Source organism: Bacillus swezeyi, from assembly GCF_030908325.1.
Taxonomy (GTDB): domain Bacteria; phylum Bacillota; class Bacilli; order Bacillales; family Bacillaceae; genus Bacillus; species Bacillus swezeyi.
Genome location: NZ_CP133085.1, coordinates 2,925,915 through 2,983,135 on the forward strand (window position 1 = coordinate 2,925,915; position 57,221 = coordinate 2,983,135).

Annotated in this window: 63 protein-coding genes (2 of these 63 cut by a window edge); 8 read left to right on the plus strand and 55 right to left on the minus strand. The window is 45.3% G+C overall.

Features of this window, described 5'->3' with window-relative positions; genetic code table 11:
* On the plus strand, positions 1-11 hold the final stretch of the coding sequence (locus tag RBH91_RS14435) for a DUF2624 domain-containing protein (protein ID WP_076761889.1). It extends 244 nt beyond the left edge of the window; only the last 11 of its 255 coding nucleotides appear in the window; the start codon falls outside the window, past its left edge; its stop codon occupies positions 9-11.
* A gap of 27 nt (positions 12-38) precedes the next feature.
* Here the strand turns inward: RBH91_RS14435 and RBH91_RS14440 are convergent, their stop codons facing one another.
* Together RBH91_RS14440 and RBH91_RS14445 are read right to left on the minus strand one after the other, a co-directional pair.
* A complete protein-coding gene (locus tag RBH91_RS14440; RefSeq protein ID WP_307892015.1) occupies positions 39-932 on the minus strand; it encodes a deoxyribonuclease IV in 894 nt (297 codons plus the stop codon).
* An 11-nt stretch (positions 933-943) separates the two neighbouring features.
* Positions 944-2,263 carry a DEAD/DEAH box helicase gene (locus tag RBH91_RS14445; RefSeq protein WP_076761891.1) on the minus strand — a complete coding sequence of 440 codons (1,320 nt, stop codon included), beginning with the start codon at positions 2,261-2,263 and terminating at the stop codon, positions 944-946.
* A gap of 260 nt (positions 2,264-2,523) precedes the next feature.
* Here RBH91_RS14445 and vrrA point away from each other — a divergent pair, with 260 nt between their 5' ends.
* Entirely contained in the window at positions 2,524-3,150 is a 627-nt protein-coding gene (gene vrrA, locus RBH91_RS14450; RefSeq protein ID WP_307892016.1) for a VrrA/YqfQ family protein, read from the plus strand.
* A 126-nt stretch (positions 3,151-3,276) separates the two neighbouring features.
* Positions 3,277-4,221, plus strand: a complete 945-nt coding sequence (locus RBH91_RS14455; protein ID WP_076761893.1) for a 4-hydroxy-3-methylbut-2-enyl diphosphate reductase — start codon at positions 3,277-3,279, stop codon at positions 4,219-4,221.
* Positions 4,222-4,249: 28 nt separating this feature from the next.
* Here the strand turns inward: RBH91_RS14455 and RBH91_RS14460 are convergent, their stop codons facing one another.
* The 25 genes from RBH91_RS14460 to rpsU all read right to left on the minus strand — a co-directional run bounded on the left by RBH91_RS14460 (position 4,250) and on the right by rpsU (position 27,486).
* Positions 4,250-5,371 carry a Nif3-like dinuclear metal center hexameric protein gene (locus RBH91_RS14460; protein WP_307892017.1) on the minus strand — a complete coding sequence of 374 codons (1,122 nt, stop codon included), beginning with the start codon at positions 5,369-5,371 and terminating at the stop codon, positions 4,250-4,252.
* Positions 5,364-6,080, minus strand: a complete 717-nt coding sequence (locus RBH91_RS14465; RefSeq protein WP_076761895.1) for a tRNA (adenine(22)-N(1))-methyltransferase — start codon at positions 6,078-6,080, stop codon at positions 5,364-5,366. The genes RBH91_RS14460 and RBH91_RS14465 overlap by 8 nt, the downstream gene beginning before the upstream one ends.
* 121 nt (positions 6,081-6,201) lie before the next feature.
* A complete protein-coding gene (gene cccA / locus RBH91_RS14470; RefSeq protein WP_076761896.1) occupies positions 6,202-6,561 on the minus strand; it encodes a cytochrome c550 in 360 nt (119 codons plus the stop codon).
* 372 nt (positions 6,562-6,933) lie between these two features.
* Positions 6,934-8,055: an RNA polymerase sigma factor RpoD gene (rpoD, locus tag RBH91_RS14475; protein ID WP_076761897.1), complete on the minus strand. Its 1,122-nt coding sequence runs from the start codon at positions 8,053-8,055 to the stop codon at positions 6,934-6,936.
* A 207-nt stretch (positions 8,056-8,262) separates the two neighbouring features.
* The gene (gene dnaG / locus RBH91_RS14480; protein WP_307892018.1) at positions 8,263-10,086 is read right to left on the minus strand and encodes a DNA primase; all 1,824 of its coding nucleotides are present in this window, start codon (positions 10,084-10,086) and stop codon (positions 8,263-8,265) included.
* Positions 10,087-10,119: 33 nt separating this feature from the next.
* Positions 10,120-10,611, minus strand: a complete 492-nt coding sequence (locus tag RBH91_RS14485; protein ID WP_076761899.1) for a YaiI/YqxD family protein — start codon at positions 10,609-10,611, stop codon at positions 10,120-10,122.
* 264 nt (positions 10,612-10,875) lie between these two features.
* Positions 10,876-11,688, minus strand: coding sequence for a pyruvate, water dikinase regulatory protein (locus tag RBH91_RS14490; protein WP_076761900.1), 813 nt, complete (start codon positions 11,686-11,688; stop codon positions 10,876-10,878).
* Positions 11,689-11,713: 25 nt separating this feature from the next.
* Entirely contained in the window at positions 11,714-12,352 is a 639-nt protein-coding gene (locus RBH91_RS14495) for a transcriptional regulator CcpN (RefSeq protein WP_307892019.1), read from the minus strand.
* A 199-nt stretch (positions 12,353-12,551) separates the two neighbouring features.
* Positions 12,552-14,591 (minus strand): glycine--tRNA ligase subunit beta, encoded by a 2,040-nt coding sequence (gene glyS / locus RBH91_RS14500; RefSeq protein ID WP_307892020.1) that lies wholly within the window; start codon positions 14,589-14,591, stop codon positions 12,552-12,554.
* Positions 14,584-15,471, minus strand: a complete 888-nt coding sequence (gene glyQ / locus RBH91_RS14505) for a glycine--tRNA ligase subunit alpha (protein ID WP_307892021.1) — start codon at positions 15,469-15,471, stop codon at positions 14,584-14,586. Before glyQ ends, glyS begins: the two co-directional genes overlap by 8 nt.
* Positions 15,472-15,826: 355 nt before the next feature.
* Positions 15,827-16,597 carry a DNA repair protein RecO gene (gene recO, locus RBH91_RS14510; RefSeq protein WP_076761903.1) on the minus strand — a complete coding sequence of 257 codons (771 nt, stop codon included), beginning with the start codon at positions 16,595-16,597 and terminating at the stop codon, positions 15,827-15,829.
* A gap of 36 nt (positions 16,598-16,633) precedes the next feature.
* Positions 16,634-16,777 carry a YqzL family protein gene (locus RBH91_RS14515; protein WP_148957280.1) on the minus strand — a complete coding sequence of 48 codons (144 nt, stop codon included), beginning with the start codon at positions 16,775-16,777 and terminating at the stop codon, positions 16,634-16,636.
* A 161-nt stretch (positions 16,778-16,938) separates the two neighbouring features.
* Complete coding sequence (era, locus tag RBH91_RS14520; RefSeq protein ID WP_307892022.1) at positions 16,939-17,844, minus strand: GTPase Era; 906 nt, start codon at positions 17,842-17,844, stop codon at positions 16,939-16,941.
* The gene (locus tag RBH91_RS14525; RefSeq protein WP_307892023.1) at positions 17,825-18,235 is read right to left on the minus strand and encodes a cytidine deaminase; all 411 of its coding nucleotides are present in this window, start codon (positions 18,233-18,235) and stop codon (positions 17,825-17,827) included. Before RBH91_RS14525 ends, era begins: the two co-directional genes overlap by 20 nt.
* A 135-nt stretch (positions 18,236-18,370) precedes the next feature.
* Entirely contained in the window at positions 18,371-18,751 is a 381-nt protein-coding gene (locus RBH91_RS14530; RefSeq protein ID WP_076761906.1) for a diacylglycerol kinase family protein, read from the minus strand.
* A complete protein-coding gene (ybeY, locus tag RBH91_RS14535) occupies positions 18,729-19,205 on the minus strand; it encodes an rRNA maturation RNase YbeY (protein ID WP_307892024.1) in 477 nt (158 codons plus the stop codon). Before ybeY ends, RBH91_RS14530 begins: the two co-directional genes overlap by 23 nt.
* The gene (locus RBH91_RS14540; RefSeq protein WP_307894758.1) at positions 19,202-21,286 is read right to left on the minus strand and encodes an HD family phosphohydrolase; all 2,085 of its coding nucleotides are present in this window, start codon (positions 21,284-21,286) and stop codon (positions 19,202-19,204) included. Before RBH91_RS14540 ends, ybeY begins: the two co-directional genes overlap by 4 nt.
* A 108-nt stretch (positions 21,287-21,394) precedes the next feature.
* Complete coding sequence (locus tag RBH91_RS14545) at positions 21,395-22,354, minus strand: PhoH family protein (RefSeq protein ID WP_076761908.1); 960 nt, start codon at positions 22,352-22,354, stop codon at positions 21,395-21,397.
* Positions 22,351-23,547, minus strand: a complete 1,197-nt coding sequence (gene yqfD, locus RBH91_RS14550) for a sporulation protein YqfD (protein ID WP_307892025.1) — start codon at positions 23,545-23,547, stop codon at positions 22,351-22,353. The genes RBH91_RS14545 and yqfD overlap by 4 nt, the downstream gene beginning before the upstream one ends.
* A gap of 16 nt (positions 23,548-23,563) precedes the next feature.
* A complete protein-coding gene (gene yqfC / locus RBH91_RS14555) occupies positions 23,564-23,845 on the minus strand; it encodes a sporulation protein YqfC (protein ID WP_006637608.1) in 282 nt (93 codons plus the stop codon).
* 63 nt (positions 23,846-23,908) lie between these two features.
* Positions 23,909-24,346 (minus strand): YqfB family membrane protein, encoded by a 438-nt coding sequence (locus RBH91_RS14560; protein WP_076761910.1) that lies wholly within the window; start codon positions 24,344-24,346, stop codon positions 23,909-23,911.
* A gap of 29 nt (positions 24,347-24,375) precedes the next feature.
* Complete coding sequence (gene floA / locus RBH91_RS14565) at positions 24,376-25,368, minus strand: flotillin-like protein FloA (protein ID WP_076761911.1); 993 nt, start codon at positions 25,366-25,368, stop codon at positions 24,376-24,378.
* Between the two features lie 26 nt (positions 25,369-25,394).
* Positions 25,395-26,714 carry an NfeD family protein gene (locus RBH91_RS14570; RefSeq protein ID WP_307892026.1) on the minus strand — a complete coding sequence of 440 codons (1,320 nt, stop codon included), beginning with the start codon at positions 26,712-26,714 and terminating at the stop codon, positions 25,395-25,397.
* A 137-nt stretch (positions 26,715-26,851) separates the two neighbouring features.
* Entirely contained in the window at positions 26,852-27,298 is a 447-nt protein-coding gene (locus RBH91_RS14575; protein WP_076761913.1) for a GatB/YqeY domain-containing protein, read from the minus strand.
* 14 nt (positions 27,299-27,312) lie between these two features.
* The gene (gene rpsU / locus RBH91_RS14580; protein ID WP_003152957.1) at positions 27,313-27,486 is read right to left on the minus strand and encodes a 30S ribosomal protein S21; all 174 of its coding nucleotides are present in this window, start codon (positions 27,484-27,486) and stop codon (positions 27,313-27,315) included.
* Between the two features lie 185 nt (positions 27,487-27,671).
* Between rpsU and RBH91_RS14585 the strand changes: the two genes are divergently transcribed.
* Positions 27,672-28,607 (plus strand): Na/Pi symporter, encoded by a 936-nt coding sequence (locus RBH91_RS14585; RefSeq protein WP_307894760.1) that lies wholly within the window; start codon positions 27,672-27,674, stop codon positions 28,605-28,607.
* A 19-nt stretch (positions 28,608-28,626) separates the two neighbouring features.
* On the opposite strand, the gene deoC is transcribed toward RBH91_RS14585, so the two are convergent.
* From deoC to gpr, 13 genes are all read right to left on the minus strand, one after another.
* Positions 28,627-29,295 carry a deoxyribose-phosphate aldolase gene (deoC, locus tag RBH91_RS14590; protein ID WP_307892027.1) on the minus strand — a complete coding sequence of 223 codons (669 nt, stop codon included), beginning with the start codon at positions 29,293-29,295 and terminating at the stop codon, positions 28,627-28,629.
* An 89-nt stretch (positions 29,296-29,384) separates the two neighbouring features.
* Positions 29,385-30,740, minus strand: a complete 1,356-nt coding sequence (gene mtaB, locus RBH91_RS14595) for a tRNA (N(6)-L-threonylcarbamoyladenosine(37)-C(2))-methylthiotransferase MtaB (RefSeq protein ID WP_076761915.1) — start codon at positions 30,738-30,740, stop codon at positions 29,385-29,387.
* A 2-nt stretch (positions 30,741-30,742) separates the two neighbouring features.
* Positions 30,743-31,513, minus strand: coding sequence for a 16S rRNA (uracil(1498)-N(3))-methyltransferase (locus RBH91_RS14600; RefSeq protein ID WP_307892028.1), 771 nt, complete (start codon positions 31,511-31,513; stop codon positions 30,743-30,745).
* Between the two features lie 24 nt (positions 31,514-31,537).
* The gene (gene prmA, locus RBH91_RS14605) at positions 31,538-32,473 is read right to left on the minus strand and encodes a 50S ribosomal protein L11 methyltransferase (protein ID WP_307892029.1); all 936 of its coding nucleotides are present in this window, start codon (positions 32,471-32,473) and stop codon (positions 31,538-31,540) included.
* 23 nt (positions 32,474-32,496) lie between these two features.
* The gene (gene dnaJ / locus RBH91_RS14610; RefSeq protein WP_076761918.1) at positions 32,497-33,627 is read right to left on the minus strand and encodes a molecular chaperone DnaJ; all 1,131 of its coding nucleotides are present in this window, start codon (positions 33,625-33,627) and stop codon (positions 32,497-32,499) included.
* 179 nt (positions 33,628-33,806) lie between these two features.
* Positions 33,807-35,642: a molecular chaperone DnaK gene (dnaK, locus tag RBH91_RS14615; protein WP_076761919.1), complete on the minus strand. Its 1,836-nt coding sequence runs from the start codon at positions 35,640-35,642 to the stop codon at positions 33,807-33,809.
* Between the two features lie 28 nt (positions 35,643-35,670).
* On the minus strand, positions 35,671-36,252 hold the full coding sequence (gene grpE, locus RBH91_RS14620; RefSeq protein WP_307892030.1) for a nucleotide exchange factor GrpE: 582 nt from the start codon (positions 36,250-36,252) through the stop codon (positions 35,671-35,673).
* 79 nt (positions 36,253-36,331) lie between these two features.
* Positions 36,332-37,363, minus strand: coding sequence for a heat-inducible transcriptional repressor HrcA (hrcA, locus tag RBH91_RS14625; protein WP_307892031.1), 1,032 nt, complete (start codon positions 37,361-37,363; stop codon positions 36,332-36,334).
* A gap of 80 nt (positions 37,364-37,443) precedes the next feature.
* A complete protein-coding gene (gene hemW, locus RBH91_RS14630; RefSeq protein ID WP_076761922.1) occupies positions 37,444-38,583 on the minus strand; it encodes a radical SAM family heme chaperone HemW in 1,140 nt (379 codons plus the stop codon).
* A 59-nt stretch (positions 38,584-38,642) separates the two neighbouring features.
* Positions 38,643-40,481, minus strand: coding sequence for a translation elongation factor 4 (gene lepA, locus RBH91_RS14635; protein ID WP_307892032.1), 1,839 nt, complete (start codon positions 40,479-40,481; stop codon positions 38,643-38,645).
* Positions 40,482-40,634: 153 nt separating this feature from the next.
* Entirely contained in the window at positions 40,635-40,958 is a 324-nt protein-coding gene (locus RBH91_RS14640; RefSeq protein WP_307892033.1) for a YqxA family protein, read from the minus strand.
* 15 nt (positions 40,959-40,973) lie between these two features.
* A complete protein-coding gene (gene spoIIP / locus RBH91_RS14645; protein ID WP_307892034.1) occupies positions 40,974-42,179 on the minus strand; it encodes a stage II sporulation protein P in 1,206 nt (401 codons plus the stop codon).
* A 116-nt stretch (positions 42,180-42,295) separates the two neighbouring features.
* Positions 42,296-43,402 (minus strand): GPR endopeptidase, encoded by a 1,107-nt coding sequence (gene gpr, locus RBH91_RS14650; RefSeq protein ID WP_307892035.1) that lies wholly within the window; start codon positions 43,400-43,402, stop codon positions 42,296-42,298.
* 205 nt (positions 43,403-43,607) lie between these two features.
* Between gpr and rpsT the strand changes: the two genes are divergently transcribed.
* Positions 43,608-43,874 (plus strand): 30S ribosomal protein S20, encoded by a 267-nt coding sequence (gene rpsT / locus RBH91_RS14655; protein ID WP_076761927.1) that lies wholly within the window; start codon positions 43,608-43,610, stop codon positions 43,872-43,874.
* 56 nt (positions 43,875-43,930) lie between these two features.
* On the opposite strand, the gene holA is transcribed toward rpsT, so the two are convergent.
* Entirely contained in the window at positions 43,931-44,971 is a 1,041-nt protein-coding gene (holA, locus tag RBH91_RS14660) for a DNA polymerase III subunit delta (protein WP_076761967.1), read from the minus strand.
* 232 nt (positions 44,972-45,203) lie between these two features.
* Between holA and RBH91_RS14665 the strand changes: the two genes are divergently transcribed.
* The gene (locus RBH91_RS14665; RefSeq protein WP_076761928.1) at positions 45,204-45,335 is read left to right on the plus strand and encodes a YqzM family protein; all 132 of its coding nucleotides are present in this window, start codon (positions 45,204-45,206) and stop codon (positions 45,333-45,335) included.
* Between the two features lie 97 nt (positions 45,336-45,432).
* On the opposite strand, the gene RBH91_RS14670 is transcribed toward RBH91_RS14665, so the two are convergent.
* From RBH91_RS14670 to RBH91_RS14680, 3 genes are all read right to left on the minus strand, one after another.
* Entirely contained in the window at positions 45,433-47,757 is a 2,325-nt protein-coding gene (locus tag RBH91_RS14670) for a DNA internalization-related competence protein ComEC/Rec2 (RefSeq protein ID WP_307892036.1), read from the minus strand.
* Between the two features lie 6 nt (positions 47,758-47,763).
* Positions 47,764-48,333 carry a ComE operon protein 2 gene (locus RBH91_RS14675; RefSeq protein WP_076761930.1) on the minus strand — a complete coding sequence of 190 codons (570 nt, stop codon included), beginning with the start codon at positions 48,331-48,333 and terminating at the stop codon, positions 47,764-47,766.
* Positions 48,334-48,401: 68 nt separating this feature from the next.
* Positions 48,402-49,037, minus strand: a complete 636-nt coding sequence (locus RBH91_RS14680) for a helix-hairpin-helix domain-containing protein (protein WP_307892037.1) — start codon at positions 49,035-49,037, stop codon at positions 48,402-48,404.
* Positions 49,038-49,119: 82 nt separating this feature from the next.
* On the opposite strand from RBH91_RS14680, the gene comER reads away from it, so the two are divergent.
* Positions 49,120-49,941 (plus strand): late competence protein ComER, encoded by an 822-nt coding sequence (comER, locus tag RBH91_RS14685; protein WP_307892038.1) that lies wholly within the window; start codon positions 49,120-49,122, stop codon positions 49,939-49,941.
* A gap of 67 nt (positions 49,942-50,008) precedes the next feature.
* Here comER and RBH91_RS14690 read toward each other — a convergent pair whose 3' ends face one another.
* Genes RBH91_RS14690 through RBH91_RS14725 form a run of 8 tightly spaced genes read right to left on the minus strand, consistent with a single transcriptional unit; the run spans position 50,009 to position 55,036 of the window.
* Entirely contained in the window at positions 50,009-50,764 is a 756-nt protein-coding gene (locus RBH91_RS14690) for a class I SAM-dependent DNA methyltransferase (RefSeq protein ID WP_307892039.1), read from the minus strand.
* Positions 50,764-51,117, minus strand: coding sequence for a ribosome silencing factor (gene rsfS / locus RBH91_RS14695; RefSeq protein ID WP_307892040.1), 354 nt, complete (start codon positions 51,115-51,117; stop codon positions 50,764-50,766). Before rsfS ends, RBH91_RS14690 begins: the two co-directional genes overlap by 1 nt.
* Positions 51,118-51,130: 13 nt before the next feature.
* Positions 51,131-51,694, minus strand: a complete 564-nt coding sequence (gene yqeK / locus RBH91_RS14700) for a bis(5'-nucleosyl)-tetraphosphatase (symmetrical) YqeK (RefSeq protein WP_307892041.1) — start codon at positions 51,692-51,694, stop codon at positions 51,131-51,133.
* Positions 51,684-52,253 (minus strand): nicotinate-nucleotide adenylyltransferase, encoded by a 570-nt coding sequence (locus RBH91_RS14705; protein ID WP_307892042.1) that lies wholly within the window; start codon positions 52,251-52,253, stop codon positions 51,684-51,686. The genes yqeK and RBH91_RS14705 overlap by 11 nt, the downstream gene beginning before the upstream one ends.
* A gap of 20 nt (positions 52,254-52,273) precedes the next feature.
* Entirely contained in the window at positions 52,274-52,564 is a 291-nt protein-coding gene (gene yhbY, locus RBH91_RS14710; RefSeq protein WP_307892043.1) for a ribosome assembly RNA-binding protein YhbY, read from the minus strand.
* Positions 52,564-53,394: a shikimate dehydrogenase gene (gene aroE, locus RBH91_RS14715; protein WP_307892044.1), complete on the minus strand. Its 831-nt coding sequence runs from the start codon at positions 53,392-53,394 to the stop codon at positions 52,564-52,566. The genes yhbY and aroE overlap by 1 nt, the downstream gene beginning before the upstream one ends.
* A 19-nt stretch (positions 53,395-53,413) precedes the next feature.
* Positions 53,414-54,514: a ribosome biogenesis GTPase YqeH gene (gene yqeH, locus RBH91_RS14720; RefSeq protein WP_307892045.1), complete on the minus strand. Its 1,101-nt coding sequence runs from the start codon at positions 54,512-54,514 to the stop codon at positions 53,414-53,416.
* Between the two features lie 3 nt (positions 54,515-54,517).
* Complete coding sequence (locus RBH91_RS14725) at positions 54,518-55,036, minus strand: YqeG family HAD IIIA-type phosphatase (protein ID WP_076761968.1); 519 nt, start codon at positions 55,034-55,036, stop codon at positions 54,518-54,520.
* A gap of 365 nt (positions 55,037-55,401) precedes the next feature.
* Between RBH91_RS14725 and sda the strand changes: the two genes are divergently transcribed.
* Positions 55,402-55,542, plus strand: coding sequence for a sporulation histidine kinase inhibitor Sda (gene sda / locus RBH91_RS14730; protein ID WP_006637642.1), 141 nt, complete (start codon positions 55,402-55,404; stop codon positions 55,540-55,542).
* Between the two features lie 111 nt (positions 55,543-55,653).
* Here sda and RBH91_RS14735 read toward each other — a convergent pair whose 3' ends face one another.
* The 3 genes from RBH91_RS14735 to RBH91_RS14745 all read right to left on the minus strand — a co-directional run.
* Entirely contained in the window at positions 55,654-55,815 is a 162-nt protein-coding gene (locus RBH91_RS14735; protein ID WP_307892046.1) for a hypothetical protein, read from the minus strand.
* 77 nt (positions 55,816-55,892) lie between these two features.
* On the minus strand, positions 55,893-56,624 hold the full coding sequence (locus RBH91_RS14740) for an SGNH/GDSL hydrolase family protein (protein ID WP_076761940.1): 732 nt from the start codon (positions 56,622-56,624) through the stop codon (positions 55,893-55,895).
* A 142-nt stretch (positions 56,625-56,766) separates the two neighbouring features.
* Positions 56,767-57,221: the 3' portion of a GNAT family N-acetyltransferase gene (locus RBH91_RS14745; RefSeq protein ID WP_307892047.1), read on the minus strand. The gene runs 310 nt beyond the window's last position; the window shows 455 of its 765 coding nt (coding positions 311-765); its start codon lies beyond the right edge, outside the window — the gene reads right to left on this strand; the stop codon is at positions 56,767-56,769.

The window sequence follows — 57,221 nt, forward strand, 5'->3', positions numbered from 1 at the left end:
ACTTATCATAAAAAGGGGCTAAAATAAGGCCCCTTTTGTTATTGCTGTTTAATTTTCTCCAAAAGCCCTTCGTCAAACGCTTTATTCTTGAGCATTTCGATTTCGAACCGATATGGGGGCTTTTTATTCTTTTTATCTTCTCCTACATAAGGCGTTTCAAGGATTTTTGGAATATCTGCAAGCTGGTCGTGATGAACGACATATTGAAGTGCATCAAAGCCGATTTCCCCAAAACCGATGTTTTCATGACGGTCTTTTTTTGCACCTTTTACATTTTTGCTGTCGTTGATATGAAGCACTTTTAAACGGTCAATCCCGATGATTTTATCAAATTCGTTTAACACGCCGTCAAAATCTGAAACCACATCATAGCCTGCATCATGGGTATGGCACGTATCAAAGCAGACGGACAAATGTTCATTGTGAGTGACGCCGTCGATGATTTGTGCAAGCTCTTCAAATGTCCGGCCGCATTCCGAACCTTTGCCCGCCATCGTTTCCAGGGCGATTTGCACACCCTGGTCCGGGTCTATGACTTCGTTCAGCCCTTCGATGATTTTTTTTATGCCTGTTTCAGCTCCTGCGCCTACGTGAGCTCCTGGGTGAAGGACGATTTGTTTAGCGCCAATTGCCGCCGTCCTTGCAATTTCAGAACGGAGAAAATCAACGCCGAGCTCGAATGTAGCCGGGTTTGTCGTATTGGCGATATTGATGATATACGGCGCATGAACGACGATTTCAGAAATGCCGTGCTCTTCCATGTGAGCCCGTCCCGCTTCAATATTCAAATCCTCTATTTTTTTTCTGCGCGTGTTTTGCGGCGCCCCGGTGTAGATCATGAACGTGTTGGCGCCGTAAGAGCTTGCTTCCCGGCTGGCGGCAAGCAGCATATGTTTTCCGCTCATTGAGACGTGTGAACCGATTTTCAACAAAACTGTTTCCCCTACTTTCCTTTTCTGAATTGTTTTCTTTTTTCCTGTCTTTTTATTTTATTGATTTCTGTTTTCATTTTTTTCTTATAGCCCGGCTTGACTTTCTTCGGTTTTTTCACAAGCCGTTTGGCGACTTCATCCGTCTCATCAGGCGTTCGCTTGCGATTTTGACGGCGCTTGCGGTCGTCGATCTTTTTCCACTCGCCTTTTTCAATCCGCATGTTTTCAAACACAATTCCCATCTGTTCAAGTTTTGCGAGTGCATCTTCATCAGATGTATCATAAAGCGTCATCGCCGTTCCCGATGACCCTGCGCGCGCTGTGCGGCCGACGCGGTGCACGTAAAAGTCAAGGTCCTCCGGCAGCTCATAGTTAATGACATGGCTGACGCCTTTAATGTCGATGCCTCTTGCCGCCAAGTCAGTGGCAATGATGTAGGTGAACTCAAGGTCGCCGATTTGCTTCATGACTTTTTTGCGTTCTCTCGGGGTAAGGCCGCCGTGAAGAAGCCCCACTTTCATCCCCTTTTCGGCCAGAGAGGCGGCGATGTCGTCAGCCGTTGTTTTTGTATTGGCAAAAACAATCGCCAAGTATGGATTTAAATGCGTCATAACCTCAAACAAAAGCTGATTTTTATCTCTGTGTCTCGAAGGAATCAAAACATGCTCTATTTTTTCAGCTGTGATATGCATCGGCTCGACGTGCGCATATTTCGGATTGGCCATATACTTTTTCAAGAAAGGCTTCAATTTCTCGGGAATCGTTGCAGAGAACACAAGCATTTGCAGATGATCAGGCATATGTGATCCGATAAAATCAACATCTTCTAAAAAGCCCATATCCAGCATTAAATCCGCTTCATCAATGACGAGCGATTCCGCTTTATGCACGCTCAGCGCCTGCTCTCTGACCAAATCGGCGATCCTTCCCGGCGTTCCGACTGCAAGATGAGGCTGTGTTTTTAATTTATCGATCGATTTTTGCTTATCCGTTCCGCCGATAAAACATTTTGAGCGAATCGCTTCATCAGGGCCTAAAAACTTGGTGATTTTCAGCACTTCCTGATGAATCTGATTTGCGAGCTCTCTTGTCGGAGCCGTAATCACGGCTTGAACGAACTCTTTTTTGGGATCGATCCTGCTTAAAAGCGGAAGCAGGTAAGCATGGGTTTTCCCTGTCCCTGTCTGCGACTGCCCGATGGCGCTTTCCCCTTTCAGTGCTGACGGGATTAATCTTTTTTGGATATCTGTCGGCTCATAAAACCCTAATTGGTGAACGGCCTCTATGATAAACGGCTTTAGATCATACATTTCGAATTTCGTTTGTTTCATTTTCCCAACTCCTTCTTGGAAACCGCCTGTTTTGAAAGACGCCCCAAGCTTTATCCTATATGGCTGAATTGTGCGCTTATGTATCCTTTTTTATGCCGGACAGCTAAAAAAAGGCTGATATCATGTCCATCATTAAATTATAACTGATTCTGCGGAAAAAAACCATCTTTGCCGCCGAGCTCTGCGGCCCGAGACAAAAGCACTTTGTGCAAGGTCTGCATACCCTATCAAGAGAAGGAGTTTGAAAGGAGGGTACAAGTATGTTTTCACAGCAGCCTATGAGACCCAGACCGCCTGGGCCGCAGAGGCCAAGCAGAACTGTACTGCAGAGAAATCCAGGAATGGGGGTGCGCCAGCCTCACGGACAGCGGCAGGGATTTCAGCCATTTTTGAATCAGATGGGCCAGGCTCAGCAGCAAGCCGGAACCCGCGGAGGCGGGATTCAAGGATTGCTGTCCAAATTTCTGCCCGGCGGATCAGCTGCATCAGGAGGAACAGGAGCCGGCCTCGGAGGAACAGGAAGCGGCCTTGGGGGAATACAGGGGCTCGCCAACCCTGCTTCACTATCAAGCTTGCTCGGCAATGTGCAAAAAGCGCTGGGAGTGGCCCAGCAAGTGACCCCGATGATTCAGCAATACGGCCCGCTCGTCCGCAATCTGCCGGGAATGGTGAAAATGTTTAGACAGCTGAATTCTGAAGACAGTGAAACGGAGGATCATGAAAAGGAAAAAGACGAACCGGAAGTGAAAGCAGAAACCAGTAAAAAGCAAGAGGAAAAAAAGGAGTCCGCAAAACCGGAAAAAGACAGTCTTCAAACATCCGGCCGCTCTGCGCCTTCGCCTAAACAAAGAAAAACCGGAGGATCAAAACCTAAACTGTATATATAACATTCTTTGATATCTCCTCCTGGATCAGATATAATGAGGTCTAAGAGACTGCAACAATATAAGGGAGCCGTTTTTTACGGCTTTTTATCATGCCCGGCTCTTACTTCTTTTTAGGAGGACTAAAGGATGGACGTAATTAAAATTTCGCCGCGCGGGTATTGCTATGGGGTCGTTGATGCCATGGTCATCGCTAAAAACGCGGCTCTTGATAAAAGTCTGCCAAGACCTATATATATTTTAGGAATGATCGTTCATAACAAACATGTCACAGATGCATTTGAAAAAGAGGGCATCTATACGCTTGACGGTCCAAACCGGCTTGACATTTTGAATAAGGTTGACAAAGGAACCGTTATTTTTACCGCTCACGGTGTATCTCCAGAAGTCCGCAAAGCGGCTGAAGAGAAGGGGCTCGTCGCCATTGACGCCACCTGCCCTGATGTAACGAAAACACATGACTTAATCCGGAAAATGAAGGCGGAAGGCTACCACATCATCTATATCGGAAAGAAAGGGCATCCTGAACCCGAAGGCGCCGTAGGCGTCGCCCCTGATATCGTTCATCTTGTCGAAACCGTGGAAGATGTGGAGCGCCTGGAGGTTGAATCAGACAAACTGATCGTCACAAACCAGACAACGATGTCTCAATGGGATGTCTATGATATTATGGAAATGGTAAAAGAAAAGTACCCGCACGTCGAATTTCACCAGGAAATCTGCCTGGCAACCCAAGTTCGGCAAGAAGCGGTGTCTGAACAGGCGAAAAAAGCCGATTTGACGATCGTCGTCGGCGATCCGAAAAGCAATAACTCCAATCGCCTCGCACAAGTCTCTGAAGAAATTGCCGGGACGAAAGCATATCGGATCGGGGATTTAAGCGAATTAAAACTGGAATGGCTTGAAGGTGTTGAGACGGTGGCTGTGACAGCCGGAGCGTCGACACCGACGCCGATTACAAAAGAAGTCATACGCTTTTTAGAGCAGTTTGACCATGATGATCCATCCACATGGAGCATCGGTCATCATGTTCCGCTGCAAAAAATACTTCCTAAAGTAAAAACAAAAACCTGAAGCCGCTGATCAGCTTCAGGTTTTCTTTTTATATAAACGCAAACGGGTTTGTATTGGTTTCCGAAGGGAAAATCGCAACATCGTACTTTTTCTTTTCACACATTGCCGACAGTTTTTTTGTAACCCCGTCTTTCATGATCTGTTCGGCATAATGCCCCGGATCCACGACATTCAGGCCGATCATCATGGCATCATGCGCGGTATGGAAATAAAGGTCACCTGTCACATACACATCGGCTCCCATTCTTTTCGCCTGGTGGATATATTTATTCCCATCTCCGCCTAGCACGGCGACTTTTTTCACTTTTGCATCATGCTTTCCGACCATCCGGGCTCCATTCGCCTGAAGCTTTTCCTTTACATGGCGGGCAAATTCTTGAAGCGTCATTTCTTCTTGCAGTTCACCGATCCGTCCGAGCCCTTTTTGAAGCGGAGTCTGCTCGACCGGAAAGATGTCAAAGGCGACTTCTTCATACGGATGAGCCTTCTTCATCGCTTTTATAACGGCTTTTTCGATGCCTGAAGGGTAGACGGTCTCAACCCTTACCTCCTCAACCCGCTCAAGCTTGCCCGACTCGCCGATAAACGGGTCAGCTTCCTCGAGCGGACGGAAGCTGCCGACTCCTTCTGCGGAAAAGGCACAGTGGCTGTATGCGCCGATATGACCTGCTCCGGCATCGCCAAGCGCCGTCCGCACCTGTTCCTCATAATCTGTCGGAACATAGACGGCAAGCTTCTTGAGAGGCTCTTCATAGGTTGGAACCAGCACTTTTGTTTCCTTTAAACCCAATGCTTCTGCAAGCATGTCATTGACGCCGCCGTCGGCAACATCCAGATTCGTATGAGCCGCATAAACCGCAATATCATGTTTGATGCATTTTTCGATCAGCCTCCCGCCCGGCTGATCTGTGATGACATGTTTCAGCGGCCTGAAAACCGGAGGGTGATGGGCGATGATCAAGTCAACGTTCTTCTCAATCGCTTCATCCACTGTTTCTTCAAGCACATCAAGTGTGACCATGACATTTTTGATTTTTTTGTTGAGCGTGCCGATTTGCAGGCCGATTTTATCCCCTTCAACGGCAAAAGATTTTGGTGAAAATTGTTCAAACAATTGAATGATCTCATTTCCGTTTATCGATTTAACCACGATCGAGAACCTCCTTCAGCTGTTTCATGCGTTTTAGAATGTCTTCCTGTTTCTGTTGATTTTCTGCTGACGGAGCCGCATTTTCCAGGCCTCGGTAAATTCCTTCCAAATGATGAAGCTCCCTTGACCATTTCTTAATAAAAACGGCGTTTTTTTCTTTGGACAGAAACGGTCCTGTTAACATGCCAATCTCAAAATCGATTCCCTTATACGGACGGTCTTTGTCGCCCGGTGAAGCGGCAAGGACTTCGTAAAATTTGCCGTCCTCTTCAAGAATCTCTTCATCTAACAGTTCATAGTTCTCTTTGTAGAGCCATTCCCTGATGTGATAAGCATGTATATTGGGCTGCAGGATCAGACGCCTAACCCCTTCCAGCTTGTCCTTTCCTTTTTCCAGAATATCGGCGATCAAGGCTCCGCCCATTCCTGCAATCGTAATCGCATCCGCTTCACCGCATTTGACCACTTCAAGGCCGTCGCCTTTCCGCACCGATATGAGTTCGGACAGCTCGAGCCGTTCCACTTGATTTTTGGCAGAATTGAACGGGCCGTCTGTAATTTCGCCGGCGATCGCCCGCTTGGCCAATCCATTTAAAAGGGCATAGCAAGGCAAATAGGCATGATCTGATCCGATATCAGCCAGCACCGCATGTTCAGGTATGTATTTTGCCACCGTCTCAAGTCTTTTTGACAACTTTAATTCATTCACTAAACCATCACTACTTTTCTATATTCATTTTATCCCTTACCATCATATTAAAAAATTGCTTATTTTCCAAGCGCCTATACCTGCACAAAAAAAGTCCTTTTGAATAAAGGACTTTTTGCTGCTATTTAATTTCGGAAACCCATTTGGCCATATCATCAAGCTTCTCTTGCGGGACAAGGCCGGCCGGCATTCCGTTTCCGCCTTTTTCAATCTTTTCTTTAATTGCTCCTGTATCCATGCGGTCCCCGACTCCTTGCAGTTTAGGACCTGATACCCCTTCATAATTTTCACCGTGACAGGATACACAGCTCGCCTTATAAATTTCTTCAGGCGAGGCATCCGCTTTGTCTTCTTGAGCGGTCTTGTTCCCTTCGCCGGCAATTTCTTTTTCATCATACAGCCCTTTAATAGATAGGATAAAAACCAGGCCTATTCCCATAATGGCAATTAACAAAAATGGTATCAATGGATTGCGGTTCATTTTACATCCCCCTTTTTAATTTACCCCAGCCCCTTATGTAAACAATTCTAATTCTACTTTAATTTTACAAAAAGTAAACCGGTTATGAAACAAAAGCTGATGAAGTTCACATTTTAGACAAAATGATGAATGAGGAAGCTGATTGTTTGATTTGCCATCTGAAATCCATTTTTTGAATACGGTTACAACAATCATTATAAAGGGCTTTTCCTATGATCTCAAGGTTATAATGTCTTAAAATAGACTTTTGGATATTTGCAAAATCGAAAGAAATTAAGTAAAATATAATCGAGTTTACCAATAATAGCGCTTTCATACAAAAGAAAGGCAGTCAGGCAATAAAAAAGAACGGATCTTGTGACCCGTTCAAATTTATTCGAGAAAATCTTTCAAGCGTTTGCTTCTGCTTGGATGTCTTAATTTACGAAGTGCTTTAGCTTCTATTTGACGAATTCGTTCTCTTGTTACCCCAAACACTTTACCAACTTCTTCTAATGTTCTTGTCCGTCCATCATCAAGACCAAAGCGAAGGCGCAATACGTTTTCTTCGCGGTCTGTCAGTGTATCAAGCACATCTTCAAGCTGTTCTTTCAGCAATTCATATGCTGCATGATCTGACGGTGAAGTCGCTTCCTGATCTTCAATGAAGTCTCCAAGATGTGAATCATCTTCTTCTCCGATCGGAGTTTCGAGTGATACTGGTTCCTGGGCAATCTTTAAGATTTCACGAACCTTTTCCGGTGTCAGATCCATGTCTTCTGCAATTTCTTCAGGCGTTGGTTCGCGGCCGAGATCCTGAAGAAGCTGTCTCTGAACACGGATCAGTTTATTGATGGTTTCAACCATGTGCACAGGAATCCTGATTGTTCTCGCCTGGTCAGCGATCGCTCTTGTAATCGCCTGTCTGATCCACCATGTGGCATATGTGCTGAACTTGTATCCTTTACGGTAGTCAAACTTTTCAACCGCCTTCATCAGACCCATGTTTCCTTCCTGAATGAGGTCTAAGAAAAGCATGCCGCGGCCGACATACCGTTTTGCGATGCTGACGACGAGCCTTAGGTTGGCTTCAGCCAGACGCCGCTTTGATTCCTCGTCGCCTTCCTCAATCTTTTTCGCGTATTCAATTTCTTCTTTAGCAGACAAAAGGTTTACCCGTCCGATTTCCTTCAAGTACATCCGGACAGGATCGTTTATCTTAACGCCCGGGGGCACGCTTAAATCATTCAGGTCAAATTCTTCTTCGGCCTTGGCCAGCTGTTGAATATTAGGATCCTCGTTTTCTTCGTTCTCACTAATTAATTCAACACCTTGCTCTCCTAAAAATTCATAATACTCATCCATTTGGTCTGATTCGATCTCGAAACTGGACATGCGCTCAGCAATTTCTTCATATGTGAGCACCCCACGTTTTTTTCCGGCCTCTGTCAATTGGTCCCTGACCTGTTCAAACGTGAATTCAGTTTCAGTCTCTGGTGCTTGTTTATCAGCCATTCATGGATCCCTCCTTCCAAAACTTACAGACGAATTCTAAAAAGCGTTTCGCTTTATTTTGTTCCTATTTCACGGTTAAAGCCTTATTTCTAATCTAGAGCTTAACGTAAAGCAAATCATAAATTGACAATATGTGATTAGGATTCGCAGCTTTTGCTCCTCCTTAAGGATTCATTGCCAAAAGCTTTTCCTATTATATATAACGGTTTATTTTAGCGAACGGTTCAACTTTATAATTTCCTGAGCCAAGGTTGCCGCCCTGATGAAGTCTTTTTGCCTTTCAGCTTCGGCTCTTGCAGCTTCTTTTTCTTTTATCATTGACCAATTTCGATGATTCAACACTTTTTTTACATAATCAGATAATTCTGCTTCGCCCAATTCCTCATTGACCTGAAGCATTAAAATATCCGTCAGAAGCTGGCTTAACTCCTGATCCTCGATTCTTTTGAAGAGCTGCTGGATGGAAATTTCAGCTCCCTCTTCATACATGGCATACAAATAAGCGACTACAGCGCGATGCTGATCAAGATTGAATTCAAAGCCCACCCGATCCAAAACCTTTCGGATGACATCCCGGTCATGAATCATGTGAGCGATCAGCATTCGTTCCGCATTCTCATGGGCCGGCCGAAGCCCTGTTCTTTTTCGCGGGGAACGCGAGACGGCCGCGCGTCTTTCTTTTGATTCCTGGCGGCTGCTTTCCTTGCTGCGGCCGGCAGCCTGCTTTTCAAAAACAGAAAGCTGATCCTTCAGGGAATCGAATGAGATTGAAAATTCATTTGCAAGCTGTTTGATGTATATTTCCTGCTCCAAAGGCCCGCTGAGAAGGCTGACTTCCTTGAGTACATCATTGATGTAGGCTAGACGGTCTCCTTCATCTGACAGATTTCTGCCCTTGCGAAAATAATGCATTTTAAACGTCATCAAGGTTACACTGGCCCCTATGACATCCTGCTTAAACTTTTCGCTGCCGAATTTTTTGATGTAGTCATCGGGATCCAATCCGTCAGGTATCATGGCAACCTTGATAGTGCAGCCTTTTTTCTGAAGAACGTCAGCTGCTTTAAGCGTAGCTTCGTAACCTGCCTGATCCGAATCGTAGCAAAGGATGACTTCACCGACATTTCGCCTGATGATTTTTGCATGCTCTTCAGTCAGCGATGTTCCCATCGTCGCAATCGATTCTTTTACGCCGGAACGGACGGCGGAAATGACATCTGCAAATCCTTCAAAAAGGACAGCCCTTTCTTCTTTTCGAATATGAAGGCGGGCCTGATGGAAATGATAGAGCAGCCTGCTTTTGCGAAAAAGAGGTGTTTCCGGACTGTTCATATATTTCGGATGCTCACCTGTGAAAGTCCGCCCGGAAAATGCGACTGTTTTGCCGTGGTGGTCATGAATCGGAAACATAATCCGGTTTCGAAAACGGTCAAAATATCCATCCCCGTTTTCGCGCCTGATGATGAGCCCTGCTCTTTCCATCAGTTCGGCATCAAAACCTCTCCGTTCCAAAAATTTTGTTATGAAATCCCATGAATCAAGAGCGCATCCGATTTCAAACTGCTCGATTTGCTCCATCTTAAAGCCTCTCTCGAGCAAATAATCCAGCGCTTCCTGTCCTTCCTTTGTATTGACCAGCAAATGGTGGTAAAATTTCTTTAACAGCTCATGAGCCTCCGCCATTTTCTGTTCATCTGAGCTGCCCGCACTGTTTGCTGAAACAGCAGTTACCTGATCCGGCAGATCTATGTGGTATTTGTCCGCCAAGTGAGACACTGCTTCAGTGAATGAATAACCTTCCATTTGTCTTAAAAATGAAAAGACATTTCCTCCGGCTCCGCACCCGAAGCAATGAAAAATCTGTTTTTCTCCAGAAACGGAAAAAGATGGTGTATTTTCACCATGAAATGGACAAAGTCCAAAATAATTACGCCCCTGTTTTCTTAACTGGACGTACTCTCCAATAACTTCAACGATATCAGCTGATTTCTGAACTTGTTCCACAATTTCATCTGGTATACGATTGCCCATGTTCCAACACTCCGTCGTACATAATTCGCTGCTTTAGCACGTAAATCCTTCATTTTTCGACAAGATTTTTTGCAGCTCTTTGACAAATCGCTCCCGGTCTTCTTTGACCAGTTTTTTTGGGCCTTTTGTGTAATGTCCGCTTCTTCTCAGTTTTTGTGAGATGTGACGGCGGAAAAGAGCAAGGTCGATGGAATTCTCTTCGAAAAGAAATCCTCTCTCCGACATCACAAAGACCTTTTTGCCAAGCAAGAGTGATGCCAGCCCGATATCTTGTGTGACGACTAAATCGCCGGGGCGAACATGATTGGCTATATACAGATCCGCAGCTTCTTTATGCGGGTCGACATATTTCCAATTCTCTTCTTCTTTCCTTGTGACTTGAAAATGTTCGAATGAGGCCACAAAAATTACATTCACTCGGAAGTCCGCCGCTACTTTCAGCACTTCATCTTTCACAGGGCATGCGTCTGCATCGACAAAAATCGTCCTTTCTTTTTCAAGAAGACTAATTCTCCATCCCTCCATCAATCTCCTGCTATAAATACAGGCAAAATCACACAGATTTCAAAATAATCGCTCTATAAGAATTTGTCGAAAGTTTTTTTCTTGAAATTCTTGACACGATACCCATAATAGTTTATTCGTTCTGTACTAAGCTTAAACCTAAAAGTTAATTATTTTATCACAATTTTTTATTATAATACAAATGGGTCAAAGATGCTATCATTTTCACTTTTCCCAAAACCGTCAAAGCAAAAACCCAGGATGTGGTGTCCTGAGTTTTATTCTTTAGACCCTTTTTGTCATCATGTTATGAATAATGTTGGCTGTTTCCTCCACCGCTTTATTTGATACATCTACGACATCGCAGCCGATCCGGCCCACAATTTTTTCGAAGTATTCAAGCTCTTCTTTGATGCGGTTAATGTTCGCATAAATCGCTTTATCATTGAGTCCAAGCGATTTCAGGCGCTCCTTGCGGATATGATTCAGCTTATCAGGGCTGATTTTCAATCCGATGCATTTGGCCGGATCAACGGTAAAGAGCTCTTCAGGAGGATCCACTTCCGGAACGATCGGCACGTTTGCCACCTTTAAGCGTTTATGCGCCAAATATTGTGATAAAGGGGTTTTGGACGTTCTTGACACTCCGATCAGCACGATATCCGCTTTCAATATCCCCCGCGGATCTCTGCCGTCGTCATATTTTACGGCAAATTCAATCGCCTCTACCTTTTTAAAATAATCCTCATCAAGCTGGCGAACGCGGCCCGGCTCATATTTTGCGCTGAAACCGTACACCGACTCCATTTTTTCGATCAATGGACCGATAATATCGTAATACACGACGTTTGCTTTCTCAGCTTCGGCAATTAAAAACTCGCGAATCTCCGGCACAACGAGCGTAAAGCAGATGATGCCGCCGTCCGCTTCAGCCAGAGAAATCACTTCTCTGATTGTTCCGCGGTCTTCCACGTAAGGAATACGCCTGATATTGGTCTGTTCAGATGAACCGTTAAATTGACTGATGGCCGCCTTGACAACCAGCTCGGCGGTCTCGCCGACAGAGTCGGATACAACATAAATCGTCCGATTGCTCATGATATCCCCCCATTTGTTGTTCACACTACATGATTTCATTTTCGGATAAGCCGACAAGGATTTTCGTCATGTTTGTTTTGGTGATTCTTCCCACCACTTCAAAGCCTTTTTCTGTATCCTTTACAACGGGCAGTGCATCAATTTGTTTTTCAATCAGCATTTTGGCAATGTCCAAAATAAAATCATCACGCCTGCATAAAGTAATGTTCGGCATTCTCGTCATAATAATATGGACGGGTATAGAAGGGAGCTCCTGTTTGCCGATGCTTGCTCTGAGCAAGTCTTTTCGTGAAAGTACACCGACTAAGATGGCATTATCATCAACGACAAAAAGCGTTCCTACGTCCTCTAAGAACATCGTGCAGATCGCATCATAGACGGAAACATTTTCATGAATCACCACCGGGATTGACTGAAAGTCTTTCACCTGCAGCTTTTTAAGCTTGTCGGCCAAGAGCTGTGTGCCTGTCTTTCCTGTGTAAAAATATCCGACCCTCGGCCTCGCTTCCAAAAAGCCTGACATCGTCAAAATCGCCAAGTCCGGGCGAAGGGTTGCTCTTGTCAGATTCAGTTTCTCGGCTATATGCTCTCCGGTAATCGGTCCGTTTTCTTTGACAATCTGCAAAATATGCTCCTGACGTTTATTTAGTTCGATCGTACTCACCACCTTTAAGCCAAAGCTTACAATTCGTGCAATATGTATAAAAGTCGATAACATATTATAACGCATATGAAGGCTAAAATAACAGCCATTATATTTGAATTCTATGAAAAAGACAGGCACATTTTGACAAGCTTGTGAAAGAGAGCTCCTGTTTTACAAAAAGACGATTGCCAGCCTGCCAGCAACCGTCTTCTGCCGTTTATTTTACAATGATGGCATTTATGTTTGCAAAAGATCGGATCAGCTCCGCCAAACTTGCCATTTGCGCCAGGCGGTTTTCTTTTAATCTTTCATCTTCGGCATGTACCATCGTATGATCGAAATAAGCTTCGATCGGCTCTTTCAGTTTAGAAAGCTCACGGAAGGCGCCTTCATAATCTTTTGCTTCATAAAGAGCGGTGATTTGCTGTTTGCTTTCTCCATAAGCTTTAAAGAGCTCTTTTTCTTGAGGGTTTTCAAACAGGGACTCATCAATGGCGCCCGTCCCGCTTTTCTTGCTGATGGAAATCACCCTTGCGAGCGCTTCGGCCGTTTCTTTAAATTCCGGCCCGCCTGCCGCTGCCTTCAGCACAGCCGCTTTTTTAAGCGCTGAGTATGGCTCAAGACCGGTGCTTTCAAGCACGGCGTCCACAACGTCATAGCGGATGTTTTCTGCTGTCAGCACATATTTGAGGCGCTGTTTAAAGAAATCAAGCAGCTCGCTGTGTTCTCCCTGTTCTGCAAAAGAAGCCAGTTTTTCAAACGAAATGCCCCAATTTCGGTCGAGCAGGATTTGAACGATTCCGCTCGCCTGCCGCCTTAATCCGTACGGGTCTTGAGATCCTGTCGGAATCACCCCGATGCTGAAAAATGAAGCAACGGTGTCGAGTTTATCAGCTAAAGCGACAACAGCGCCGACAACTGAAGAAGGTGTCTCCCCGCCGGCTTGTCTCGGCATATAATGCTCGTTGACCGCGAGTGCCACTTCTTCTTTTTCACCGCGCATCCGCGCATACTTTTCGCCCATGATGCCTTGCAGCTCAGGAAACTCGTAAACCATTTGGGTGACAAGATCGAATTTGGAAATGTGTGAAGCGCGCTTAATCAGCCCGGCCGTTTCTTCATCTGCGCTGATTTCTCGCGCGATGCGTTCGGCAATGGCAGCTGACCGCCTTACTTTGTCCCCAAGTGAACCGAGCTCCTCGTGGAAGACGATCTTTTCAAGTTTTTTCACATTTTCATCAATATCCAGTTTTTGATCTTCTTTATAGAAGAAGGCGGCATCTGAAAGCCTTGCTCTCAATACCTTTTCGTTTCCTCTCGCAACGTTTTGCAGAGCGTGGTCATTTCCATTGCGCACCGTCACAAAGTAAGGGAGCAGACTGCCGCTTTCATCTTTGACAGGGAAGTAGCGCTGATGCTCTTTCATCGTCGTCACGAGAACTTCTTCAGGGATTGAAAGAAACGCCTCTTCAAATGCTCCAAACAGAACGGTTGGATATTCAACAAGATTGTTGACTTCCTCCAATAAACCTTCATCTCTCGGAATACTCCATGACTTTTCTGCGGCCAATTCGTCCAGCTGTTTTGTAATCAGCTGTTTCCGTTTTTCTGGATCAGCTATGACAAACTCGCTTTCCAGTTTTGCTTCGTACTCTGAAGGGGCGCTTAACTCAGCCGCTTTTCCGAGGAAGCGATGCCCCTGTGTCACCCGGCCGGTTTCGACATCGGCGACAGAAAAAGGAATAACTTCGCTGCCGAAAAGGGCAGCAATCCATTTAATCGGCCTGATATATTTAAGATCTTCACTGCCCCAGCGCATATTTTTCGGGAAGTGGAGGCTTGCCACCAAATCGCGAAGCTCGGGAAGCAATGTCACCGTATCCTGGCCTTTCTGGAATTTCTGTACAAACACATACTCTGTTCCTTTAACATCTTTAAAATATAAATCTTCCGGATTTGCTCCTTGTCCCCGTGAGAAGCCGATCGCTGCTTTCGTCCATTCGCCGTTTTCATCAAGGGCGATTTTTTTGGCAGGTCCTTTCGCTTCTTCTTTCACATCGTCCTGTTTTTCTGCTGCGTTTTTAACAAGGACGGCCAGCCTTCTCGGTGAGTTAAAAAGTCTGACTTCACCGTAGGCGATATTTTTGTCTTTCAGCCAGCCTTCAAGCTTATCTCCCAATTGAGTCATGCTGTCGAGCATGAAACGCGCCGGCATTTCTTCTAATCCGATTTCTAAAAGCAAATCTTTATTACTCATGAGAAGCCTCTTCCTCCTTCAGCATTGGAAAGCCCAACTTTTCGCGTTCATTGTAGTACGTTTTGGCTACTTTTCTGGCCAGATTTCTGACCCTTCCGATGTATCCTGTCCTTTCCGTAACAGAAATGGCTCCTTTGGCATCAAGCAAGTTGAACGTGTGGGAACACTTCAGGACATAATCATAGGCTGGGTGAACGAGTCCCTGATCCATTTGACGGTTGGCTTCTTTCTCGTATGTGGCAAACAATTCGAACAGCATCTCTACATCAGACGTCTCAAACGTATAAACAGAATGCTCATATTCAGCCATCATAAACAGGTCTCTGATCGTATAGCCGCTGGTCCATTCCAGATCGAAGACGTTTTCTTTGTCCTGAATATATGAGGCCAGGCGCTCAATGCCATATGTGATTTCAACGGAAACCGGTTTGCATTCAAGCCCGCCGACCTGCTGAAAATAAGTGAACTGAGTGATTTCCATGCCGTCAAGCCATACTTCCCAGCCAAGTCCGGCACAGCCGAGCGAAGGGTTTTCCCAGTTGTCTTCAACAAAGCGGATATCGTGCTCCAAAGGGTCGATTCCGAGCGCTTTTAATGAATCTAAATACAGCTCTTGAATGTTATCCGGAGACGGTTTGATGATGACCTGGAACTGATGGTGCTGATAAAGCCTGTTTGGGTTCTCTCCGTATCTGCCGTCAGCAGGACGCCTTGACGGCTCAACATAAGCGACCTTCCACGGCTCTGGCCCGAGGCTCCGTAAAAATGTATAGGGGCTCATCGTTCCAGCTCCCTTTTCCACATCGTAAGACTGCAAAAGTACACAGCCTTCATGAGACCAATGCTTTTGCAGTGTAAGAATCATATCTTGAATATTCAAATGAAGCACCTCCACAAAACGTGTTTTTTCAGATTTTACATTTCCGCATAGGGCTGTGTTTGGGCAGAAAAAAAACTCCCGTCCCTATGCTTGTTTTCTCACAAACATAGGGACGAGAGTTCTCCCGCGGTTCCACCCTAATTGCTGAGATCCTACATCTCTCAGCCTCTTTTTTTAAAGCTGCTCATGGAATGCCTTTCATTACGCTCTCATCCCCGGCTTTCACCATTCCGAGGTCGCTTCAATGAGGCGGCGCAACTACTTCTTTCCGTCACCGCAACGTCTTTATTGAATCTAAAAAGCGGGCAAGCCCGCGATCTTTATGACATGATCTTATAAAAAGATGAAGAGGATGTCAACTTTTGTTTTCTTTACCGAGCATTTTTTTCATATTGTCCATTTGCTCGATGAAGCGCCGCGACTTTAGAAAAATCCCGGAGTACTCATCATAATAAAGCTGGATGACCTTTTTCAGCTCTTCCTTTGTCTCCTGTTTGACCGATACATTCCCAAGCCTTGACAGATCAAAATAAAAAAACAGCCTCAAGAGCCTTGCGGAAGCAGGAGACATTGGTACTCTGTACGGATCTTTCGCAAAACAGCGGTGGCAGATAAAGCCGTTGTCCCTGATTGAAAAATGAAATGTGCCATCTTTGCTTTTGCAGTGTACACATTCGTTCAATTCCGGGTACAGGCCGATGACGCTGAGCATTTTGACTTCGATGAGATTGGTGATGATGTCGGGATCTGTACCGTCGTTCAGCCTCCTCATCGACTGAAGAAGCAGTTCGAATAAAAACGGATTCGGTTTCTTTTCCTCAGTTCCTTTATCGATTAATTCTGCGATATATGCCGCGTGCGCTGTTAAAAACAGATCTTCCCGGATCGTCCGCATGCTATCGATCATCTCTCCCTGCTCCAAAGTTCCAAGGCCTGATGATTTCCGGAATAAAAACGAACCGTAGAGAAACGGCTGGGAAATGGCCGACAAGCGGCTGTTCGGTTTTTTTGCGCCCCTTGCCAGCACGCCGATTTTTCCATGTTCCCTGGTCAATAATGTGATGATTTTATTTGATTCACCGTAGTCATTTGTACGAAGGACGATACCTTCACATTTCGTTAGCATATGTGCACCATCCAAAATTGGAGGGGTCAAGCGTTATCACAAAATTGGAAAGTCAACTTGCGCTAGCTCTTTCTCAAGTGCTTCGGGTCTTTCCAGGTTCTCCTTTTCCAATTCTTTAAAAAGGAGGTACGTATCAACGTTTCCTGTTTGTGAAAATACATTCCAAGTAAAATTCAACATAAAAAGCCCCACCTTTCTGTTTATAACTAGCTTTTTAAACATCCAAATTCTTAAGATTATCTTGACCTTGTGTCCTCCATTTCATGTTAAACAATTTTTTCTAATATCGCTTTGATTTCGAGAGATTTTGTAACGACTCAACCACGGTCAAGTTCTGCCGGTTAATACTCGTCTTCTCTAAATCCAAAATCACGAAGCTGAGACATCTTGTTGCGCCAGTCTTTTTGCACTTTGACCCATAGTTCTAAATAAACTGATGAGCCGAGCAAAGCTTCGATATCGGCCCTTGCCCGTTTGCCGATTTCTTTGAGCAGGCTGCCCCTTTTACCGATGACAATGCCTTTTTGCGAATCGCGTTCAACGACAATGGTCGCACTGACATGAACAGAACCGTTTTCCCGTTCTTTGATGGAATCGATGCTGACCGCAATGCTGTGAGGGATCTCTTCCCTTGTCAGATGCAGCACTTTTTCCCGAATCAGCTCAGAAATGATAAAACGCTCTGGATGATCGGTTACCTGGTCACTCGGGTAAAACTGCGGACCTTCCGGCAAATATTCTTCTATTTGCTTTAGAAGAGTGTCAATATTGTTTCCCTCAAGAGCGGAAATCGGGATGATTTCTTTAAACGGGTACCTGGTTCTGTATTCATCAATGAGCAGAAGCAGTTGATCAGGATGAATCTGATCGATTTTATTGACGATTAAGAAAACCGGGGTGTTCAATCCTTTCAAGCGGTCGATAATAAACTCGTCGCCTTTTCCGTAGCCTTCCGCCGCATTGATCATGAACAAAATCAAGTCGACTTCTTTTAACGTGTTCTGCGCGACTTTCATCATGAAGTCGCCAAGTTTGTGCTTTGGTTTATGAATGCCCGGCGTATCGATAAAAATCGTTTGGGATGTGCCGGTTGTCAATACGCCCTGCACTTTGTTTCTTGTCGTTTGCGGTTTATCGCTCATAATGGCGATTTTTTGGCCGATCACGCGATTCAAAAAAGTAGATTTTCCTACGTTTGGTCGTCCGATAATGGACACAAATCCTGATTTAAAGCTTTCCTGTGTCATGTAAATCCTCCGATGAAAATGCTCCTGGCAGTAATTCTTGAACGGTCATTTCTTTCACTTGCCCATTCAGGTTCGTTAAAACAACAGGCATGTTTTGTGAACAAAGTTCAGAAATCACCTGTCTGCACGCTCCGCACGGTGACACGGGGCCTGGCGTATCAGCGGCAACGGCGAGCATTTTAAAGGCTTTTTCGCCTTCAGAGCAAGCCTTGAATAATGCTGTCCGCTCGGCGCAATTGCACAGGCTGTATGAAGCATTCTCAATGTTGCAGCCCCTGTACACTTTACCTTCCTCTGTCAGGAGAGCAGCTCCGACTTTGAATTTTGAATACGGAACATATGCGAATTCCCTTGCTTTTAACGCTTCTGCAATCAATTCTTGTTTATTCAATATCTGTATCCCTTCCTATAGCGGCTATGATACCGCTAACACTTTTATTTTACATAAAAATGGCTGTTATTTCACGCCCAAATCGCAAATGTAAAATTTTTGTAAGAATCTTTTGCCAGGGGCGGGAAGTATTGGTCAAAATAATTTTGACAAAAAGATGAGTAACCCAATGATACACGAAACAGCGGCAAACACGCAAACCGCACCTGCTGCTGCATCTTTTGCGGCTTTTGCCAGCGGATGGCTCTCTTTTGTGATGAGGTCGACAGCGTGTTCAACGGCAGTGTTCATCAACTCCAATGCGAACATTCCGCCGATGAGGATAAAAATGACGGCCCATTCCAAAACAGTCAGCCTAAAGATGAAGCCGCAACTGATCACAATGATTGCGGCTCCGGTGTGAATTTGAAAGTTGCGCTCGGAAATGAACGTCTTGAAAATTCCAGTAAAGGCGTGTGAAAAGCTTTTTTTGAGCCGGCGCCATTCTGTTTGTTTATGAGGATCTTGAGAGCCCATATCGATTTAAAAGTTCCTTTTGCTTAGTGAACATTTCTTTCTCTTCTTTCTCTGTCATATGATCATATCCGAGCAGATGCAAGAAGCCGTGAACCGTCAGGAACCCCAATTCTCTCATCAATGAATGTCCGTACTCTTCAGCCTGTTCTTTCGCTTTATCCGCACTGATGATAATATCGCCGAGAACGGTCGGCATATCAGCGCCGATGATCTCAACTTCTCCTTCGCCGTCTTCCTCAAGAGCAAATGAGATGACATCGGTCGGATAATCTTTTCCCCGGTATTCTTTATTGATTTTCTGTATTTCCTCATTCGTCACGATCGTAACGGATACTTCCGCCTGATCGGCGACATTTTCTTCTTTTGCAGCAAATTGAAGGAGCTTTTCCATTTCAGCAAGCTGTTCATCTGAAAGGCGCCCTGTCTCATCTGCGATATCAAGTATTAAACTCATGAATGTCTCACCTTCTGTTTTGGATTAGCCTCCGGATATTCGATCCGGGAATGAAAAATGCCTTTTAACGTTTCGCAAAGCGTCTTGGCTATCAAATTGAGTTCCTTTAGCGTCAGATCGCATTCGTCAAACTGTCCGTCCTGAAGTTTATCAGAAATGATGCCGCGCACAAGCTTTTCAATCCTTTCCGGATTCGGGTTGTGCATCGACCTGACGGCTGCTTCCACGCTGTCTGCCACCGAAATGATCGCCGCTTCTTTTGACTGCGGCTTAGGCCCCGGATAGCGGAACTCTTCTTCTGTCGTCTGATCTCCTTTTTCCTTCGCCTTATAGTAGAAAAACTTCAGCAGAGACGTGCCGTGATGCTGTTCGGCGATATCGACCAGCTCTTTCGGCATTTTATGGTCTCTGAGCATGTCCGCCCCGTCTGTCGCATGAGCAATGATAATGTTTTTGCTTAGCTGCGGAGACAGTTTGTCATGCGGGTTGTCAATGTTCATTTGGTTTTCGATAAAATATTGGGGCCGCTTCGTCTTTCCGATATCATGATAATATGCACCGACCCTTGCCAGCAATCCGTTTGCACCGACCGCTTCACACGCCGCCTCCGACAAATTGGCGACCATGACGCTGTGATGGTAAGTGCCGGGTGTCTCCGTCAGGATTTTGCGGAGCAGCGGATGATTCGGATTTGAGAGCTCGAGAAGCTTCATCGTCGATAGAATACCGAACCCGCTTTCAAAAAACGGCATAAAGCCGAGCACAAGAACGGAAGACCCGATGCCTGAAACAGCTCCCATGATGAGATATGTGCCCATCTCCAGACCGGATTGGGCCGTATTTTGAATCATCTGCAGGGTAAACATAACAACAATGTTGACAAACGAAACAAACAGTCCCGCCTGAAGGATCTTTGCCCTCGCGTTATGCTTTCCTAAAAACAGTATACCCGCAATCGAACTAATTAAGAAATACGTTCCGATCGCGTAATTAAACGTGCCTGTAACCCCTTGATTAAACATCATGCTTCCGCAGATGGAAAACATCATGCTCGCCAGAATCGCCAGCCGTTCGTTAATTAAAAGCTTTATCAGCATGACGCCCATCGCGATTGGCACAATGTATCCGATATGGCTGAATTCGAGCTCCTGAAACAGGCTGATCACTTCCATCACGATTAATACCATCGCCGTTACCAATGAAAACAGCATCAGCGATTTGTTCTTCGGAAGCCGGTTGTTATACTGTTTTTCAAAATAGTAAACCAAAGCTGAGATGAAAAGCCCGATCAAAAGCAGCAGTCCACCGACCGGCTTAAATATATTGGCTCCGCTTAAAAGCCCTGTCAATTCAAGCTTACGGTATACTTCCCTGTCAATCAGCTGGTTTTCCTCAACAAGAATCTGCCCCTGCTTAATCTGGATCTGCTGAATGCTGTCCGCCGCTTCTTGACGCTTCTGCTCCGTTTTGTCAGGGTCATAAACATAATTGGGGATAATGGCGAATCGTCCGATTTCATTGGCGGCATTCTTTAATTTGGATGGGACGGAGTTGCCTTTGAGCTCTTTTGTGACATTCTCTTTTGCTTGATCAAGTTTTCCGGCGGGAATTTCTTCGCTCATGACATCATTGACAGCCGTAATGACCGAATCCTGCGTCATGGAAAGCTCTCCATCGCTTGCCCCCAACAGGTTTTTGACCGAGTCTTGTGAGAGCGAGTCCGTCACATCGGAAGTCAGCTTGCCTTCCACAGATTTGATCTGCTCTTTTTCAGATTCCTTTGTACTCTCTTTCTTCACTTCTTTGATGATGTCAAATATAGAAGATACCAGATCAACCCTGTTGTCGGAATACTCTTTTTTAAGGGTGTACTGATCAGGCACCTCCTCCCTTGCTTCCTGCTTTTTAGCGGCTGTCGCCTTTTGATCTTCGACCGTTGCCGGCGCATAAATTGTATTTTCACTGATTGAAAATAAATCAAGATCAAGCGATTCTGGTTTGACATGAAAAAAAAGCAGGATAAACATCAGCGCGGATATGGCTGCATAAAGAACGACAGGGAGAAACCGGACGTTTTTCATCCGGATGAGCCCATTCTTTCCGTCTCTTTTTTTCTTCTTCAAAAAAAGCACCTCTTTTCGGCGGGAAACTAAAAAATGACCCGATAGCGGGTGATCGGGTCATTCCAGTTATTTTGTCTTTTCGTATGCTTCAATGATTCGGGCGACAAGCGGATGTCTGACCACATCTGTCTGATCCAATTCAACGAATGAAATCCCTTCAATATCAAGGAGCATGCTTTTTGCGACGGCAAGTCCTGATGTGACTCCCTTCGGCAGATCGATCTGCGTAATGTCGCCTGTAATGACCATTTTAGAGCCAAAACCCAATCTAGTTAAAAACATTTTCATTTGTGCCGGTGTTGTATTTTGCGCTTCGTCCAAAATCACAAAAGCGTCATCAAGCGTCCTCCCTCTCATATAGGCAAGCGGCGCGATTTCGATGGTTCCTCTTTCAAGGAGCCTCGCTGTATGATCCGTACCGAGCACATCGTGGAGGGCGTCATACAAAGGCCTTAAATAAGGGTCGACTTTTTCTTTTAGATCCCCCGGCAAAAAACCGAGACTTTCTCCTGCTTCAACAGCTGGTCTCGTCAAAATAATTCTTTTAATGCGTCCGTTTTTCAGTTCATGAACGGCTTTTACGACCGCCAAGTAGGTTTTTCCAGTTCCTGCAGGGCCGATGCCAAAGATTAAATCATGCCTTTTCATAGCGTTGATATATTCTCTTTGGCCGATCGTTTTGACCCTGATCGGCTTTCCTTTGGCATTCTTCGTGATTTCCTCTTCATACATGCTTTCAAAAAACTCAAGCTTACGTTTTTTCGCCATTTTAATCGCGTATATGACGTCCCGTTCAGATATCTCAATTCCTTTGCGTATCAGATTCAAGAGGGAAGCGAGCAGACTGTCCACGATTTGAAATGTATCCTCGTCACCCGTCACATATACTGTTTCACCCCGTGTGACAATCGAGATGCCCAGCTCTTCCTCCATCATCTTCAGATGTAAATCCTGATTTCCAAACAGCGCCTGAGCTTCATTCGGACTTTCCAGTTGCTGATTAATCGCAAGTAAATGTTCTGTCATTCTTTAGTCTCCTGAACAATTGGTGTTGTTTGAACAATGTCTTCAATAACCTGGTAAAGGATGATCAATTTAACTTTACCATTCTCGCTCGTTTCGTGCAAAACTTTTTCACTGATAATGTCCCCATCTTCGCCGATTTTTTTCCGGACGTCTCTTTTTCCCATTTTGATCCCTTCCTGGACCGCTTCTTCTTTTGTATATACCCTTTTGACCTGCTCGCTTTCTCTCGTCGATTCCTTTTCATAAGCGATGGGGAGTTTAAAATTCATAAAATGAAACGTATGTTTTTCCACTTCCGTTTTTGGACGCGAAAACTCTTCTTTTTTGAAAGAAAATCCCCAGAAAGGCACGGAAAGAGAGCCGATGGAGAGCTTGTGCCTTGTCCTTACTTTACCCGTAAAAACATCAAATGATGTCTCAAGCGGAACGGTCACCTTCGATTTGTACCATGTTTCACCGTAGATTTTTCCTTTGGCTCCGACTTTTTGCTGTTCATCCTCGCTTCCGATCAGCCCTGAAACGAGCATCTGGCCTTTTTCGACGTGCTGATTCACCATGACGAGCGGCTCGCCTTTTTCAACAAACATCTTGGAGATGGTCGCCCCTTTTTTGGCGACGATATGCCTCGGACCGATGTATTTTTCTTTGTCAGGCTCATTTTTCTCAACCACTTTCATCTGAAGGGCTGTCCCGTTTAATTCGATGCCTACCCAAGTGATATTTTCAACGTTCTTCGTCAGCGACTGCTGTATTTTCTCGGGGGTCAGCATGGTAAACTGAAAGCGCCCTTTTTTCACACCGATTTGATCCAGCTGCTGTCTGATTTGATGTTCTGTATCTGGATTGGCACCGGAAATCTCAATCTTCCACAGCATATTGGAAAGAATGAACATGATGATGAAAAAGGCTGCAACTCCGAGAGTGAACCCGCTGTTTCGTTTTGATTTCTGCACTGCGAAGGGGAGGCCTTTCCGTTTGACAAAACGGCATTTGCAGTCAAAATCCTTGATGACTCTTCGAAAGGCATGTACATCAGAAAGCAGAATATAAAGAAAGACAGCGTCTTTCTTTTTTTTCACATTGAACATCGGGATGCCGCGCCTTGTGCATTCATTTAATAAACGTTCGATTCCCATTCCCGTTACTTCAAGCTGAATCTTTCCCGAAAAAAAAGAAAGCCATTTATTCTTCACGTCTCTTCCCCCTGACTTATGAATCGATATAGCGAACGAGCTCGATTGTGCCTTCAAGCAAAATTTCCTCAGGCAAAATCGTTTTAATGACAAAGTCTTTGCCTTGAATAATGCATTGCCCCTGTTTCAGCATCAGTCTGACTTCACGATCGCTGAAAAGCAAGAGCCCTCTGTGATTTTCAATATATATGTGAAGTCTCCCTATCATTGTAATTCTCGGAAGATCCATCATGACATCAGGGGGAATTTCCAATGTTCTTGTCAGCCACGCTTTGATGCGGTTTTTTCTTTGCGCCATAAAAAAAGAACCCCCTTTCATCTCATATGTATGAGTGAACAGGGGGTTCTAACACTTTAATTTTTAAGGGCGGCGCCTCATTGTGTCATACGGTTTTCGCGCACGCGGAGGGCCGAATACCTCACCGAGGACAATTCCTTGTACAACGGTGTTTTTATTCATGTCAAGCAGCTCTTTTTTAGGTTTCATCATCTGGCTGCTTTTCTTTTTTATCGACCGTTCAACAGCCGGCATCGACCGCTCAGCATCCGCTTTGATCCTTTCAAGCTCGGTGACCAGGTCATTGCTCTTTTTCATAGCGGCTGGCTGCGGGGCAGCTTTTCCGGCTGTTTGCCGGCGTTTTTCCGGCTGCTTCGGCGCTTGTGTTTTGGGCCGTTCAGATGCTGGTTTGCGATTTTTTTCTTCGCTTTCATCATTTTTTCCTATCTTGTTAAATATGACGGAAATGATTCCGATGATAGCCGCCATTATGATCGGATTGTCGAACAGTATATCAAGCAATGAGCTCCCTCCTTTTTACAGGGGCTTGTTTATTTATGATCCTCTTCATTTTGGTCTTTCGTCATCTTTCCGAAGGAATCGCGCATATCCGTGTCGGCATCGATGTTTTTCATATTGAGGTAGTCCATGACACCGATTTTTCCGCTGCGAAGGGCTTCAGACATGGCAAGCGGAACTTCGGCTTCTGCTTCGACCACTTTGGCGCGCATTTCTTCGACGCGGGCGCGCATTTCCTGCTCTTGGGCGACCGCCATCGCGCGGCGTTCTTCCGCTTTAGCCTGTGCGATGTTTTTATCCGCTTCAGCCTGGTCAGTCTGAAGAATGGCTCCGATGTTTTTGCCGATATCCACGTCAGCGATATCGATCGATAGAATTTCAAACGCCGTCCCTGAATCCAAGCCTTTGCTCAAGACGGTCTGCGAAATCATATCCGGATTTTCAAGCACTTTTTTATGGTTGTGTGACGAACCGATTGTCGAAACAATCCCCTCGCCAACACGGGCGATGATCGTTTCTTCTCCGGCTCCCCCGACAAGGCGGTCAATATTTGCACGAACGGTGATTCTTGCTTTCGCTTTGACTTCGATCCCATCCATCGCAACACCGGCGATAAACGGTGTTTCAATGACCTTAGGGTTAACGCTCATCTGAACCGCTTCCAGAACATCGCGGCCAGCCAAGTCGATTGCCGCACATCTAGCAAAAGTCAGTTCGATGTTTGCACGGTGGGCAGCGATCAGCGCGTTGACAACCCTGTCGACATTACCGCCTGCAAGGTAGTGGCTTTCAAGCTGGTTGATAGAAACATCCAATCCCGCTTTGTGTGCTTTGATCAAAGGATTGACGACACGGTTTGGAATCACTCGGCGAAGCCTCATTCCGATCAGCGTAAAAATGCTGATTTTAACTCCTGCGGCCAAGGCCGAGATCCACAGCATGACTGGAACAAATGTAAAGAAGACAGCTAATAAAATGATCCCGGCTGCAATTAATGCTAAAAGTAATAGAGTTGACGGATCCATAGTATTCCTCCTAAAAAAGATTTAATTTATATTTCTCTCACAACAATTCGTGAGCCTTCCACTTTAACCACTTTGACTTTTCTATCCTTTGCGGTGAACGAGCCTTCAGAAACGACATCGAGCCTTTCATCGCCGATAATGACCGTACCTGAAGGTCTGAGCGGTGTATATGTGACGCCGACCTTTCCGACTAAATCATGCCGGCTCTCGTTTGAAATATATCCGCTTTCCGTATTTGTTGAGTCGGTTAATATCAATTTTTTAAAAAATTTCATTCGTTTCCCCAACACCCTTGTCAGTAGAATGGATGCCGCTATCGAAACAGCAGTTGCAATCAAAATGGATACGGCCATCACCGTAAAGCTTCCAGAAGCAAAAAAGAGGCTTGCAACAACGGCTATAAGGCCTGTAATTCCTGCTATTCCGCCCGGCAGAAAAATCTCTAAAAAAATCAAAATGATTCCGGCGATAAAAAGAAGGAGTGTCTCCATTCCGGCAAGCCCTGCCACAAGATGGCCGTAGAAAAAGAGCATCAGCGCCGTAAGACCCATGAAGCCGGGTATTCCAAAACCGGGTGAATAAAGCTCCACAACCAGACCCAGGCTTCCGATCGAAAGGAGGATCGGAATCACAACCGGATGGGTGATGAACCGCGCCACTTTTTCGGCAAAGCTCACCTCAGCCCGCTCAATCTTGGCATCTTTTACATTCAGCTTTTGTAAAAGGTCATCAAGGCTTGAGGCTGTGCCTTCCGAGTAGCCGACTTTCAATGCCTTATCAGGAGTTAAGGTCAACAATTCCCCCTTTGGCGCTCCCACTTCTTTGGCATCGACGTCATCATCGGCCATCGCGAGCGCGTATTTTGGATCACGGCCGTTTTTTTTGGCCGCATCCTCCATTTCCGCCAGCCACAGAGATTCCGATTTTTTATCAGCGGCATTTCCCTGTGTGTCAATGATTGCTGCGGCTCCCATTTTCCCGCCCGGCGCCATATAAATGTCATCTGCGTTCAATGCGAGATACGCGCCTGCGGAAAGTGCTCTTCTATTGACATAAGCGGTCACCGGAATGTCGGAGTTATGTATCGTATCAGCCATGTCAAGGACTGCGTCGACCGCTCCGCCAGGGGTATTGATATCCAGAATAATGTGCTTGGAATTCATATCTTTTGCTTCCTGAAAAGAGCGCTCAAGAAATTGAGAAAGTCCCTTTTCAACCGTTTCTTCGATCGGAATCACATATACAGTCTCTCCGTCCGCTTTCACGGTCAAATGAACGCCTAATAATAAGAATAAAACAAAACCACAGGCCAGAGCAACTAAAATTCTAAATTTTTTCAATATCAACGGCTTTTGACTCCTCCTTCCTCTATTATCATTAACATTACATACGTTACAAATGTATCAAAGGTTTCAGTTTTCTACTACTTTATGATGGCACATAAAAAAAGACACCTTTCAAATGATGAAAGATGTCTTTTTCTTTAAGACAGTTGTTTGCTGACAAGCTTATTGACGAGGCCGCCGTCCGCCTTGCCTTTAACCTTCGGAATGACAGCGCTCATCACTTTGCCCATGTCCGCTTTTGAAGAGGCGCCGACTTCGGCGATCGTTTCATTGACGATATCCAGCAGCTCTTCTTCTGTCAGCTGTTCAGGCATATAAACTTCCAAAATGTCTAACTCTTTTTGAACTTTATCTACTAAATCTGAACGATTAGCGTTTGAAAATTCATGGAGGGAGTCTTTACGCTGTTTTAATTCACGAGAAAGAACAGTCAGTTCTTCATCATCGGTCAGCCTGTCTTTCTTAAGCTTGATTGCCTCGTTTTGAAGCGAAGCCTTTACCATGCGAATGACAGTCAGTTTGTCCTTCTCACGGTTTTTCATATAGAGCTTCATATCCTGATTAAGTCGCTCAAGAAGACTCATAAATCCACCCTCTTTTAGAATTTGCGTTTTCTAGCGGCTTCAGACTTTTTCTTGCGCTTTACGCTAGGTTTTTCATAAAATTCGCGCTTTCTTGCTTCTTGCAAAGTACCTGTCTTTGATACACTGCGTTTGAAGCGACGAAGAGCATCTTCAAGCGATTCGTTTTTTCTAACGACCGTTTTTGACATTCTCTTTCCCTCCCTCCGAATACACCAATCGACTGCTTTAAAAAAAGACATACATTGAAACATGTACTTTGACATTATAATATAAGCCTTCGGTAAGGTCAACCAAACGAGATTGTTTTATTGTTTAGTCATGATTCCGGCAGCTTGTCTGTATACATCTAAAAAGGAGGCTGTTGGAAAATCTGATGATGATCTTTATTTTATTTGTGTTATTGATCGTTCTTTTTCTCGCAGGCATGAGCATGCTGAGGAAAGGCCTGATTTCCCTGACGTTTGAAAAAATTGAAAAACGCCTGCTTTTTTTCACGGATCATCCATTAAAAGCTTTTTTGGTCAGCATTGTGTTTACAGGCATTCTGCAAAGCAGCTCGGCATTTATGGTGATCGTCATCGGGTTTGTCAGCATTGGCGCCCTTTCATTTAAACGTTCAATCCCGCTCATTTTGGGGACAAACATCGGCTCCACGTTCACCACGGAGTTTTTGGCGGTAAAGCTCGAATTTTTGATTTTCGCCCTTTTTGCTTTAGGAGCGTTTCTTGTCATAACAAGAAAACCCCCTTTTCAGCATGTTGGGGTGAGCTTGATCGGTTTGGGCGTGATTTTTTTCTGTATCAGCGGGTTCAGCCGGCTTGCTGTGCCATTGTCGCAGCTTGATTCAGGCGCATATATCGTTCATCTGGTCGAACATTCATCACTCTATGCCTTAATCATCGGCATGGTGCTGACAGCTATCATTCATTCAAGCTCGGCCTGCGTGGGCATCCTGATGAGTTTTATGGACCAGGGGGTTGTCGGGCTGACCGAAGCGATGAGCGTCGTTCTCGGCTCCAATGTCGGGACATGCATCACAGCTGTCATGGCGGCTGTCAAAGGAGGCGCCGCCGCCAAACAAACGGCTTATGCTCATGTGCTGTTTAATGTCATCGGCGTGGCGGCCGTCTATCCCGCTCTTTCATCTTTAACCGGGATTATTTCCGGTCTTTCAGCAAGCCCGGCGCAGCAGATTGCTCATTTCAGCCTGTTATTCAACATTGTGACTTCGATTTTGTTTCTGCCGCTGACAAATATCTTTCATTCATTTATTATGTTTCTCTTTCCAAATCAAAACCAGGCCCGCTAAGCGCCTGGTTTTTTTGTGATTAGTAGCCTTGATCCGCTTTTAAACCGCTGATGATCGACACGCCTGCGCTTGCCCCGATTCTTGTCGCGCCCGCTTCAATCATCACCAGTGCGCTCTCTTTGTCGCGGATGCCGCCTGAGGCTTTGACACCGATATTCGGGCCGACGGTTTCACGCATGAGCCTGATGTCTTCGGCGGTTGCCCCGCCGCCTGAAAAGCCTGTCGATGTTTTGACAAAATCGGCTCCGGCTTTTACAGACAGTTCACATGCCAGCTTTTTTTCTTCATCTGTCAAAAGTGCTGTTTCAATGATGACTTTGACAAGTGCTTTGCCTTCTGCCGCATCCGTCACCGCTTGAATATCCTTCTCAACTGTGCCTGTATCACGGTCTTTCAAAGCGCCGATATTCATCACCATGTCGATTTCATCGGCACCGTATGCCATCGCCTGTTTTGTTTCAAAAGCTTTCGTTGCCGCTGCGGATGCACCTAAAGGAAATCCGATAACTGTGCACACTTTCACATCGGAACCTTGAAGCAGTTTGGCACAAAGCGGTACCCAATAGGGATTGACGCAGACAGAAGCAAATTCGTGTTCCACCGCTTCTTTACAGAGCGTTTCAATTTGGGATTTGACGGTATCCGGCTTTAATGCGGTGTGGTCGATCATTTGCGCAATCTGTTTCATCTAGACCTGACTCCTTTCAAAGGTTAATGCTTGTTATATTCGCAAAAAAAGCCGGCACACCTTTTTTGTGAACCGGCTTTAACCATTATTTATGAAGACAGGCGGATGCTCTCAGGCATGTCATCCTCTGCAATACGGACGAACTGCCCTCTGTTATACGGATAGCCTGCTTTTAAAATTTTGACTTTGACAAGCTTGCCGATCATGTCCTCAGACCCTTCGAAAACAACTTTCATGTAGTTATCGGTATAACCGACGAACAAGTTGTCTTCGCCTGTTTCTGTGAACGGCTCTTCAGGAATGATTTCCAGAACGTCGCCTTCATAGCCGGAAGCATACTCTTTTGCAAGCTGATCTGACAGAGCAATCAATTTGTGAACCCGCTCGTTCTTCAGGTTTTCATCAATCTGATCGTCCATGCGCGCGGCAGGAGTACCGGTCCGTTTGCTGTATGGGAAGACGTGAAGCTCGGAAAACTTGTGCTCTTTAATAAAGTTGTATGTTTCCATAAACTCTTCTTCCGTTTCTCCCGGAAAGCCGACAATGACATCGGAAGTAACCGCAAGTCCCGGAAGAGCTTTCTTAAGCTTTGTTAAACGGTCTGCGAAAAATTCCATCGTATATTTTCTTCTCATTCGTTTCAAGACGCTGTTTGAACCGGACTGAAGAGGAATGTGCAGATGTCTGACGATTTTATCGGAACGGTCCAGCACTTCAATGACTTCATCGGTAATCTGGCTTGCTTCAATTGAAGATATGCGGATTCTTTTCAGACCTTTGACACGGCTGTCCAATTCGTTCAGCAGCTGTGCAAAGTTATAATCCTTCATATCTTCTCCATAGCCGCCTGTATGAATACCGGTCAGAACGATCTCCTTATATCCGGCATCAACAAGCTGCTGCGCCTGGCGGATGACTTCCTCCGGATCGCGGGAGCGAAGCAGGCCGCGCGCCCACGGAATGATGCAGAATGTGCAGAAATTGTTGCAGCCTTCCTGGATTTTCAAAGAGGCCCGTGTCCGGTCTGTAAATGCGGGAACATCAAGCTCTTCGAACACCCTTGCTTTCATAATGTTGCTGACGCCGTTGATCGGCTGTCTTTCCTCTTGATACTGCTTAATATACCCTAGCATTTTTTCACGGTCTTGAGTACCGACGACGATATCAACGCCAGGAATCGCCATGATTTCCGCAGGGCTGGTCTGGGCATAGCAGCCTGTCACACAAATGACGGCATCAGGATTTTGACGGATCGCCCGTCTGATCACCTGACGACTTTTTTTATCCCCCGTATTCGTGACGGTGCACGTATTGATGACATATACGTCAGCAGTACTTTCATATTCTTTTCTTTCATAACCGGCTTCTTTGAAAAGCTGCCAGATTGCTTCTGTTTCATAATGGTTGACCTTGCAGCCAAGTGTATGAAATGCAACGGTTGCCATTGTTATTCACCTCTTAATAACTCTGTATGATAAGAAACTGCCGCCAAAGCGTAAAGCGGAGCTGTTTCAGCCCTTAAAATCCGCGGGCCGAGCCCGCAGGCTGCGGCTCCTTTTTCTTTAAGCGCCTCAACTTCGCCTTCTGTAAATCCGCCTTCAGGGCCAAATACCATGAGAACGGAAGAACCTTCCGGCAAGCTTTTGATCACGGATTGCAGCTGGTTCGTCTCACCTTGTTTAGATGATTCTTCGTATGCAACGACACATTTATCGAAGCCGTGAAGGCTCTCCAGCAAGCTCTGAAAAGTATGAACGGTTTTCACTTCAGGAACTTTGTTTCGATGGGACTGTTCCGCAGCTTCCTTGGCGATTTTCGCCCACCTTTCCCGTTTTTTCTTTGCCTTTTTATCGTCAAGCTTTACAACAGAGCGCGATGCCTCAAAAGGAATAAACGAGCTTGCTCCCAGCTCCGTCCCTTTTTGAATGATCCATTCCAGTTTATCACCTTTTGGAAGGCCGTTTGCAATGTGGACCTGAAGGGGGAGTTCACGATTTTCTCCGGTCCACTCTATTACGGTCAAAACAACCTCTTCTTTAGATAACGACACGATTCGGCATTTTGCTTCATGCCCGTCTTTTGCACAGCAAATGACATGATCGCCTGCCGTCATTCTCATCACATTAGCGATATGGTGGACGTCCTCACCTTTGATCACGAGCCCGGGGGATGCTGCTGTAACCTCTTGTTTTGTCTGTTCGATAAAATATCGTTGCATACGCTTTTCGACACCTACTAACGATTATTTTTTAGCGATGATACTGACCCAGTCTTCCATCGAAAGAACTTCAATGATCGTGAATCCTTCTTTCACAAGAGCATCTTTAACTTCCTGTTTTTTCTGCTGAATGATCCCTGAAGTGATAAAGTATCCTTCATTTTTCAACAGATTGTAGGCCTGATGCGTAAACCGCAAAATAACCTCCGCTAAAATATTCGCGACGATGACATCTTTTTCTCCCTCGACGCCGTCGAGCAGATTGTTCTGTTTAATGGCGATGCTGCCGCTGACTTTATTCAGCTTTGTATTCAAGCGGGCGCTTTCAACGGCTACCGGATCAAGGTCATACGCCTCCACCTTTTGGGCGCGGAGCATGGCGGAAGCGATGCTCAAAATACCTGTCCCCGTTCCGACATCCACGACTGAATCCCCTTCTTTCACATACCTCTCAAGCGCCTGTATGCAAAGAACGGTCGTCGGATGTGTTCCTGTTCCGAACGCCATTCCGGGGTCCATCTCGATGATGAGTTCATCCGTATGGACCGGCGTGTACTCTTCCCATGTCGGAACAATCGTAAATTTTCCGGAAATTTTAACGGGGTGGTAATATTTTTTCCAGGCTGTCGCCCATTCTTCTTCATTGACCTCGCTGATGGTGATTTTATTTCTGCCAAGATCAATATCATATAACAGAAGATTATTGATGGTTTCCTTGATTCCCTCTACGGTTTCTCCCAAAAAGCTGTTGATCGGGAGATACGCTTTGATGATGACCCCTTCATCAGGATAATCATTTGGATCGAGCTGGTAGATTTCTCCGTATACATTCTCACGTTCTTTTATTAAATCAAGCGGATCTTCAATTACCACTCCACTTGCACCAGCTTCATGCAAAATATTCGAGATGGGCTCAACCGCTTCATGTGTTGTGTGAATGCAGATTTCGGACCATTTCATACTACCAACTCCTCATCCAATCATTAATCGCCTTTAAATGCGCGCTTTACTTTGTCAAAAAAACTCATTTCCTGTTCATCTGGCTTATTTCCGCTGACTTCAGCAAATTCGCGGAGAATATTTTTCTGGCTTTCCGTTAAATTCGTCGGTGTGACGACACGGACGACGATATGCTGGTCGCCTTGTCCATAGCCGCGGACATTCGCAACACCTTTTCCTTTTAAACGGAATTTCGTACCCGTTTGTGTTCCTGCCGGCACTTTTAACTTCACTTTTCCGTGCAGAGTAGGCACTTCGATTTCGTCTCCGAGTGCAGCTTGTGCAAAGGTCAGCGGCATTTCACAGTAAATGTCGTCTCCGTCGCGCTCGAAAAATTCGTGTTCTCTTACGCGGAAAACGACGAATAAATCACCAGACGGTCCGCCGTTAACACCGGGTTCACCCTGTCCAGGCACCCGAAGCTGCTGCCCGTCATCCACACCCGCTGGAATGGTGACATTGATTTGCTTGCGTTTTTTCACTTTTCCTGTTCCGCCGCATGTTGAACATTTGTGTTTGATTTGCTTGCCCGTTCCACTACAGTAATGACATACTCTCCTGTTGACGACTTTGCCGAACGGTGTCGACTGCTCCATGTTCAGCTGGCCGGACCCTCCGCAGTGTGAGCATGTATCCGCTTTTGTGCCCGGTTTGGCTCCTGAGCCGTGACATGTTTCACACGTTTCTTCGCGCGGAATTTCGATCGTCGTCTCTTTTCCGAAGGCCGCTTCTTCAAATGACAGCGTCATCGTGTATTGCAGATCCGCTCCCTGACGCGGGGCATTCGGGTCTCTCCGCCTTGCGCCGCCTCCGAAAATACTTGAGAAAATATCGTCAAAACCAAAGCCGCCGAAGTCGCCGCCTCCTCCGAAGCCGCCTCCGCCAAATCCCTGGTTCGGATCGGTATGGCCGAACTGGTCGTAATGCGCCCGTTTTTGTTCATCAGAAAGCGCTTCATAGGCTTCTTTGACTTCTTTGAATTTCTCGTCCGCTCCGGATTCTTTGTTAATGTCAGGGTGATATTTTTTAGAAAGCTTGCGGTAAGCTTTTTTTATATCATCTTTAGAAGCGCTCTTACTTACCCCAAGCACCTCATAGTAATCACGCTTACTCATCTCTTCACACTCCCGATTTTCTCACATAAATTAGATTGTATCATTTCAAATTATGTTTTTTCAATTCCTTTTGGCCCCCAGGAAGAAAAAAGTCAAAGTCAAGAGATCCTGACTTTGACTTTTATCGCCTGTAAGGTCATATGCTGTGCGGCACGGGGCTGCACAGCAATTTTATTTTCTTATTTTTTATCCTGGTCGTCGTTTACTTCTTCATATTCAGCGTCTACGACATTGTCGTCCGCTTTTTTGGCTTCTCCGCCTTCTTGCTGGGCTTGAGCTTGCTTGGCAGCTTCTTCGTAAAGCTTCATTGAAAGCTCTTGAACGATATTTTGCAGCTCATCTTTTTTCGCCTTGATGTCATCAAGATCATTTTTTTCGATTGCTGCTTTAAGCGCGTCTTTTGCTTCATTGGCTTTTTTCACTTGCTCTTCGTCCGCTTTGCCTTCAAGGTCTTTGAGTGTTTTCTCAGTTGTGAAGACAAGCTGATCAGCTTCATTGCGAAGTTCGATTTCTTCTTTTTTCTTCTCATCGGCTTCTGCGTTTTCTTCGGCTTCTTTCACCATGCGATCGATCTCGTCATCAGAAAGGCCTGAAGAAGATTTGATCGTGATGTTTTGCTCTTTTCCTGTTCCCAAATCTTTCGCACTTACATTTACGATACCGTTTTTATCGATATCAAATGATACTTCGATTTGCGGAACACCGCGTGGTGCCGGTGGAATATCTGTCAGCTGGAAACGTCCCAGTGTTTTGTTGTCGGCAGCCATCGGGCGCTCACCTTGCAGCACGTGAATGTCAACTGCTGTTTGGCTGTCAGCTGCTGTTGAGAACACCTGGGATTTGCTTGTCGGGATTGTTGTGTTGCGCTCAATCAGCTTTGTGAACACGCCGCCCATTGTTTCGATGCCTAGTGATAAAGGTGTAACGTCAAGAAGGACAACGTCTTTTACGTCTCCAGTGATTACGCCGCCTTGGATCGCTGCACCAAGCGCTACAACTTCATCAGGGTTTACGCCTTTATGCGCTTCTTTTCCTGTTTCTTTTTTGATTGCTTCCTGTACAGCAGGGATACGTGTTGAACCACCGACAAGGATGACTTTGTCGATTTCGCTTGCAGAAAGTCCTGCATCTTGTAGCGACTGGCGGACAGGCCCCATAGTACGCTCCACTAAGTGTGAAGAAATCTCTTCAAATTTCGCACGGGTCAGCGTCAGTTCAAGGTGAAGCGGACCTGCGTCTCCTGCTGTAATAAACGGCAGAGAGATTTGCGTAGAAGATACGCCGGAAAGATCTTTTTTCGCTTTCTCAGCCGCGTCTTTCAAACGCTGAAGCGCCATTTTATCTTTTGAAAGGTCGATGCCGTTTTCTTTTTTGAATTCGGAAACGAGATGATCGATGATCACTTGGTCAAAGTCGTCTCCTCCAAGACGGTTGTCACCCGCTGTAGAGCGGACTTCAAATACGCCGTCTCCCAATTCAAGGATTGAAACGTCAAATGTACCGCCGCCAAGGTCGTATACAAGGATCGTCTGATCTTCCTCCGTTTTGTCTAAGCCGTAAGCAAGCGCAGCTGCAGTCGGCTCGTTGATGATCCGTTCAACTTCAAGTCCGGCGATTTTACCGGCATCTTTTGTCGCTTGACGCTCTGCATCATTAAAGTATGCAGGAACGGTAATTACGGCTTTTGATACCGTTTCGCCAAGATAGCTTTCAGCATAGGATTTTAAATGCTGAAGGATGATGGCAGACACTTCTTGAGGCGTGTATTTTTTGTCTTCGATTTCTTCTGTATGGTCAGTGCCCATGTGGCGTTTGATTGACATGATTGTATTTGGGTTTGTGATGGACTGGCGTTTTGCCACTTCACCAACCTGGCGCTCTCCGTTTTTAAATGCTACAACTGACGGAGTTGTGCGGCTTCCCTCTGCGTTGGGAATGACTTTCGGCTCTCCGCCTTCAAGCACTGCAACGCATGAGTTCGTTGTTCCTAAATCGATTCCGATTACTTTGCTCATGAATATTACCTCCTGCTATGTAGTTCTGTTATTGATTTACTTTTACCATAGAAGGACGGATCACCCGGTCCTTAAGTTTGTAGCCTTTTTGCAGCTCTTCAACGACTGCATTTGACTCGTATGCTTCATCTTCAACCTGCATTACGGCTTGGTGAAGATTCGGGTCAAATTGTTCGCCGACTGAAGGAATTTGTTCAACCCCTTCATTTTTCAGAGCCTCCAAAATTTGGCGGTGCACCATTTCCATCCCTTGCAGCAGGCTTTTCGTCTGCTCATTGTCGGGATCGACCTGGAGGGCGCGTTCAAAATTGTCCAGCGCCGGCAACAAATCGCCGATGATGCGCTGTGAACGGTATTTTTCCGCAGCCTCAAGATCAAGACGGGCCCGTCTTTTATAGTTTTCGAAGTCCGCCTGAACACGTAAAAGTTTATTTTCTTTTTCTTCAAGGCGTTCTTGAAGTTCTTTTAGTTGTTTGTCAAGCAGTTGATTTTCTTCTGTCCGATCATCAGCTTCCACTGCCGCACCTTCTGCTTCGGCTGTTTCCGCTTCTGTCTCGTTCAGTTCTTCCTGCTCATTCAGCTCTTCTTGGTTTTGTTTCTCTTCTGCCATCTGTGTTCACCTCCCTCAAAGGTTCGTTCGATCATGAAGAGAAGGGAATGATCCCCTCTTTCTGTTTTTCAATACTGCCTTACCCATCATACAAACTTGTCAGCGCTTTTGACAAGTCAGATGATACATGCTGAAGCAAGCCGACGACACGTGAATAGTCCATGCGCGTCGGTCCGATGACCGCAATGGAGCCGATTTGTTTTGATCCGACCGTATATGTTGCGGTAATCAAGCTGCAGTTTTCCATTTCTTCATAGTCATTTTCTTTACCGATTTTAATGGTGATTCCGGAATCTGTCGATTGAAAAAGCCTCAGAATCTCCTGTTCTTTCTCGATAAGCGACAAAAGGGATTTCACCCTGTGAATATCGTGAAACTCGGGCTGATTCAGCATATTAATCTTGCCGCCGAAAAACAGCCGGTCGGTTTGAGCTGAAGAGTCAAACGTAGCGCCGAGTGCATTCAGGATCTGGTCATAGTTTTGAATATGCGACCGCAAAAAGATGACAACCTCTTTGAAAATCCTGTCTTTTAGCTCGGATATCGGTACGCCTGCCAAGCTCTCGTTTAATATATTCACCAGCTTTTCGAGGTCTGAAAGGTCGACCTCGGCCGGAAAATTAATCGTTTTATTCTCGACATGGCCGGTGTTCGTCACGAGAATGGCAACGGCCTTGTCGGGCTGGATCGGTACAATTTGGATCTGTTTTAAATGGTTTTCGCTCAGTCTTGGACCGAGGACAATCGATGTATAATTCGTCAGGTCAGATAACACTTTGGCTGACTTCTGCACGGCTTTTTCAAGTTCAAAGATTTTTTCTTTGAAGATCGAATGGATCAATCTCAAATCCGTTTTTGTCAGCTTCCCTGGAGAAAGCAAATGATCCACATAATAGCGGTAGCCTTTTTCGGAAGGAATCCGACCTGAAGAAGAATGGGTTTTTTCGATAAAACCGAGCTCTTCCAAGTCAGCCATTTCATTTCTGATTGTAGCTGAGCTGAATGTGATATCTTCCTTTTTGGAAAGCGTTCTTGATCCAACCGGCTGAGCTGAACGAATAAAATCGTTGACGATAACCTGCAAGATTAGCAGCTGACGATTTGTTAACATCCATATCACCCCTGTTAGCACTCTCAACCAATGAGTGCTAATTGTATATCAAAATTACCAAACCGAAATCAAAATGTCAATTATAACTCACCTAAGAACGCTTGAAACACTTCATTTCCCAATAATTTTCCATGATGTGTTAAAAACACGTTTTTATCCGTATTCATGATCAGCCCTTTTTGTTCGAGCGAATGCAGCACCTCGGGGAAGAGGTCATCAAGGGGTTTTCCGTATTTTTCAAAAAACCGGTCTTTGCTTACTCCAGCTGTTTTTCGGAGACCTAGAAACAGCTCCTCTTCAATCTGTTCATTTCTTGTGACTCGATGGCTTTCCTTATAAGGGAAGCCGCACTTGTCAATCAAATCGATGTAATGTTTGACCGGACCTGCATTTACGGTTCTTTCGCCATTGATATAACCGTGTGCCCCCGCTCCAAAACCAAAATACTCTTCATTGCTCCAATACGTAAGGTTGTGTTTGCTTTCATACCCTTTTTTGGCGTAGTTGCTGATTTCATATTGGCTGATGCCCGCTTCATTCATCTTTTGCATGACCAGTTCATACATTTCCGCTTCCTGATCCTGCGGCGGCAGGCGGAGCCGGCCTTTTTTCATCAAATTATAAAAAACGGTTTTCGGCTCGACGATCAGTGAATAGACCGAATAATGCTCTGCCCCTAGCGCGAGAGCTGTATCGAGTGAAGCGCCAAGGTGGTCAATCGTCTGTCCCGGCAGACCGAACATAAGATCTAAGCTGATATTGCCAAAGCCTGCCGTTCTTGCTCTGTCAAAGGAAACGAGCACATCCTTTTGCTTGTGGACCCTGCCGATTTTTTTCAGCAGATCGTCTTCAAACGTTTGAACGCCAAAGCTCAGTCTGTCTACTCCTGCTGCTTTTAAGACGTTCAGCTTTTCAGCGGATAAATCGTCGGGATTGGCTTCCACCGCAAATTCAACAAGGCTTTCAGACGGTTTTAAAATCCTGCGGATGGAATCAAGCAATTGTTCAAGCTGTCCGGCTGACAAAGATGTCGGTGTCCCGCCGCCGATAAAGATCGTTCTCAGTTCCGGATGACCGGCCGCTTCCATTGAATTGATCATTTCCTTCTCTAATGAGCGCAAATACTCATCAACGGGCTGGCTTTGAATAAAAAACTTATTAAAGTCGCAATAATGGCAAATATGTTCGCAAAACGGGATATGGATATATGCTGATTTCATTGTTTTCACCTTCTTTACAGGAAGAAGCCGCAGGGTGTTAAGCTGCGGCGAAAAAGGGTTTATGATTTCTGGCCGCTGTCGTCCATTTTCAGGACAGCCATAAAGGCTTCCTGCGGAACTTCGACAGAGCCAACCTGTTTCATTCTTCGCTTTCCTTCCTTTTGCTTTTCAAGCAGTTTGCGCTTTCTGGAAATATCTCCGCCGTAGCATTTCGCCAAAACGTTTTTGCGCATCGCCTTGATCGTTGACCGTGCGATGATTTTCTGGCCGACGGCAGCCTGAACCGGCACTTCAAAATGCTGGCGCGGAATCAGTTCTTTCAGCTTTTCGACAATAACCTTCCCGCGTTCATATGCATAGTCGCGGTGAACGATAAAGGATAGGGCATCGATTTTTTCGCCGTTCAGCATGATATCCATTTTCACGAGCTTAGACGGTTTATATCCGATTAATTCATAATCAAATGATGCATAGCCCTTCGTGTTTGATTTGAGCTGATCGAAAAATTCATAAACGATTTCAGCGAGCGGGATTTCATACACAATGCTGACGCGGTTTGCATCAAGATATTGCATATCGATAAACTGTCCGCGCTTGCCCTGGCATAACTCCATGACCGCCCCGACAAAGTCGTTCGGCACCATCATCGTCGCTTTCACGAACGGCTCTTCAACCTGTTCAATCTTCTGCGGATCGGGCATATTTGACGGGTTGTCGACGACGACCTTTTCGCCGTCTGTCATATACACGTCATAAATAACGCTCGGTGCGGTTGTGATCAGGTCAATTTTAAATTCGCGCTCAATCCGCTCCTGAATGATTTCCATGTGGAGCATTCCCAGGAAACCGCAGCGGAAACCAAAACCGAGGGCTTGCGAGGTTTCAGCCTCATACTGAAGGGAGGAATCATTCAGCTCGAGTTTTTCAAGCGCTTCCCGCAAGTCATTGTATTTCGCGGTATCGATCGGATACAGCCCGCAGTATACCATCGGGTTCAGTTTTCTATAGCCGGGCAGGGCTTCAGGCGCAGGGTTTTCCGCACTCGTAATCGTATCCCCGACACGGGTGTCTCCGACGTTTTTGATCGCCGCCGTCAGGAATCCGACATCCCCCACCGTCAATTCGTCTACTGGAACAGCCTTAGGTGTAAACACACCGACTTCAGTGACTTCAAATTCCTTTCCGGTCGCCATCATCTTAATTTTTTGGCCGGCCTTTACGGTTCCTTGAACAACCCTGATATAGGCCACGACGCCCCGGTATGCATCATACAGGGAATCAAAAATCAAAGCCTGCAGCGGCTCTTCAGGATCCCCGCTTGGAGCCGGAACCTTTTCAACGATCTGTTCTAATATATCTTCAATACCGATACCTGCTTTAGCAGATGCAAGGACGGCTTCGGAAGCATCAAGACCAATGACGTCCTCCACTTCCTGGCGGACGCGCTCAGGCTCCGCGCTCGGAAGGTCGATTTTATTAATGACAGGCAGAATTTCAAGGTCATTGTCAAGCGCAAGATAAACGTTTGCCAGCGTCTGCGCCTCAATTCCTTGAGCTGCATCAACGACAAGAATCGCACCTTCGCATGCGGCAAGGCTTCTTGACACCTCATAGGTAAAATCGACATGTCCCGGGGTATCGATCAGATGAAAAATATATTCCTCTCCGTCTTTTGCTTTATATTTAAGCTGTACGGAGTTCAGTTTAATGGTGATTCCTCTTTCACGTTCTAAATCCATTGAGTCGAGCAGCTGTTCTTTCATTTCCCTTTGAGTGATTGCCGCCGTTTTTTCCAATATTCGATCGGCCAGCGTTGATTTTCCGTGGTCGATATGGGCGATAATAGAGAAATTGCGAATTCTCGACTGTCTTTGTAATCGTTTTTCTTTGTCTGTCACACTAATCACTCCTACTATGAAACGCACATGCGCTAGCTTAGATTATATCAATAGGGGTGGCAAGATTCAATACGTGGCGAAAGTGGACGGCCTGCTGCGGATGGCGGCGGCCCAAAAAAGAAAAAACGAGGAACTAGCAGCCTCGTTTTTTCTTTATTCGGTTTTCTCCTTTATCCAACCATAAACTGACTTGGCGCAGTTTGTGACGGAATCGGCCAGCGCGCGGCCCGCCGAAGAAAAAAGGTTGAATGCTTCCAGTTGTTCAAGCTCTTTCTGTTTTTCTTCCAAGTCGATCTCATGACCGAGAATGGAAGCCTCTTTTGCGTCTCCTTCAGAAATACTGAGCGCTCCTTTTAAATCAGGGTCTTGATATCCTTTCATTTCAAGCATTCCATTATTGGCCTGCTGCATGCCGACGAGAACACCGAAAAACATGACAGCGCAGGCCAATATGCATTTTCCTATAAAAGAAGCCACTTTTATCACCTGCTCCTATTGTTTTTTCTTATCGTCTTCGCCGGAATGACCATCTACCTTCTCAGCCTCCCAGTACATCCCGCTGAAAACGTCTGCCATAGCGTCCGCGGCCCGTTCAAGCTCCTCGCGGTTATTGTCCACGCCGCCAAACTCTATTAAGATGGATCGTTCATTTAAATCCTGATTGTACACCCCATTATCCCCAGAAGCGCCTTTTGATATAACGCCTCGGCTTAAACCGGGGTATTTTTTTTCAAGCTCTTCATGGAGCTCTTTTGCCAGCTTGAAATTGGCTTCAAAATTGGAGCTTTTTTTGCCGATTACAAATGCGAGCCGCGCATAGCTTTTTCCGTTTATCGTCGTTGTCGTCGCTTTTTTGCGCGTTGCATCCCTGTGAATGTCTATAAAATATTGCAAGTTTTTATTTTCAGCCATCGCTTCCTTGACAACCGGTCTTGATTCGTCATAGGACCGCGAATAATCCCAGCCCTTTTTCTTCAGGTTCGCCTGGACATCTGTTTTATCAACCATGGCGCCCACCCCTTGAGACTTCAGCGCTTCACCCAGCATATCGCTGACAAGCGTGACATTGGCTTTCGAATGTATAGCAAGATCGGGATCGGTCTCACCTTTTAAAAAGGGAAGATAGGATTCCGTATTATGAGTGTTATAAATAAACACCACTTTTTTATCACCTGTTGACTGTTCAGGAGGATTCTTATTCTCTTTTTTCTCTTTGCTTTTCCCTTCAAGCTCTGCAAGATTTGCTTCTCTTTCTTCTTTTAAAACCTCAGCCGGCGGCTGAGATTCAGAAGGCATATTCGTATAATCCGTCCCCTGCCCGGCAACGAGAATGTCTGAATCAAAATGTGAAAAACCGGGGAGCTCGCGGCCCAGAAAACTTCGCGGATCTTTTAAATTAATGCTTGTCGCCAGTTTCAAAACCAAGGGAGAAAGCTCAAACTTTTTATTGGGTTCAGGCAGTGCTGATGCAAAGTAGTGGTTTTCCATCCCTAAAATGTGTCCGAACGTCTCCCCCGCCAGCTCATCTGCCACCCGATACAATGATGAAGACGGCCGCAATTCAGGGCGGAGAGATGTGAGCACCCCTGATAAAATAAAAATGAGCAGCAGGCTGACGATAAACAAGAAGACTGTCTTCACCGCGGTCCTTCCATTTACAGCCAGCACAAACTGACGGTTCCTGCCTCTTTTTCTCATCGTAAATCCCTCCAGAGCTTGTCTAGTAAATAGACTATGTACAAGATAGAGGAAGTAGAACAAGTTCTAATATTCGATGGACACATTAAAAAGACGGCTGGTTAAGCCGCCTTGTGTTAGTGATTATACATCCCTTTGTTTTCCTGTGACACATTGCTGTGAAGAGCAGTGTTCAGTCCGTTTGCAATCACATTTGCCATATCATCGATAAATGTATCGACTTCTTTGGGCGTCACCATTAAATTATGGCCGAGCGGGGCAAGCACTTCATGAATGAGCTGCCTTTTTTCATCCTCTGCCAGACCTCCGACAATGCCGAGAAACGACTTGCGCTGCTCTTCATCAGGGAGATCTTCATCAGTGAGAACCTTCTTTTTTCCGAAGCTCATGCCGGCCGGCACGAGAGAGCGGGATGGGCTTTCATCTTTCATCTCTCTTCCAAAGTGCTTCAAAATATAGTCGATCGTATCACTTGTAATCGTCACCGCATCGACAACCGTCGGTACGCCGATAGCAATGACCGGAATGCCGAGCGTCTCCTTGCTCAACTCTTTTCTTTTATTCCCCACCCCTGATCCGGGATGAATTCCGCTGTCGGAAATTTGAATGGTGGAATTGACCCGCTCTATCGCTCTTGATGCGAGGGCATCAATCGCAATCACAAAATCAGGCTTTGACCGGTCGATCACACCTTGAATAATATCGCTCGTCTCTATCCCCGTCAAGCCCATCACACCCGGAGAAAGCGCGCTGACCGGCCGGTATCCGTCCTGGACATTTTCAGGCTGCAGCTTAAACAGGTGCCTCGTAACCAAAAGGCTTTCAGTTACAAGCGGTCCGAGTGAATCCGGTGTGACATTCCAGTTGCCAAGCCCGACGATTAAACAGCTGGCGTCCTCTGAAATATTCAAAAAGTCCAGAAAAGCGGAAAATTCCTTTGCAAACACATTGATCACGTTATCCTGCAGTGCTGAATCCTGCTGTCTGATGCCCTGTGTTTCAAACGTTAAATAGCGCCCTGCTTTTTTCCCTGACAGCTTTGCGCCTTCTTCATCAATATCCATCGTTTGAACTTTTATTCCTTCTTCTTCATATTCTTTGATTGTAAACCCTTTGAGCTCTTTTTTGGGAGAGGCTTCCTTTTCATGCGCCAGGTCCTTCGCTTCAACGGCCAAATCTGTCCGAACGGTATATTGACTTAAATCAAGCTTTTTGTTTTCCATATTTGCATTCCCTCCAAAAACATAACTGCTGTTAGTGTTGCCCAGCTGGTCTGCAAACATTCCCCGAGAGCGCCGCTTTCAAATAAAAATACTTTACATTTATATTGCAATCTAAGGGTGTGTTTGATAGAATACAATTTGTTCTATTGTTGAGATCTAACCTATAGAAACGGAACAGAGGTTATGTCTTAGGAGGTGAAACACATTGCCAAACATTAAATCAGCGATCAAACGCACTAAAACAAACAACGAGCGCCGCGCGCACAACGCTACGATCAAATCAGCAATGCGCACTGCTATCAAACAAGTTGAAACACTTGTAAGCAACAACGAAGCAGACAAAGCGAAAGCTGCTCTATCTGCAGCAGCGAAGAAAATCGATAAAGCAGCGAAAAAAGGTCTTGTCCACGAAAATACTGCAGCTCGTTACAAATCAAATCTAGCTAAAAAAGTGAACGGACTTTCTGCATAATAGAAAGCTTGGCCTGGCCAAGCTTTTTTGCTTGCATTCGAAAAAACGGCCCTCCTTTAAAGAGAGCCGTTTTTTTCATTGGGCTGCAAAAGCTGCAGCAGAAACAGTTCAAGCAAAAGCTGTTTGTCTTTTTTGCCCGTTTTCATTTCATAATCCATAACGGCGAGCTGCTCAATGATGCTCTTGAGTTCTTGTTCCGAAAAGAGCTTCGCCTGGTCGATCGCCAGCTTAATCCTGAACGGATGGACTTTAAGGTTTGAAGCAATTTGCTTTTGTCCGTATCCCTGCTGCGAAAAATATTTGGTCTGCAGCAGCAGCCTGAACTGATTTGCAATCAGCGCCATCATTTTAATGGGTTCTTCATTTTGCTTTAAGAGGTCGTAGAAAATCTGCAGCGCTTCTGTCCGCTTGCGGTTTACGACCTTGTTGATCAATTCAAAAATATTTTGCTCAAGCCCTCTGGCAACAAGCTTTTTGACGTCATCCAGCATGATCGAATCCCGATCACCGATATATGTACTGAGCTTTTTCACCTCTTGGGCAATGGATGACAGGCTGGCATTGCACAGGATGACAAGCTCCTGAGCCGCTTCAGTTTCAATATGTTTCCCCTCTGACTTCGCAAGGCTTGTGACAAAGTCAGCCGTTTCTTTGCCGTTTAGTTCTTTCGCTTCAACCATGTGTGCGTGTTTTTTCAGCAGCTTAGTCAGCTTTTTTCGCTCATCAAGCTTTTCATAAGGGGCGAGCAGAACAAAAACGGAATAAGGAGCAGGCTGTGAAATGTAAGCCTCCAAAACCCCAAGATTATGCTCAAGCTTTTCTTTCTTTTTTTCAGCCGTTAAAAAAGACGGATTTTTGGCAACAACAAGACGCCTCTCCCCCATAAACGGAAAGGTTTCAGCATCTTCAACGGCAAGATCCAGTGCCTCTTCTTCCAAATCAAAAACGGAGAGATTAAAATCCTTCGTTTCTTCATCAACGACTGCTTGTCTGATCCTTTGGACCGTCTCCTGCAGGAGGTATGTCTCTTTTCCGTACAAACAGTAAACAGGATGAATATCGCCTTTTTTTAAGCTTTTCCAAACATCAAATACCATCATCTGTACTTTCCTCTCTTTCATCCTTCCCTTCTATCCTAAATCGTGTGTCCCAATTAGTAAAGAGAGAAGCGGAGTCATCCGCTCTCTCATTTATAATAAACGCCTTCTATAAACCCCCGGGTCAGTTTATAAAAGACGATGTTCATAAATTTTAGAAAACGGTTGCAGGAAGCTTCTAGATTTTTGCAAAGAATTGAATTATACTGGATATCAATAGGAGGGGTAAATTGTGAATGAATTTGAAAAAGACGTACAAAGCAAACGGAACGATCTTGTAGATTCGGGTGTCGGTTTTGTCGTGACTTTTGGATTTTTCGCTACAATGTTTATCATCGCTACTGTTATCCATCTGGCCGCATAATGCGACAAAAGGATTTTACTCCGATCGACGACTTGCTTAAGAAGGAACCTTTTCACTTTCCATCAGCCAACGACTGCTTGAACAGCAGTCTTTTTTATTATGGGGAATGTACTTTATCATATGGAGGATGGAGCCAAAACGTTCCGTTCCCCCTTCTAAATAGGTATTGAATCGCTCCGTCGCGGTCTGTTCTGAAGACCTTGACGTGATGCCGGTTTAAAATGTCCAGCACTTCCTTGTTCGGATGGCGGTAGCGGTTATTTTCCCCTGCTGAAATAAGAGCTGTTTCTGGCTCGATTTGCTCGATCAGTTCCTCTCCTGTCGAACCCTTGCTGCCGTGATGACCGACTTTTAGAACATCAGCTTTCAGACGGGGAAAGACTTCTACAATCTCCCGCTCGCCTTCCTTTTCCAAATCGCCTGTCAAAAGCCAGGATAAACCGCCCATTTTCATCCACAAAACGAGAGAACTGTTATTTTTGCTGCCGTCTGCCGTTTCCGGGGAAAGAACGTAAAACTCCAGCTCGCCTATGTTCAGCCGGTCGCCTCTTTTAGCCACTTTAACATCAACACCTCTTTTTAATGCAAGGCGGAGAAGTTCCTGATCTGACGATTCCGCCGCATAGCCTTTCGGTACAATCAATTGCTTTACTTTATGTTTCTTCATCAAAAACTCGGCTTCTCCGACATGATCTTGATCGGCGTGCGTCAGAATTAAAGCATCAAGCTTTTTAATCCCTTTTGAATTAAGAAACGGCAGCAGCACACTGTCTCCCAAGGAAAAAGCTTTTCTTCTTTCTCTCCATGGCTCCTTCTTGAACGAAACGATCCCCCCCGTATCGATTAAGACAGTGCCGTTTTGTCCGGGAGCACTGACATACATGCTGTCTCCCTGTCCGACATCAAGCATTGTAACCTCCCCACCCTGAGTTAAATGCGGCTTGGCCGCATGAAACAGCAAAACAGCGGCGAGCAGACAGGACGGAATGACGAGTCTTCTGAAAGAGAGCGCTTTTTCCATAGATATCAGAAGCATGCAGATAGACACGAGATAAAAAAGCAGTTGAATACCATCCGGTTTGACGGCAGTGAACGTAAACATATCTGCGGAAGAAACAGTTTTTACCGCCATATGACTCCATCCAAGCAGCACATCAAGCATGCCGGCCGCAGCTTCACCCACAGGGCGCACTAATAACAGAGCCAGTAAACTGGCAAATGACAGCGGCATAACGATGCACACATAAAACGGTACAAAAAATAAATTCATGAGAACGCTGAGAAATGAAAACTCTTGAAAATGAAAGAGGAGAATCGGAAGGGAACCGAGCTGAGCCAAAAAAGAAGCCATTAGCAATTGACCAATTCGATTTCTCTGCTTGGCCAATATCTCTTTTGAAAGAATGAAGACGAAGGAAGCGGCGAAGGAAAGCTGAAACCCGGCCTGAAAAAGCATATAGGGCTTGTAAAGCAGCAAACCAAGGCAGGCAATGCCGAGAACTTCGGCACTCTTCAAGCGCTTTGTAAACAAAGAAGAGATCAGGTATATTTCCGTCATGAACGCCGCCCTCAGCACTGATGGAGCTCCGCCGCTTAAAACGGCGGCGGCGGGAAGTCCTATGATGAGAACCCATTTTGCCCCTTCCCTCGTGATGCCGAGACGCAGCAGTATATAAAAAACGGCGGCGGAAAGAATGCCTACATGCAATCCCGAAATCGCTAAAAGATGGATGATTCCAAGACTTTGATAGCCGTCCAGCACTTCCTGTTCAATGAGAAAACGATCGCCGAAAGCAAGCGCCCGTACAATACCGGCAGATGTTTCAGGCATGCTGTCTTCAATGAAAGCAAGTCCGGATTTTCGGATTTTTAATAAAAATGAAGAAAGACCGCTTCCGGGCTTGCAGCTTTCGACCGATTGAACCGTAAAGTTCCAGTGAATTCCTTTTGCGCGTAAATACTCTTTATCATCAAACGTCCCCGGCACCGTTGCTCTTTTCGGTATTTTTAATTCGCCTTTCAAGAAACACATGCTGCCTGGTTCAAGCGCTTTAAGCATTCTTTTTTCTTCCGGAGACTGGATGATATAGCCCGCCTTCAGCGACTCTCCTGCAGATGTTTCAGCTATGAAGGTAAGGCGGTCTCCATCCATTCTCGGAATATCCTGAACAGCCGCATTCGTATGAAATGCACCCTCCTGATAAATAGTGGCATTCAAGTTGTCAACGATCAAAAAGTAAATGAAGTAAAAACCGCAAAGCATTGTACAGATCATAAAGAGGAGAAATTGTTTCTTGATCAAACAGAAGATCAAAAGCAGACATAAAAAGACGGATAAGGAGATAAAAGATGAAGATTGAGCGAAAGCAATTCCAGCTGCCGCTGAAATTGCCCCGCAGGGGAAGAGGCGGTATCTAGCCATTTCAAATTAAACATAGCTTGTGAACAGTCTATTTGCCTGCTCATGTATTTTTCTGATTTCCTCTTCCTCAAGCCCTTTTTCAGACAGCTGTCTGATAAGATCGGCTACAAATGATAGTTTTTCTTGATTTTTCAAATCAATGATCATTTCGTCCAGCTCTACCTGCTCCACTTTAACGGAAGCCTGATCGAACAGCTCCACCGCATAAGGGTGGTTTTTATAATCCTTCGCATAATATATGGTTTTAATGCCTGCTTGAATAATTGATTTGCAGCATTGGATGCACGGAAAATGAGTGACATATATTTCTGCGCCTTCAGTCGGTACGCCGAATTTCGCGCATTGCAGGATCGCGTTCATCTCCGCATGAATCGTCCTAATGCAATGCCCGTCCACTATATAGCAGCCTTCATCCGCACAATGGACGCCTCCTGCGATCGATCCGTTATACCCTCCCGCTATAATGCGTTTATCCCTGACAATCGTTGCTCCTACAGCAAGTCTTGTACATGTGCTGCGAAGCGCCAGCAAATGGCTTTGCGCCATAAAATATTGATCCCATGAAATGCGTTCCACTTGTTTTCCCTCCAAAAATACGATGTAAGCTTCCCTAAGTGTACCTATGTTTATCCAAGAACGTCAATTTACTTTACCGAGATTGAGGATTTTATTTTTTCAAATGACTTTTCTCCAATTCCCGAAACATTTGTAATGTCTTCTATTGTCTGAAAGGGGCCATTTTCCTCCCGGTATGTGATGATCGTTTCCGCCTTTGAAGGCCCGACACCCGGAATCTCCTGAAGCTCTTCAGAGGAAGCTGTATTAATATTGATCATCTGACCCGCTCCGCCATCTGCGGCAGATGCTACGGATTCAGAAGGTATGGGAGCGGCTTCTTCTCCTTCATATGGAATATAAACAACCATGCCATCCTGTAAAACGGCAGCCAGATTGACTTGTTCCTCAGCTGCTTTTTTCACTGTGCCGCCAGCTTTTTTTAGTAGATGATGCACTCGGTCGCCGGCCCTCATCTCATAAACGCCCGGCTGTTTCACAGCCCCCTTCAGATCTATCACTATCGCTTCTGCTTCTTTGGCTTTCTCATCCTTTTTTACAGTTTGCGGCCGGTCAGACGAATGAGCCGCAGCTTCATCAGGCACACTCGGGCTTGCGGAGGGTTCATGCTTGACGTTTTGCATGACGATGATTGCACTGATGATTATAACAAGCACAAATCCCCCTGCTGCAAACCATTTGTATTGCTTAAGCCAATTCGGCAAACTGCTCACCTGCTTTCATACATATTTTGACTGGCACTTTCATATCGTTTAAAAGATACAGGTTTAAAGGAGGGGAGAACGATTGAATATCGGCTTTATCGGCACAGGAAATATGGGGACTATACTAATTGAGGCGTTAATTGAATCTAAAGCAGTCATTCCCTCATCTTTAACAATTACAAATCGAACGATCGACAAAGCGTTAAACATAAAAAAGCGATTTCCAGACATTCAGGTTGCAGAGCGGCCGGAAGAAGTCATTTCGGAAAGTGAGGCCGTATTTATTTGTGTTAAGCCGCTGGACATCTACCCTTTGTTAAAACGACTGGCACCCGCTTTCTCCAAAGATCAGATTCTGATCACCATAACCAGCCCGGTACAGGTCGAACAGCTGGAAAGCGTCGTTTCCTGTCAGGCGGCAAGAGTGATTCCGAGCATTACAAACAGGGCTTTGTCAGGCGTTTCGCTTTTAACTTTCGGTGAGAGCTGCAATGCCGAGGCAAAAGAAAAGATCACAGATACAATGAAAAAAATATCAATTCCACTGGAAATCGAAAGCGGAATTACACGAGTCGCCTCAGATATCGTCAGCTGCGGCCCCGCCTTTATCAGCTACTTAATTCAAGAATTGATTCATGCAGCTGTGAAAGAAACATCTGTGACAAAAGAGGACGCCATTTTGATGTCAAAGGAGATGCTGGTCGGTCTCGGACGGCTCCTTGAAACAGAAGTTTACACATTGCCGGCGCTTCAAGAAAAGGTTTGTGTAAAAGGCGGAGTGACCGGAGAGGGTTTAAAAGCACTGGAAAACGGCGCCCAGGATATGTTCCGGCAAATGTTCAGGAACACGCATTTGAAGTATGAAGAGGATATTGCCGCAGTCAAGAAGCAATTTCCTGTGTGATTCATTGTTCCATATCCGTGGTGCTTTCTCAACAAAGGAAAATGGCATTTTTAAAACCATCGTCATATTAAACGATGGTTTTCGCTTTTTTTGCTATATAAAAGTGCCGTTCCGTTTCTGCCCCGGGTTTCAGGTCCGAAAAATCTGCTGTTATTTCCCCTACTTTAAAGCCCGCTGTCTCTAATAAGCGGCTGTATTCTTCAGCTTCAAATGTCCGCTGTTCATGGGATTCATCAAAGCGTTCATACACGCCTCCATTTTCCAGGAAGAATGTCAGGTCATGAACAACCGAATGCACCGCCTCACCTGCATAGCTTTGCCAGATCACGCTGATTTCTTCATCCTGGTCAGCATACGTACTTCCCGGAAATACGTGATCCATCTTATATACAGAATGAACATCAAATAAAAGAAGACCGTTATCTTTTAATAACGAAAAAACGTTTTGAAAAGTATCCAAAACACCTTTTTCATCAATGACATAATTTAATGAGTCACAGCAAATCACAACTGCGTCAAATTCCTGGCCATGTCCGGTTAAGGCGCGCATATCCTGCTGAAAAAAATGAATCTGCAGCTTGCGGTCAGCCGCTTTTTGCTGAGCCTGGGCCAACATGTCTTCGCTTATATCAACGCCTGTGACATCATACCCTTTTTCAGCAAGGCGCACCGATATTTCACCGGTTCCGCATGCTAGATCAAGAATTCGCACATTCTCTTTTTGCTGTGCACTGATCGATTTTTCAATCCATTCGACCCACTGATCATAAGGAGCATGAGCCATCAGGCTGTCATAAACGCCGGAAAACCCTTGATATATCATTAATTGACTCCAAATGAAAGGTCTTCAAGCGGGGCGTCTCCCCACAGCTTTTCAAGGTTGTAATAGCCTCTTTCCTCTTTATGGAAAACATGGACGACGACATCGCCTAAATCAATCAAGACCCATCTGGCTTCATCAAAGCCCTCCATTTTCTTCACTGAAATCCCATTTTCTTCAGCCTGATCCTTAATTTCCCGGGCAATAGCTTGAACCTGTTTATCGGAGTTGCCGTGGCAAATCAGAAAATAATCAGCCACAAGAGAAATCCCTTGCATATTCATGGCGATAATATCTTCTGCACGTTTATCGTCACAGGCTTCGGCAGCTATTTTTAATATTGAAGCTTGATCCATTCACAAATTCCTCCTAGTATCTTTCTTTTACAAAAGCATTATATGTCGCAACCGTTTCCGGAAAAACGGCTTGGTTTTTAGATAATAAAAAAGTGATCGTATTTTTCAATGCCTGGATGAGCGCAAGATCCAAATCTTCTTCTGCCAATGCGCGAACCTCTTCAACCCCTGGAAAGCGTCGGCCCGGCTCAATATAATCAGCAACATAAATCACTTTTTCGAGCAGGGTCATGTTCGGCCTTCCAGATGTGTGATATCTGATCGCTGACAAAATGTCTTCGTCTGTAATTCCAACTTCCGTTTTAACGAGCACCGCACCGGCTGGCGCGTGCCATAGTTCATGATGAAAATCAAGCACATCAAGTGGCCTGCCGTCATTCAAAATGATCTGTTTCATTTCTTCTTTCGGACGAAATTTAGCATAGTCGTGAAAAATCGCCGCGGTTTCCGCTTTTTTCACGTCTGCGCCAAATCGTTCGGCAAGTTTTACAGCCGTCTCCATGACTCCGATTGTATGCGTATAGCGCTGCTCTGTCAGCTGTTCTTTTACACAGGCAAGTGCTTCCTCACATTTCATATAAATGATTCTCCTTTACATAGGCCTTTACTTCGTCAGAAATTAAATAATCTGTCGGCTGACGATTTTTAATGCGGTCCCTGAGTAAAGATGAAGATACTTCAAATGCCGGCACATCTACAAAAACAAGCGGGTAAGGCGTCTCAATTTGAAAGCCTGGACGCTTGACCCCGACAAATTGGATCAATTTGGTCAATTCGTCAATATTAGACCACTTTGGCAAATACTCGATCATGTCCGCACCGATAATAAAATAAAATTTGACATCCGGATACCGTTCCTTTAACAGACAAACCGTATCAAATGTATAGGAAGGGCCTTCCCTTTCAAGCTCGATCGTCTCCAGCTTAAAATGCTTTTTTCCTGAAATGGCGAGCTTCAGCATTTCAACCCGGTGCCGGCTTGATGAAAAGGAATTCTCCTGTTTATGCGGCGGAATTTGATTGGGCATAAACCATATTTCATCAAGCCCCATTTTGTAAAGCACTTCATTTGCCATCAGCAAGTGCCCGTTGTGCGGAGGATCGAACGTCCCCCCAAAAACCCCGATTTTCCTCATGTCAACCACCTTTTAAAGCCTTAAGGAAGTTCAATTTGTTTATTTTCTGTTGACTCCTTATACAGCACAATGATATTTCCGATCGTCTGCACCAGCTCGGCGCCCGCTCCGTTTGCTAAAGCTTCCGCCACTTCATCTTTGGGCTGCTCGCAATTTTGCAGCACGCTCACCTTAATCAATTCTCTGGCTTCAAGCGCTTCACTGATTTGTTTTACCATATTATCGTTGACTCCGCCTTTTCCGACTTGGAAAATCGGTGACAGATGATGCGCTTCCCGCCGTAAATGGCGTTTTTGTTTTCCTGTTAACATTATTTTCCTCCTAATTTTCGCAAAACGATTGATTTCATTTTTTCCATATTCGGTTCATGTCCGGTCCACAGCTCAAAGGATAGTGCCGCCTGACCGATGAACATTCCGACTCCGTCTAGTACTTTTAAGCCTTTTGCCTCAGCCTCTTTTAACAAAGCGGTCTTAAGCGGATTGTAGATAATATCACAAACAAGACAAGTCTCTTTTGCCTGCACTAAAGAAAGCGGGGCAGCACCGACGTTCGGGTGCATGCCGACCGAAGTCGTTTGAATCACTACATCATACGCTGACAGATTCGTTTCCGCTTCTTGCAAAGTCAGCGTTTTCGCCTCTCCTTCAAAAAGCTTGACGAACGCTTCTGCTTTTTCAGGCGTGCGATTAGCCACATCAAGCCGGTTCGGCAGCTTTGACGCAAGTGTTGTAAAAATGGCCCGCGCTGCACCGCCGGCCCCGATAATCAGAAGCGAGAGCTCGCGAACCGGCTTATCGAGAGATTGTTCCAGCGATTTTAAAAACCCTTCTCCATCTGTATTATATCCGACAAACTCTTCTTTTTCTCGTCTGACAGTGTTTACCGCTCCGAGCGCTTTTGCGCTGTCATCAATGCGGTCAAGGTATTTCATGATCGATACTTTATGGGGAACCGTCACATTAAATCCTTGAACACCAAGCGCCCGCATTCCTTTCACCGCATCTTCAAGATCGGCGTTTTCAACATGGAAAGCATGATAATACCCATCTAAAGAAAGATCTTGTAAAGCCGCATTATGGATGTCTGGAGACATGGAATGCGCAACAGGATTTCCAATCAGCCCATATATCGGTTTCATAACCCTCTCCCCTTAGCTTTTATATTAAAGATCTGCGCAAAAACACGTGGACACCTTTTGGAGCGTGAGCGACAATTTTTTGATTCGCACCCTGGACAGTCACCCATCCCAATCCTGAGAACACCACATCCGTTTTCGGCTCCCTGATCGTAAATGTGTGTCTGACAAGCTCCGGAAACGCTTCAAGGTCCTCTTTGGCAGGAGGCGCCAGCATGTCTCCCGCATGTTTTTCATAAAGCTGATCCGCATTGTCAAGCTTTGTTCTGTGAATGTTTAATTCATTGGGCATATAGGACACAAACGAAGATCTCTCTCCAGATACAAAATCAAACCTGGACAGCCCGCCGAAGAACAGCGTCTGTTCTTCATTCAACTGAAAAGTGCGGGGCTTCAGCTCCTTTTTCGGCGTCAATATTTTCAAATCGCGTTTAGCGACATAATGGGCCATCTGATGATGGTTGATGATTCCCGGGGTATCATACATCGATGAACCGTCATCAAGAGGGATCTCAATCGCGTCAAGGGTTGTCCCCGGATACTGGGATGTTGTGATGATATCCTCTTCCCCTGATACCTCTTTAATAATCCGGTTGATAAACGTTGATTTTCCAACATTCGTGCATCCGACGACATATACGTCTTTGCCCTGTCTGTAATGCTCTATCGCTTCGATCGCTTCTTTCATTCCCTGTCCGCGCCCTGCGCTGACAAGCAAGACATCAACAGGCTTTAAACCAAGTTCTTTTGCCTCGCGTTTCATCCAATGAACGAGACGCTCGCGTTTGACTGATTTCGGAAGTATATCTGCTTTGTTTCCTATTAATAAGATCGGATTTCCTCCGACAAAACGGTTTAATCCGTTAATCCAGCTTCCGTTAAAATCAAAGATGTCGACGATTTTGACGATAAGCGAATCCGTTTCCCCGATGCCGTGGAGGATTTTCAAAAAATCATCATCCGTCAGGGAGACGTCCTGGATTTCGTTATAATTTTTCAGTCTGAAGCAGCGCTGGCAAATCACATCATCTTTCAGCAGAGATGCTTCAGGCGCGTAGCCCAGTTCATTTTTCTTTTCGGTTTGGATGGCGACTCCGCATCCGACGCAAACTACCTTTTCCATTTTTTACTCCTCCCACTGAATATGGCCTTTCCGTTTTAATGCGCTGAGAATTCTTCGTTCCACCTGGCGGTTAAAACGCGTAAAAAAGCCATCGGAAGCGGCCACGGGTACAACCAGAATCGTGTGAAAGCCATTGCGGTTTCCTCCGAGAACATCGGTCATAAGCTGATCCCCAATGACGACGACATCTTCTTTTTTAAGGCCCATATTTTTTACGGCTTTCCTGAATGCTCTGCCCATCGGCTTTTTCGCTTTATAAATAAATGGGATATTAAGCGGTTCAGAGAATAATTTGACGCGTTTTTCATTATTATTGGAGACAATTGTGACTTTAATGCCATTCTCCTTCATCTCTTCAAACCACTCGATGAGACGCGGTGTGGCGCTTGGCCTGTCCCACTCAACAAGCGTGTTGTCCAAATCCGTAATAATCCCTTTTACATTGCGTTCTTTTAGCTTCTCAGGGGTAATATGAAAAATATCTTTAACAAATTCATCCGGCAGAAAAAACTTTTTTAACACAAGCCGCACCTTTCCTTTCACTTACTGCTTCTTTTTCAATGTGTCGAATCAAATCTAAAAGTGTCTTAAAAAATCGGCTGTCCGAAAAGTTTTCGACATATAATAGGATTCTTCAACAGGTGTGGATAAAATTACACACAGTATCCACTCTTATTTCATCGACCTTTTATTAAATTATAAACATGATACCCACAAGTTATCCACTTTTTGGTGTGGATAACAGAACGATTGTTCTTGCCCAATATTCATGATAGATTATAGGTACTTCAAACAGAGATCATATAACTTAACATTCTATGTAGGTTCAAAACAGGTTATGCCAATTTTCTTGAGGAGGTGTCTTCCCCATTAAATGGGTACCAAGTATGAGAAAGCTGTCTGATGAACTTTTAATAGAATCATACATTAAAGCGAATGAGATGAATTTAAACCGCGAATTCATCGAGCTGATTGAAACTGAAATTAAAAGAAGGTCGCTCGGTCATCTGCTTTCAGTCTCTTCGTAGTTAAGCACTTCCGGGCGTTCTGCCGCTTTTTTCACTTAAGTTGATATTATATCACTTGAATAATACGCTTACTACTGTTTTCATGAAAAAACACCTCCGGCTAAAGAGGTGCTATTTGAAGAATCCGTAAGGACTAAGCCAGTAAAACCCGCCGATAACCAGCAGGACGACCAAAAGAACGACAATAAAAGCATAGCCGTATGCTGCGCCTGAATATCCGGGATAAGGCTGATAAGAACATGGACCAGCAGGAAAAGGATATCCGCAGGTCATTGCACATTCCTCCTTTGGACAGTTATAGTAACAGCCTATGAACAAAAAGGAGAAATGGTTAGGCCGTTGACCGTGTCTCAAGAAGTTTTTATGACTTTGCTTTCATTAATTCCTTCAAATATAATATGAGCGCCTTTTGGGGTTAAGTGATTTCCCGATGGGTCGATAAACCCCGATTTGATCAATTTCTCATCCGTTGCCCCGCCTGCCTTGTTCACGATGTTTTTCCAGTTGTCAATAAGTGTTACGTCCAATTTGCGGGCCGTTTCCCTTGTGACCTGATTATAGGAATCATGCCACTTCCTCGCTCCTCCGTATTTTTCAAACGAAGCAGCCCGATATCTCGCATAATAAAAGATGTTGTTCCCGCTCCCTTCAACGAGCGGAAGACATGTCATCAAAACCGGCTCTATGCCATGGCGGCGGCTTTCTTTGACGAAATAAAAAAGATTTTCTTTAAATCTTTTTTTTGATACGCGCGGAACCCCTTTTGCAAAAATTGCCGCATCATTCGTTCCAAACATGATAAACAGATATGCCGGCCGCTTGTCTAGCACATCCTTCTTGAAACGAAACCTGGCATCTTCAGTCGTTTCTCCGCCAATTCCCGCATTGTCTATTTTGTACTTTCCACGAAGTGAAGTTTGAAGTAAATTAACCCATTTTTCCGCTTTTGGATAATCACGAAACTGCCAATTTGAACCGCGTGTATTGCTGTCGCCAAATGCAACGATTTTTCGCGTGCTGTCCTTTCCGCAGCCAGAAAGAAGCAGCAAGATAACGAGGACCATTGCGAACATTTTTTTCATCGTTTCACCTCCAAAAGCCAATAATACGATCATATAGAAGAGATTCGGCGATTTCAACGGGAGGGCTCTCTATGGCCAATCGGATAATGAATGATACTACGCCTTTAACCTGTCCCCTCCGTTTAAAAACATTCGCATTCGTTCACCGTTTTTCGACAAACAGAGAATAGGTTTTGAGAGGGCAGAAGCCCAATTTCTCTGCAAGGCGGATTGACGCTTTGTTGTGAAGGTCACAATCCCAGCGCGGCTCCAGCTTATGGTCTTTGCAATATGAGATGAATGCTCGGGCGCAGTGCACGGCAAATCCCTTCCCCCTGAAATCCGCATGTGTAGCGATGTCAACCTCAGCGAAACGCTCCGAGCGGAAGATGGCGACGCATTCGCTGACCGTCCTGCCTTCATGCAGCACTTTAAAACCGAAGCTGTTCTTTAAAAAATTCGCGGTTCCTCCCCAATATTCATCAGCATATTTTTCGGAGAAATGCACACTCTGCTTACAGTCGGCTTCATGAAACATTTCGATCTTCACACCGATTTCTTCCCTCGGATTGCTGCGTTCATCCGCAAAAGAAAAAGTTGTGCGCTTCATTTGTTTTA

Bases quoted from the DNA above. Each gene is read 5' to 3' on its own strand.
- RBH91_RS14445 (WP_076761891.1), bottom strand. From the start codon at position 2,263: ATGAAACAAACGAAATTCGAAATGTATGATCTAAAGCCGTTTATCATA.
- vrrA (WP_307892016.1), top strand. From the start codon at position 2,524: ATGTTTTCACAGCAGCCTATGAGACCCAGACCGCCTGGGCCGCAGAGG.
- RBH91_RS14455 (WP_076761893.1), top strand. From the start codon at position 3,277: ATGGACGTAATTAAAATTTCGCCGCGCGGGTATTGCTATGGGGTCGTT.
- cccA (WP_076761896.1), bottom strand. From the start codon at position 6,561: ATGAACCGCAATCCATTGATACCATTTTTGTTAATTGCCATTATGGGA.
- rpoD (WP_076761897.1), bottom strand. From the start codon at position 8,055: ATGGCTGATAAACAAGCACCAGAGACTGAAACTGAATTCACGTTTGAA.
- dnaG (WP_307892018.1), bottom strand. From the start codon at position 10,086: ATGGGCAATCGTATACCAGATGAAATTGTGGAACAAGTTCAGAAATCA.
- RBH91_RS14485 (WP_076761899.1), bottom strand. From the start codon at position 10,611: ATGGAGGGATGGAGAATTAGTCTTCTTGAAAAAGAAAGGACGATTTTT.
- RBH91_RS14490 (WP_076761900.1), bottom strand. From the start codon at position 11,688: ATGAGCAATCGGACGATTTATGTTGTATCCGACTCTGTCGGCGAGACC.
- glyS (WP_307892020.1), bottom strand. From the start codon at position 14,591: ATGAGTAATAAAGATTTGCTTTTAGAAATCGGATTAGAAGAAATGCCG.
- recO (WP_076761903.1), bottom strand. From the start codon at position 16,597: ATGCTAACGAAATGTGAAGGTATCGTCCTTCGTACAAATGACTACGGT.
- RBH91_RS14515 (WP_148957280.1), bottom strand. From the start codon at position 16,777: ATGTTGAATTTTACTTGGAATGTATTTTCACAAACAGGAAACGTTGAT.
- era (WP_307892022.1), bottom strand. From the start codon at position 17,844: ATGACACAGGAAAGCTTTAAATCAGGATTTGTGTCCATTATCGGACGA.
- RBH91_RS14530 (WP_076761906.1), bottom strand. From the start codon at position 18,751: ATGGGCTCTCAAGATCCTCATAAACAAACAGAATGGCGCCGGCTCAAA.
- ybeY (WP_307892024.1), bottom strand. From the start codon at position 19,205: ATGAGTTTAATACTTGATATCGCAGATGAGACAGGGCGCCTTTCAGAT.
- RBH91_RS14540 (WP_307894758.1), bottom strand. From the start codon at position 21,286: ATGAAAAACGTCCGGTTTCTCCCTGTCGTTCTTTATGCAGCCATATCC.
- RBH91_RS14545 (WP_076761908.1), bottom strand. From the start codon at position 22,354: ATGACAGAACATTTACTTGCGATTAATCAGCAACTGGAAAGTCCGAAT.
- yqfC (WP_006637608.1), bottom strand. From the start codon at position 23,845: ATGGCGCAAAGAAAAAACCGCATCAAAGCGTGGCTGACAAGAACATTG.
- floA (WP_076761911.1), bottom strand. From the start codon at position 25,368: ATGGATCCGTCAACTCTATTACTTTTAGCATTAATTGCAGCCGGGATC.
- RBH91_RS14575 (WP_076761913.1), bottom strand. From the start codon at position 27,298: ATGAGTCTTCTTGAGCGACTTAATCAGGATATGAAGCTCTATATGAAA.
- rpsU (WP_003152957.1), bottom strand. From the start codon at position 27,486: ATGTCAAAAACGGTCGTTAGAAAAAACGAATCGCTTGAAGATGCTCTT.
- RBH91_RS14585 (WP_307894760.1), top strand. From the start codon at position 27,672: ATGATGATCTTTATTTTATTTGTGTTATTGATCGTTCTTTTTCTCGCA.
- deoC (WP_307892027.1), bottom strand. From the start codon at position 29,295: ATGAAACAGATTGCGCAAATGATCGACCACACCGCATTAAAGCCGGAT.
- mtaB (WP_076761915.1), bottom strand. From the start codon at position 30,740: ATGGCAACCGTTGCATTTCATACACTTGGCTGCAAGGTCAACCATTAT.
- RBH91_RS14600 (WP_307892028.1), bottom strand. From the start codon at position 31,513: ATGCAACGATATTTTATCGAACAGACAAAACAAGAGGTTACAGCAGCA.
- prmA (WP_307892029.1), bottom strand. From the start codon at position 32,473: ATGAAATGGTCCGAAATCTGCATTCACACAACACATGAAGCGGTTGAG.
- dnaJ (WP_076761918.1), bottom strand. From the start codon at position 33,627: ATGAGTAAGCGTGATTACTATGAGGTGCTTGGGGTAAGTAAGAGCGCT.
- dnaK (WP_076761919.1), bottom strand. From the start codon at position 35,642: ATGAGCAAAGTAATCGGAATCGATTTAGGAACAACGAACTCATGCGTT.
- grpE (WP_307892030.1), bottom strand. From the start codon at position 36,252: ATGGCAGAAGAGAAACAAAACCAAGAAGAGCTGAATGAGCAGGAAGAA.
- hrcA (WP_307892031.1), bottom strand. From the start codon at position 37,363: ATGTTAACAAATCGTCAGCTGCTAATCTTGCAGGTTATCGTCAACGAT.
- hemW (WP_076761922.1), bottom strand. From the start codon at position 38,583: ATGAAATCAGCATATATCCATATCCCGTTTTGCGAACATATTTGCCAT.
- spoIIP (WP_307892034.1), bottom strand. From the start codon at position 42,179: ATGAGAAAAAGAGGCAGGAACCGTCAGTTTGTGCTGGCTGTAAATGGA.
- gpr (WP_307892035.1), bottom strand. From the start codon at position 43,402: ATGGAAAACAAAAAGCTTGATTTAAGTCAATATACCGTTCGGACAGAT.
- holA (WP_076761967.1), bottom strand. From the start codon at position 44,971: ATGGTATTTGATGTTTGGAAAAGCTTAAAAAAAGGCGATATTCATCCT.
- RBH91_RS14670 (WP_307892036.1), bottom strand. From the start codon at position 47,757: ATGGCTAGATACCGCCTCTTCCCCTGCGGGGCAATTTCAGCGGCAGCT.
- RBH91_RS14690 (WP_307892039.1), bottom strand. From the start codon at position 50,764: ATGATATATCAAGGGTTTTCCGGCGTTTATGACAGCCTGATGGCTCAT.
- rsfS (WP_307892040.1), bottom strand. From the start codon at position 51,117: ATGGATCAAGCTTCAATATTAAAAATAGCTGCCGAAGCCTGTGACGAT.
- yqeK (WP_307892041.1), bottom strand. From the start codon at position 51,694: ATGAAATGTGAGGAAGCACTTGCCTGTGTAAAAGAACAGCTGACAGAG.
- RBH91_RS14705 (WP_307892042.1), bottom strand. From the start codon at position 52,253: ATGAGGAAAATCGGGGTTTTTGGGGGGACGTTCGATCCTCCGCACAAC.
- yhbY (WP_307892043.1), bottom strand. From the start codon at position 52,564: ATGTTAACAGGAAAACAAAAACGCCATTTACGGCGGGAAGCGCATCAT.
- aroE (WP_307892044.1), bottom strand. From the start codon at position 53,394: ATGAAACCGATATATGGGCTGATTGGAAATCCTGTTGCGCATTCCATG.
- yqeH (WP_307892045.1), bottom strand. From the start codon at position 54,514: ATGGAAAAGGTAGTTTGCGTCGGATGCGGAGTCGCCATCCAAACCGAA.
- sda (WP_006637642.1), top strand. From the start codon at position 55,402: ATGAGAAAGCTGTCTGATGAACTTTTAATAGAATCATACATTAAAGCG.
- RBH91_RS14735 (WP_307892046.1), bottom strand. From the start codon at position 55,815: ATGACCTGCGGATATCCTTTTCCTGCTGGTCCATGTTCTTATCAGCCT.
- RBH91_RS14740 (WP_076761940.1), bottom strand. From the start codon at position 56,624: ATGAAAAAAATGTTCGCAATGGTCCTCGTTATCTTGCTGCTTCTTTCT.